Source organism: Bacillus sp. TE9106W, assembly GCF_054062215.1.
Genome location: NZ_JBSSFA010000015.1, coordinates 57,106 through 114,776, shown reverse-complemented (window position 1 = coordinate 114,776; position 57,671 = coordinate 57,106). Strand labels below are relative to the sequence as shown.

Sequence of the window (57,671 nt, the reverse complement as noted above, 5' to 3'; positions counted from 1 at the left end):
ACTTTATCTTTGTAAATTCATTTTTTCACCATAATCTTTCACAATTTGAATAATATTTTGAAAAACACCTATTTTTTCTTGTTTACTATTTAATATTTTCAAATCATAATTTTCATAATATGTTTCTAATGACTTTAATTGTGATTCTGAAGCACCTTGTATCGGAACAGTAGCATGCAATTCATACTGTTTATATCCTTCCTTTACCTTTTCACCTGAAAATTTCCCACTCTCTTTTGCTCCAATTAATTTTTGAACTTTTTCTGGAAAAATGACCTGCAAATAGTATTCTTGTTCCTTCTCTAACTTGTTGTATAGTGATTGTGAAATCTTATACCGTACCGTATAATTCACTTTTTGATCACCTGCTTTAATATGAAACGCGGTAATCTGCAAATCTTTTTTCGTTACTTCCGTTAAAGGACCTACCTGTATCTCATCTTCTTTTTGTTTTGATACATTTGGAAATATAGCCAAAAGCTTTTCTGTATCTTTTTTATTCAGCATATACATAGCTTTCTTATGTTGTATCCATCCTTTTCTGTCTTCTCCTCTTAGCCATGCATAATATGTTTCCTTTTTCCCATCTCTACTAATTTGTATTTCATATTCAGGTTCACCGAAGCTACCTGTTATTTCTTGTTTCTCAGCTTTATCGATAATGTCTATTACTACATTAGCTTCAGATTCCTGTAACTTTTTCTCTTTATCTTTTTTTTGTATAACGGTTACCTCTATTGTTTCTTTCACTTCATTCACCGTCTCTTCCACTTTTTTTGTTTCTTTTTTTTGCTCAACTTGACTACAAGATGCTAGTAACATAGCAAATAACAGCACTACATATTTCCTTTTCACCTAAATCCCCCTTTTACAATAAGAAACTCTTATAATCTTCATATAAAAAACAAAAACGTGACACACTATAAAATACGCTATACTAAACATTGAAAGGAGGGTCTTTTTCATGTCCATTAATTTTCACGATGCAAATAATAAATACACATACGCACAGCGAAACGCCCATATTTCTTGGAGGGAAATGATAAAAAGTATTACAAGCATACAAAATAAGCGAATAGTTGATATCGGCTGTGGTGGCGGGATTTATACGAAAGAACTTGCTCTTATGGGAGCAAAAAGTGTTGTTGGGCTTGATTTTTCAAAAGAAATATTACAAGCTGCAAAAGAAAACTGTAGTGGATTTTCAAATATTTCATTCATTCACGGTGATGCACATAGTACTCCATATCCTAACGATACATTCGACATTGTTATTTCTCGTGCGGTTATTCATCATTTGCAAGACATTCCTACATTTCTACGTGAAGCTTCTCGTATATTAAAGAAAAACGGTGTCCTTATTGTACAAGACCGAACCATTGAAGATTGTACAATTCCTGGAAGCCCTGAACACATCCGTGGATATTTTTTCTCTACATTTCCAAAACTCATTGAAATAGAATCAAAAAGACGTCCAAAAACCACCACGATACAACAAGAATTACAAAAATACTTTCTCCACGTGTTTCCCACTCAAACACAATGGGAGGTACGAAAAATACATGATTCTGTAGAAGCATTATTGCAGGATTTATCCCCCCGAACAGGCCGATCCATTCTATACGAATTAACAGATTATGAACTTTCTCAACTTCTACAACAAGTACAGACTGCCTTACAAAACGTCTCTCCTATTATCGAAAGAGATCGGTGGACCATTTGGAGCGCCATGAAATTGTAAGGAAGGAAGCCTCACAAAATAATGTGAGGCTTCCTTCTTTCATAATCTAATTTTGCAACACTCTTGATATCCTCCACTTCTGGCCTGTGCACTTCCACACTTCGGACATACTAAATATCTAGACTGATTTGTCAACAAACTACCTTTTTGAAAGAGTAAAACTTCTGCTTGTTTAAACGAACGCGAATAATATAACCACATAAAACCAATTATAGCAATAATGCCAAATAATACTCCCATCGCAAGCATTTCAGTCACCTCTTTTGGTTTGTTCTTTCCATCAAGTGGATTGTTGTATTATTCTCTGTAAATTCAAATAATACCTTCTTTACTCCTATAAATATCAACTTTCTCCACAAACTTTACAATTCTCTACAAATTTTTACTCCCATTTTACAATCCAATTTACATCCCCCTTTACTTCAAAAAAGAATATTACCTCAAATAATTCCGTATATAAATATATCTTTTTCAAAAAAATATTGACTTTCAAAAAAAAACATGTAACAATACTGTCAGAATACTTGAATAAAAATTCATTGACGAGAACGAGTACGTTATAGAACTGTCCCCCAGAGAGTTGGCGATTTGCTGAAAGCCAACGTTCAGTGCGTAGCCGAAAATCATCTCCGAGAAGTAGAACCGAATGTTGCAGTAAGTTCTTACCGGCTGTCCCCCGTTACAAGGAACACGTATCATGTTGTACGTTGCAGAGCCGTATACATATAGAATCATTTCTACATGTATAAATTAGGGTGGTATCGCGGGTAAATATAACTCGTCCCTTTCTTTAGGGACGAGTTTTTTGTGTTCTTACAAGTGAATGTAAAAAAGGAGGAAAAAACAATGAACACTGTATCAAAAAAACATATTTTTTTCACGGGTCTTATGCTATTTTCTTTATTTTTTGGGGCAGGTAATTTAATTTTCCCTCCCATGCTTGGACAAAATGCAGGTGAAAACTTTTGGCCGGCAATGATTGGATTTTTACTAACAGGAGTCGGTTTACCACTACTAACTGTTATCGCAATTTCTCTATCAGGAAATGGTATGCAACAACTTGCAAGTCATGTTCACCCATTATTCGGAATATTCTTTACGGTAGTTGTATACATTGCCATCGGTCCTTCTATGGGTATTCCACGCGTTGCAAATGTCGCTTACGAAATGGGCGTTAGTTCTTTCTTACCAGAAACAATCCGTTCTAGCAGCCTAGTGCTATTTGTATATACAATCATATTCTTTGCTATCGTATATTGGCTGAGTTTGAATCCATCTAAACTTGTCGACCGTATTGGAAATATATTAACACCTATTTTATTACTCTCTATTTTCTTATTGTTTGTTAAAAGTGTATTTACACCACTCGGGCAATCAGGACCAGCGATGCAAGAGTATCAAACTTCTCCGATCTTCAAAGGCTTTATGGAAGGATACTTAACGATGGATACCATTTCAGCACTTGCATTTGGAATTATCGTTGTAAATGCTATTCGCTCTAAAGGTGTGAATGATCGTAAATCCATTGCTATCGCAACAGCAAAAGCAGGACTTATTGCCGCTACTGGTCTCGTACTTGTATATGGTGCGCTTGGCTGGCTCGGTACAACTAGCGTCTCGCTCGGATATGCAAAAAATGGCGGACAGTTACTTACTGTTATCGTACAACAATTATTCGGTCCATACGGCTTACTTCTACTAGCTCTAATCGTTACACTCGCTTGCTTAACGACATGTGTTGGACTCGTATCTGCATGTAGTCAATATTTCTCAACATTATTGACTAAATTTTCATACAAAACATTTGCAAGTATCATTTGTGCTTTAGGGTTACTAGTTGCTAACTTAGGTTTAACAAAAATCATTGCCATCTCTGTTCCAATTCTACTTGTTGTATATCCAATTGCAATCGTACTTGTTCTACTATCGTTACTGCATAAATACTTCGGGGGATATCGTTCTGTTTATGTAGGTGCTTTAATTGGAGCAGCTATAGTGAGCGTATTTGATGGATTAAAACAAGGGGGTATTTCAGTTTCATTTATCACATCATATTTTGAACTTATCCCTTTATATAATGAAGGAATAGGCTGGCTAGTACCTGCATTAGCCGGAGCTCTTATCGGCCTTACAATCGCTAAACTAAGCGGTGCGAAAAAAGTTCCTTTACTAACCGAATCTCGTGAAGTAAAAGCATCCTAAAAAAACTCCCAAAAGGGAGTTTTTTTACTTTTGATAAGCAGTATGATTAAAACTGCTTATTTTATACGCTTTCGTATAATAGTCGATATTTGTATCCACTGTTTCTACTTTGACAACGTCGTAGCAATCTTCTTGCTTTACTAAAAATAAATAGTACTCTTCTGTCGCCTCAACAATTGCAATTTTATCTGTTTCAACATTATATTGTTCACAAAGCGCTTGTAATGCGTTCACATAATCCCCTAATTTTTTTGATTTATCCATGCCAAATATCGTTTGAACTAACATATACATTCTCCCCTTTGTATGTACTGTTAACAACTTAATGATAACGCTTACATATATTAGCGTCAATAAAAAGATTCGGTGCAAACTAATAATCAGTGGGAATAGCTCCCCACTGATTAAAGTTTCACTGTATCATTTCGTCAATTGATGTCTAAACGCATAAATAACCGCCTGTGTCCGGTCACTTACATTTAGTTTATTTAATATATTACTCACATGTGTCTTTACTGTTTTAAGAGCAATAAACAATTCATCTGCAATCTCTTGATTACTTTTCCCCTCTGCAATTAATAACAAAATTTCAGACTCTCTTTCTGTTAACTCCTCATGCAAAGGCTGTTCTTTCTTCTGACGCATACGAGACATCATTTTACCAGTAACTTTTGGCTCTAATACCGTTTCTCCATCATAAGTAGCTCGTACAGCATCTGCAATATCACTCGCTCTTGATGTTTTTAATAAATAACTTGTCGCTCCGGCCTCAATAACGGGGTACAATTTCTCATCATCTAAAAAGCTCGTTACAACTACAATTTTCGCTTCTGGCCATTCCTGAATAATAGCACGTGTTGCTTCAACACCATCCATCTCGTCCATGACAAGATCCATTAAAATAATATCCGGTCTTAATTGCAGTGCTAACTCTGAACCTTTTCTTCCATTTTCAGCTTCTCCAACTACTTCAATATCTGGCTGCGTTGATAAATATGCTGATACACCCATTCGAACCATTTCATGATCATCCACTAGTAATACTTTTATCATGATTCTCCCCCTCTCTCAATCATAATCGGTACTTTTACTTCTATTTGTGTACCTTTATTTGGAAAACTTAGCACTTTTAATGTACCACCAATTTCATGAACTCGCTCTTGCATTGATCTTAATCCGTAAGAACCAGCCTTATTCACTCCTACTTTAAAACCTACACCATCATCAATAATTTTCAATATTGCATATTGCTCAATTTTGCGTAAACGTACTTCCGTTTTCTTTGCTTTCGCATGCCGTAAAGTATTAGACAGCGCTTCTTGTACAATGCGGAATAAGTGATCTTCTACACCTTTTTTTAATTGAATCGGTTCAATTAACCATTCAATTTTCATATGTTGCTTTCTAGACAGTTCTGTTAATAATTCTTCTATACCCTCTGTTAGTTTCTTACCTTCTAACTGTACTGGGCGTAAATGAAGAAGTAACGCTCTCATCTCTGATTGTGCATTTACAACCATATTTTCAACAAGCTGCAACTGCTTTTTCGTCGTTTCTGGAATTTCAGCTACTTGTTCATTAATAGCCGACATCATCATCGACATTGCAAAAAGCTGCTGACTTACAGAATCATGCAGCTCCCTCGCCAAGCGATGCCTTTCTTGGGAAATCGCTTCTTGTCTCATCTCTTCATTCCAATGAGCTCGTTCATTCGTTACTTTTTGAAAGAGTCCAGCTTGCTCCTCTAATCGACGAGCCAGACCGATTACTTTTCGTTCCACTTCATGAAATTCATCATCTGCAGTAAACGAAACATCACTCGGAAAATTCCCTCGCTCTACTTCAAATAGAAACGTATTTAACCCTTGTATACGCTGCTCTATATAGTAACCGATTGCATATCCTACAATCCCCCCGATAAGTAAACTTGTAGTCATAATAAACAAGCCAATTGGAACAGAAGCGATGGATTCCTTCCATAATAAATCATATACTTGTTGCTCGCTTTTCCATACATATACAATTGTACAAATGAGTGCGATACTAACAGAGGACAACATAGAATAACGAATATACATCCACGAAATATTTTTTTGTTTCTTCATTATACTTTCCTCACTTCCGTATCGCCTACGACAAGCGAAGAAATAATTTTAATACGACGAGGAGCCTCTTTATACTGCTCTGTTCTAAATGTAACATTACGGTTAAACCCTGTCTCCTCATGACCTGGCAAGAGCACACGTCCGACAATAACAGAATGATTTAAAGACAGTTCAATATCATATGGCACATATAAACGAATATTACCAACGACACCCCGAATAACAATTACCGTCTCCCCTTCAGGAATCATAGCAGTTGTTAAATCTATTTCCACATCACAAGCACCATATTGAACATTAATATCCTCAAGTTCATAAATATGATCCATCATTCGTACATTGCCTACAAACATATTTTTTAAATATGGTTCTGTGCGATATATTTGCTTCTCTTCGTCTATAATCCCTTTTTCTTTAATTTCAACCTTCATTGCCTTTTGCTTATGTCCTTGTTGAATCAATTGATAACCAATTAAAGCTAAACAAGCAAATACGACAAGAACAAATGCTGCTGATGAAAATAAGAAGAATAAAAATACGATACCACCAACAAATAAAAATACATTTCCCCGTACATAACGATTCTTTTTACGATAATGCCTTCCAAACATAAGCATAATAAATGCAAAAATAAGACCACCTGGTTCAAAATGTCCAAGTATCATATCAAGAAAAAGACCGAATCCAAATATGATGAGGAGCATCCCCATTAATTGTGTTTTTGAAAAGTGCTTCTTCATTTCAGCTCCCCCCTTCTTGTCACATATACATAGAAGAAAAGGCATTGCTTTCCAACACCTTTTCTCCTATCACTATATCATAAGCCTGTTTTATAATATACTACTATTATTTTGTTAACTCTTTCGTTAACGATACATCATTCTTTTCTTTCATTTCACGCTCAAGCTTTGCAATTTTCATATCAAATGTGTCACGTTCATGCTCCTCATTCATACGAGTTTCTAAGTCACGAATATGCTCTTCAATTTCCTCAAAGCGTAAGAATGGATTATTTTCATCCATTTTATGCATCGCAGTATTCATACGACGATTTGCATGTGCCATATTTTCACGTGCCATTAATTCCATACGTTTTGCGTGCATTTCTTTTAATTTATTTTTCATTTCAGAAAGACGACGCTCTAACTCATCGATTTGCTCTACAACACCTGCATACATTTCTTCTAATCGAGTTACTTGCCCTTCATAGTAAGCTACTTCTTCTAATGCACGCTCATGTAGTTGTAATTCGCCTGCTTCTTGCGCGATAAGCGCTTGCTTTGATCTTTTATTTACGAAATAACGAGCTTGCTCAAGTTCACGAGCAAAGTTCGATTTTAATGTTTTATGACGCTGAATTAACTTCTCAATTTTTGTTATTTCACGCTCACTATCGCGTAAATATTGGTTTAACATAGCAATTGGATTTTTTCTTTCTTTCTCATCTAATACATTATGAAAATCTGCTAAAATTGCATCGCGTACACGTCCGAATAAAGATTGTTTCATTATAATCTTCCTCTCTTCTACTTTATAAATTTGATTTGATTTATTTTTTATTAGTTTTTCATTAACTTGTTCCACTCATCTTCAAAGTTGCTATATGGTTTAGAACTTTCTGGAGCAGAATCAACAACTACATCTTTTTCTTTTTTCCACTCACGGTATCCGTAGTATAAAACTACTAATGCGGCAATACCGATTAATGCTGGGGAATGAGAAAGGGCGATGGACAAGCCGATTAAACCAACAATACCCCAAGCTAACTTTCCAAAAAATGATTGTGCTCGCACAAATGATTTATAGCTCCAGTACACAACTCCTGCTCCAATTGCGAATCCTATAATACCAGCAAGACTGCCAAGAGCAATTAAAGCTAAAATACCAGCCGCGATAAACGCTAGAAATTGTTTCATCTTGTGCTTGCCTCCCTTCGATTTGATACTCTTATCTTAACTATTTTTTCTTTTTTCCATAACGAGCTTAAGAACCGTTTTCAACTCAGACTTAAGACCGAGTTACATTCAGCCTTTTGTAAAAACATAAGGTAGCATGAGATTATTCACTCTTTTATCGCACAAAAAAAGCCGCACAGAGAACATTCTCTGAACGGCTTTCGTTACTTTTAATAAACTTCATTTTCATTATGCTGTTTTATGATACTCTTTCTTTTCCGTTACTTTAGAAAACCTCGGGAAACCAATTAATATAGAAATGATTCCACATACTCCAACTAAGATCGGATAAAACGCATATGGTAACAATTCAATTGGAGATAACGCCGCAAATCCTGCTGCTGTTAACATTTGTGCACCATACGGAATTAATCCTTGCACACAGCATGAGAAAAGATCTAATACACTCGCTGATTTACGAGGATCAATTTCATATTGATCTGCAATGTTTTTTGCAAGTGGACCTGTAAAGATAATAGAAATCGTATTATTTGCTGTACACATATTCGTCATCCCTACTAAACCAGCGATACCGAACTCTGCTCCTTTTTTAGAACGAATGTTACGCGTTAAAAGATTCATTAAATATTGAATACCACCATTATATTGGATCAATTCAACCATACCGCCAATTAAAATAGCGAGTAATACTAACTCCATCATGCCGCCCATTCCAGTCGTTACACTTTTAAAGAAGCTCTCTAACGTGTAACTTCCATCTAAAAGACCGATAACCCCAGATAGTACAGTTCCACCAGTTAATACAATAAGTACATTCCAACCAAGTAGCGCTGTAATAAGTACTCCTGCATACGGTAAAATCTTTATCAAGTCAAAGCTATGCGCTTTAACTTGCGTGTCGCTTCCTAAAGTAAGAATTACTAATAGTACAATTGTAATAATAGCTGCTGGTAATACAATTAAAAAGTTCGTTTTAAACTTATCTTTCATTTCTGTTCCTTGTGAACGTACAGCTGCGATTGTTGTATCTGAAATAAATGATAAATTATCACCAAACATCGCCCCGCCAACAACGGTAGCCATTGCAAGCGCAATTGAGATATCAGTTTGCCCACTAATCCCTACAGCAATCGGTGCTAATGCGGCAATTGTTCCCATTGAAGTTCCCATTGCTAATGAAATAAATGCCCCTATAACAAAAATCCCAGCTATAATAAATCCTTGCGGTAAAATTGATAACGCTAAGTTAACTGTAGAATCAACGCCGCCCATCCCTTTTGCCGTTTCAGAAAATGCTCCTGCAAGTACAAAGATCAGAACCATAATCATAATATCTGGGTTTCCTGCACCTTTAGCAAAGCGTTCTACTTTGACATTAAAGCTTTCTTTACGATTCATTGCTAAAGCGACTCCTACAGCAACTGAAATTGCTACAAGTATCGGCAATTTATAGAAATCACCTGTAATAATTCCAGAACCTATAAATAGCGCCAAAAATATCCCAAGTGGTAATAAAGCCAAACCATTTCCTCTCGTTTCTTTCAAAGTACCATCTCTCCCTAGTTTCAACCTTTTTTTCTAATGAATAACAAAAGACCTCTTCCAACGAGAAGAGGTCTTATACATCTATAAGAAACGCTCTTCTCATCTTTCAAGCACATGCTTGCTGGATTTGGCACAGCACTCTAAAATCGAGTCCGCTGCCGAGGCATCGTAGGGCCAGTCCCTCCGCCTCTCTTTATAAGAAGGTTTCATATTTATTTTTTAATAATAATTTCTTCCCTAACTTTACTCGCTTACAAAACAAAAGTCAATTATTTTTTGTATAGATTTTTTTGGTAATTATACAAAAATTTGAATAAAATAATCATTTTAACTTTTTGATTTCTTCTTCCAATATTGAAATCCAATAAAATTCACTATTTTTTATTGCAGCTATAATCCACTTTGTAGTGTACCAAGCTAACTCATACTCTTCTTTTGTAACATCGCCACTTTTATAAGCATCCTCTAGCTCATCTTCATCCAATACATACATTTTACCATTCGGTAATAATACTACATCTAAATATAAATCATCAAAATACGGTAAACCACGATCGTCTATTTCATATTCTTTCGCCACATCGATATAATATTGCACTAATTTTTTCTGATTATCTAACATAGCGGTAATCGTAAAGTTTTTCCCATCTATGAAATATTGAATCCACGTATACTGATTACCAGCAATACAAAGTTCCTTACCATCATATTCTTTATAACTAGGTTCTCTCACCTTTTTTATTTCCAGTATTCCTAGCATTCCCTCTTCTATTTGCTTAACCGTATAATTCCTTTCTATTAGTCGCTTCCACGAAGAACCGTCACCATATTTACGTTTCATTACGTCCGCTTCCCTTCTATATAGAAAAGCCCCCACATATTATGTGAGAGCTTGTTCAAATTATAATTAAGCTGCTTGCTTATTAGAAATCTCTTTCAAATAAGCTTGTCCTTTTTCAGCGTCATATTGACCTTCCCACTTAGACATAACTACAGCTGCTAAAGAGTTACCCACAACGTTAACTGCTGTACGAGCCATATCTAAAATACGGTCAATACCGGCGATAAATGCTAAACCTTCAGGTGGAATACCTACTGTACCAAGTGTCGCTAATAATACAACGAATGATACGCCCGGTACACCTGCAATACCTTTTGATGTAACCATTAATACAAGTAATAATGTAATTTGTTGTGTAATAGATAAATCAATACCGTACATTTGCGCCAAGAAAATAGCCGCAATTGCTTGATATAAAGTTGATCCATCTAAGTTAAATGAATAACCTGTCGGAATAACGAAAGATGTAATTGCTTTCGGACAACCGAACTTCTCCATTTTCTCCATAATTTTCGGTAAAACTGTTTCTGAACTTGCTGTTGAATACGCTAAGATCAGTTCGTCTTTTAAAATTTTAAAGAATTGGAAAATGTTAATTCCAAATATTTTCGCTGTAAGTCCTAAGACAACTACAACGAAGAAAATCATTGCCCCGTATACTACAATTAATAATTTCCCTAACGGAATTAATGAAGCTAAACCGAATGTAGATACTGTAACACCAATCAATGCGAACACACCAAATGGTGCAAATTTCATAACTTGGTTCGTTACGTAAAACATTGCATCAGCTACACCTTGGAAAAATTGAAGAACCGGTCTTCCTCTTTCACCAATTGCTGCTACACCTAAACCAAATAATACTGAGAAGAAGATAATAGCAAGCATATCTCCGTCAGCTAATGACTTCATAATGTTCGTTGGAACAATATTTACAAATGTATCTGCAAATGAATGACTTTGTACTTGCTCTGTCGTATGTGTATATTTCGAAATGTCTGTCTTTGTTAACTGCTCCATATTTACGCCTTTTCCCGGTTGGAAAATATTCGCAATTAATAGACCGACAATAATTGCAATTGTTGTAATAATTTCAAAGTAAATAATTGTTTTTCCGCCTAGTCGGCCTAATTTTTTTACATCGCCAACACCAGCAACCCCAACAACAATACTTGCTACAACAATCGGTACAACGATCATTTTAATTAATCGGATGAAAATATCACCAATTGGTTGTAAATATTTCACAACCGCTGGATTATCAAAGAAAATCGCCCCAACTGCAATACCAAGCGCAAGTCCTATTAATATTTGCCATGCAAGTCCTATCCTTTTCATACTTGTTGTAACCCCCTCTTCGATGTGTCACTCTACCTTTCATTCTATCTCTATAAAACTTGAAATTAAGAGTATTACATATTATTCGACAATTCACTACATTTTGTCCCTGTTAAAAATCATAAATCAAAATTTAAAATCTGACAACAAAATAACTTTTCCCGAACGCAAATAATTTTCTTGACAAAAACAAAACCCATGTTAGAAAACCTCACATGAGAACGATTCCTCACTAGTATTTTATTGGATTCCTAACTAATATTTCACTACATAAAATAAACTCAATTTTCCTTTATTTTACAAAAAACCTAAAAATAAATCCTTGTTACACAAATATAAAAAATGCATCAACAGTGAAAATTATCGTCGAAAGATGATAAATTCCGACAAAACTTAGCAATTTTATGAAATTTTCTTTACATTATGGTTACAACGATAGACACTCTTCTTCTTATGATATATAACATTCATAGGGAAAGGAGCCAGACAACCATGAAAAAGAAATTTGCAGCGTTCAGCGTTTTAGCAGCAGGAACAATTTTTGTTTCTCCATTACTATCACCCGCATACGCTGAAACGAATCAAGATAAATTATCTAATATTCAATCTGAATTAGAAGGAAAACAAAATGACTTACAAAATAAATCAGCCGAGAAAGAACAAATAGAAAAGGAAATTCAAGAATTACAAAAGAAAATCGACGATTTAACTACTTCTATTAATAAAAACGAGGCTGAATTAAACGATACAAAAAAAGAAATTAGTAAAACACAACAAGTAATCGCTGAAAAAAAGAAACATATAGAGCAATTACAAACAAACATAGATACACGCCAGGAAGTTATTAAGCAACGTTTGCAATCTATGCAAGAAAAACCTCGCACAAATATTATTACAGAGGTATTAACAACTTCTACAAACATCGCTGATCTTGTTGATAATATGTACTCTGTAAGTTTAATTTTAAACAACGATACCGATATCGTGAAAAAACAAACAACTGACCAAAATGCTGTAACGAAAGAAAAAGAGGCGGTTGAGAAAAAAGAGCAAGAATTAAAAGAAGCTGAACAGAAATTAGTTCACAAACAACAAGAGTTGCAAACGAATCAGCAACAGCAGCAAACCTTTATTAGCGATCTACATACGAAAGTAGCAAAAGTAGATTCAGAGATTGAAGGATTAGAAGAATCTAAAGGTATTTTAGAAAATCAGCGTCAAGCTGTTCAAAAAGCAATTGAAGAAGAAAAACGTGCAGAAGAAGCTCGTAAAGCTGAGGAAGCCCGCAAGGCAGAAGAAGCTCGTAAACAAGCTACTACATCTGCTCAAAAAGCTCAAGCAGCTCCAACACCACACGATACAAATATTGGCGGCTTTATTAAACCAGCAGCCGGATCAAAAACTTCTGGGTTTGGCGTGCGTTCTATAGATAACCATAAAGGAATCGATATCGCAGCTTCAGGAACCGTTCCGATTATTGCCGCTGCAGATGGCGTTGTTATTCGCTCAGAATTATCTTCTAGTTATGGAAATGTTGTGTACTTATCTCACCGTATTAACGGGAAAACATACACAACAGTATATGCTCATATGAGTAGCCGTTCTGTATCAAATGGACAAACTGTAAAACAAGGAACACAACTTGGATTTATGGGGAACACTGGTCAATCATACGGACAGCATTTACACTTCGAACTTCACCTTGGAGAATGGAACGTCGGCAAGACAAACGCAGTTGATCCATCTCCTTATATCGGATTATAGAAAAAACTCGGTGCATACCGAGTTTTTTCTTTCCCCCGTAAAATATAGACTACAACTAACTACCTATATTTTACGGGGGGAATCATATGAATACACAATTACAGCAAAAAATAGAAGAAGCTAGAGAAATTTACATTTGGCGATTCAGCGTTATTTTTAATCAGATTATTCCTTGCAATCATCACAGCTTATAAAGCATATAATCACTTATTAAATATACCTACCACATAATAAAAAGACGGAGCTTTCTCCGTCTTTTTATTATGCAAACATTTTAAATACGCCTATCGCATTTAAAAATACAATAATTACAGTTACTGGAATAACATAACGAAGCAAGAAGAACCAAATATTAAATAATGTTTTTCCTTTCGTTTCCGTAACTTCTAATTCTTTCATTAACATTTCTTTACTCATTTTATTTGGTACAAATAACGAAATAGCTAGTACTCCTAGCGGCAGCAATACGTTACTTACTGAGAAATCGACTAAGTCAAAGAATGTTTTCCCAAATATTTTCACATCACTCATAATGCCAAACGATAATGCTGACGGAATTCCGACTGCAAAAATAAGAATACCGATTAATAATGATGCTGACGGACGTTTTTTCTCATTATCTTTCGCAACAGATGCTACTACAATTTCAAGCATGGAAATCGCAGATGTTAACGTTGCAAAGAAGAATAAAACTAAAAACATAATGAAGAAAAATTGCCCAAATGGTATTTTCGCAAACACTGCTGGAAGTACGATAAACAGTAGTCCTGGTCCTTCAGTTGGCTTAACTCCTAATGCGAAAATCGCTGGGAAAATCGCTAATCCTGCAAGTACTGTAATAAAAACAGTTAAACTTACAATAGATGTTGCTGATTTCGCTAAATGTTCTTCTTTCTTCAAATACGAACTATACGTTACCATTACTGAGGCACCTACTGTGAGCGAGAAGAAAGATTGTCCCATCGCGTATAAAACCGTATCTGCTGTTAGTTTTGAAAAATCAGGTTTTAAAAAGAACTCTACTCCTGCAAAAGCACCATCAAGTGTTAATGCACGAACAATGATCGCAATAAATAAAATAAATAATAGCGGCATCATATACTTACTCGCTTTTTCTATCCCTTTCTCTACACCTTTACTTACAACAAAAATCGTACAAAGCATAAAGATAAATTGTGCTCCAATCGCACTTAGCGGATTTGAAATCGTTTCACCAAACAATTTCCCATAATCAACAACACCATTCCAAAAGCTTCCTGTAACACTATAGTATAAGTACAGTAAAATCCATCCACCTACGACACTATAGAAAGATAGTACACTAAAACAAGTTACCACTCCCATACGACCAATCCAAGGGTATACTTTACTATTTGGTACTAATACTTTATAAGCTGTAACTGCCTCTTTTTGTGTACTACGTCCAATAACAAATTCGGCCAAAAGAAGTGGCATACCTATAAATAAAGTTAATAGTAAAAATACAAGGAAGAATGCGCCTCCCCCGCCATTACCTGCAACATATGGAAATTTCCATATCGCACCAAGACCTACTGCGGCTCCGGCTGCTGCGAGTACAAAGCCTATTTTCGACGTCCATTGCTGTGTTTCTTTCATCATAAATTCTCCTTTTCTGAATATTTAAACTTTTATTAATTATACACTTTCATTTCATACTCGCACACCTCCTTTAGAAAATAAAAAAGTCCCCTACACGCAAATATGCATGTAGAGGACGATATATGTAATGTTAATACCGTGGTACCACCTCAATTGGATTGATAAATCCCACTTGTTCAAGTACAGGGATAACTCCGATACTCTATCCTTTTAACGGCGGAACCCGGGTTGCCTACTACAATGTTCAACATACCTCTCGCAAGCCCATTCTGTATATTTTATCGTACCGGGCTCACACCTTCCCCCAGCTCTCTGAACGTATCAAATATACATACTCTTCTTGCTCATCGATTTCATCTATTGAAGTTACTTGTGATTATAAATTATATTTTTATAGTTGTAAAGTACAATTTATTCATCATCCTATATGAACTCTTCTCTCTAATTCTTGTAAAAACAATTCTCTTTTTTGTTCATTTTGAACATATATTGACTTCAATACCTCTTGCAACAATAAATTTCTCTCTCTTTTCTCTATTTGTAATTCTTTCACCTTTATTCTAACTTCGTATAAAAAATCAAGATACGATTCATACGTCTCATCATATTTATTTGCGATATCATCTCGAATTTTTTTTGCAAGTTTCGGACTCGCTCCCCCGGTAGAAACAGCTATATTAAGTAGCCCGCGATGAAACGCCGCCGGAAAATGAACATTTCCACTTTCCGGATTCGTAATGACGTTTACCAGCTGATTTTCTGCCGTATCTTCAGCAACCTTTTCATTCAATATGGCATCACTACTCGCTGCTACAACTAAAAAAGCACCATTAATATCATTTTTTTCATACTCCCTTTGATACCAACGAATTTTCTTTTCTTCTACAAGTTTCACTAAATTCGCATCCAATTCAGGACTTACCACAACTATATCTGCACCTTGTTTTAGTAAAGGAATAATTTTAAATCCCGCAACTTTTCCTCCACCAATGACAACAACACGTTTCTTCTCAACTCGTACTGTAAGTGGATACATATTGATCTCCCTTCAATAATTTCTTCGTTTTCTGAATTAACATATACTGAAACGCTTCATTCTTTCCTAAATACGGACTTATTTTTATCTCATCTAGCTCATATTGGCGCACTTCTTTTTCAATATGTTTCATAAGTAAACCTGTAAATAACAAGTAAGGCAGCACAACGATATTCTTTTCTTTTCGTTCTACAACTTCCTTTAACTTCTCCTCAAATTTCGGCTCGGCAGCCGCTAAGTAACAAACTTCTACTTTCTTAATCTTCTCTTCCGTTTGAAATAAAGAAGCAATCCAGTTTATATCTCTTAATACTTCAGGATCACTGCTCCCTCTTGCAACGAGAAGTAACGTCACTTCATTCTTATTTTCCTGTTCAATGCCACTTCCGCTATACACTGATTTTATAAGTGCTTCTGATACGCCAAATGGATTACCATAGGTCACTTTAATACTTGGATATTGATTATTTAACTTTTCCAATTCAAACGGAATATCTTTTTTCACATGACCTGCTGCTAATAAAAAAACTGGAATAACGATAATCTCTGTAGCACCACGCTTCACACATGTACGGAACCCTTCATCAATAGTTGGACTCGCTAACTCTAAAAAACAAATTTCTTGAATACTTGCCTCTACACGGTTCATACATGACGTAATAAATGCAACCGCTTCTTCTTTAGCTGCTTTCAAGCGACTTCCATGACATATATATAAGATGGCTTTCATTTTATAACACTCCACTTACTTGATACGTACTTTCTGTCTGCTTTTCAAACCAATGGATTTTTTCTCTAAAACGAACGACTTCTCCAATTACAATCATGCTCGGATTTTGAATTTGTTCTTTTTTCGCAACATCTACAATTGTCCCTAACGTCCCAACAACTGTGCGCTGCATAGATGTAGTTCCCCGCTCAATAATAGCGGCAGGCGTACTTTTATCTTTTCCATGCTTCATCAGTTGTTCACATATGTAGGGTAAATTGCTAACCCCCATATATACCGCTAAAGTCTCTACACCTTTCGCTAAATTTTCCCATTTCACTTCCTCTGCAGCATCTTCTTTTCGATGCCCTGTCACAATAGCAAAGCTTGCACTTGCATCACGATGTGTCACTGGGATACCCGCATAAGCAGGTGCAGCTATTCCAGCTGAAATACCAGGAACAATTTCAAATGGTACACCTTGCTTTGCTAACGCTTCGGCCTCTTCTCCCCCTCTACCAAATACAAATGGATCCCCACCCTTAAGTCTCGTTACAATTTTTCCTTTTTTCACATATTTAATAAGAAACGTGTTAATTGTCTCTTGCTTCATCGTGTGATAATTTGGTAGTTTTCCGCAATAAATTAAATCCGCTTCAGGCTTTGCATAGGAAAGCAATTCTTTATTTACGAGACGGTCGTACAAAATAACATCTGCCTTCTCAATACATTTCAATCCTTTCACAGTAATTAAATCTGGATCCCCAGGGCCCGCCCCAACGATATATACTTTTCCCATCATCTCTCCTCATTTCTACTATTAAAGTGAAACTTCCATCCTTATATATGAATGGAAGTTTTCATTTCTTCATATTTCAATGTTCTTTACTCATGAATAACAAAGGCCGCGCTTTTTCGAATCTTCTTTTTTTCAAATAAAGCAATCTCCTTTACCTCTGGTAACGGTAAAAAATGTTTTTCAAGCTCAATCTCCGCCATCTTAAATGCCTGTTCTTCACTTTCAGCAACAACAACAATTGGAACAATGCTACTCACTAATACCGCTTCAAATCGATATAAATCCATATTGCCCCTCCTAAGACGCTATTACTTCTTCTAACACGTTATTTAACGCTATTTGTAATGTCTCTACACCAACGCGGCCTACAAAATCATAAAATGTTTCAGCCGGTAACTTATTTTCTTTGAAATAACTTATAAATGATGCGAGTACATCAGGTAGATCCTCACCATCTATTTTTCCTTTTAACTTTTGATTATAAGCACCACCATCTAACAATGTTCCACCTACATATATTTCAAATGCTTCAACAATTCCTTTTTCCTTCGTTTTCATTTTCACACCTTGTAATCCAATGTCCGCAATTTGACGTTGACCACACGAATTCGGACATCCTACCATATGAATACGAACCGGAACATCGAGTGCAATTTGTGTATCTAAGTATTCGGCAATTTTTCGTAATCTTTCTTTCGTTTCTACTAAAGCAAGATTGCAATATTCAATACCAGTACAAGAAACCGCGTGACCAATAAACGATTTCGGATTCGCTGATATCGCTTCAAACAACGGCTCAGTTAGTAAGCCAGTTACATTTTCCGGCGGAACATTCGGAATAATGAAGTTTTGCGAATTACATGTACGAATTTGTCCATTTCCATATTGTTTTGCAATTCTTGCAATCTCAAACATTTCTTCTGCATGTAGGCGCCCTACCGGCACATTAAAACCTACATATTTTAGTCCCTCTTGTTTTTGATCTTGGACACCATAAAAGTATCCCGCATTCCAGCCTTTGAGAGCACTTTCCCCTTTACTTTGTAATGGTCCTGTATACTCTATTAGTTTCTCTTTAAACTTCTCTGCTCCCCAGTCTGCAACAAGAAATTTCAAACGAGCTAAATGACGTTTTTCGCGATATCCAAAATCACGGAATATCGTAGCAATCGCAATCGCTACCGCCTTCACTTCTTCTGGTAAAACGAATACATCTAATTCATCAGCTAAATGTGGACGAGCTGATAACCCACCACCTACTTTTATATGAAAACCAACTTTTTTCTCACCATCTATCTCTTTCGTAGCAGGTGTAAATGCAACACAGTTAATCTCTGCATTTGCTGCGTTATAAATGTTAGAACTAATAGACATTTTAAATTTACGTGGTAAGTTAGAAAACTCTTCATTATGTTGGAAGTAGTCATATACCTCTTTCACAATATGCGTTGTATCAAATAATTCATTTGCATCAATACCAGCAAGTGGATTTCCTGTAATATTACGCGTTATATCACCACACGCTCCAGCTGAAGATAACCCAACTCTTGCTAATCTTTTAAAAATATCTGGAATTTGATGAATTTCTAACCAATGAAACTGAATCGCCTGTCTTGTCGTAATATCGATTACGTCACGTCCATAATCCTCAGCGATAGAAGCAAGCACTTCTGCCTGTGCATTCGTAATAATCCCAGAAGGAATATTTACGCGCATCATAAAATAACCAGCTTCTTTCGGTCTTTGTAAATACAACCCTGCCCATTTGAATGCGTCCCACTCTTCTTTCGGAATAGATTCGAAGCCATTCTCTGCATAGTAAGGAATATCATTAAAGATTTCCAATCCATCTTTTTTTAATTTATTTTTCTCAGTTTGATTTAATTTTTCATTGTTAGCCCATACTTTTTCATAACTCATTTTTTATCCCCCTATATCAAACTACGCTCTTGTAAGTACTTCACGATTTGTTCTGCACATTCTTCAATAGAATACTTATGCGTTTCTACAATTAATTCCGCTTTCTCTGGTTCCTCATACGGTGAATCGATACCTGTAAACTCTTTAATATCACCTTTTCTTGCTTTTTTATAAAGCCCTTTCGGATCACGTTTCTCACACTCTTCAATTGGACATTTTACAAACACTTCTATAAATTCATCTACAGCTAATAGATCTCTAACTTGTTTTCGGTCTACTCGAAACGGTGAAATAAACGCTGTAAGAACAACAGTACCTTGATCGACAAATAGCTTCGCCACTTCGCCAATACGTCTTATATTTTCCATACGATCACTTTCAGAAAAACCTAAATCTTTATTTAAACCGTGGCGTATATTATCTCCATCAAGTACATAGTTTCCAATATTCTTTTCAAATAGTTTACGAGCAACCGCGTTCGCTACTGTAGATTTACCCGAAGCTGATAAACCAGTAAACCAAATTACAAAACTATGATGCCCATTCTTCACTCTTCTCTCATCTTTTGAAACAGAAGCTGTATGCCAAGTAATATTCGTATCCATCTCATTCTCTCCCTATTCTGTTACTACTTCTTTTTTCAAACCTTTAATTAGTACCTCTACTACCTCTTTACGACTAAATGTACTTGGCGGAATCTCACCGTTTCGTAATAGTTCTCTTACTTTCGTACCCGATAAAATAACATGATCTTCTTTTCCGTGCGGGCATGTTTTTGTCGAAGCCATTGCTTCACATTTCGTACAGTAAAAACTATGCTCAAAAAATAACGGTGTAATCCCTAACTCTTCCACTGTAAAGTTTGTAAAAATTTCTTGCGCTTCATAAGTTCCGTAATAATCTCCTACCCCAGCATGATCGCGCCCTACGATAAAGTGGGTACATCCAAAATTCTTTCTAACTAATGCATGGAATATTGCTTCCCTCGGTCCTGCGTAACGCATTGCCGCAGGAAATACACTTAAAAAGACACGATCTTTCGGATAATAGTTTTGAAGTAATACTTCGTAGCTTTCCATCCTTACATCAGCTGGAATATCGTCCGATTTTGTTTCCCCAACGAGCGGATTTAAAAAGAGTCCATCTACAATTTCAAGAGCAGATTTTTGAATATACTCATGGGCACGATGTACCGGGTTCCTCGTTTGAAATCCTACTACTGTTTTCCAACCGCGTTTTTTAAATTCTTCTCTCGTTTCAATTGGATCTAAATGATAAGAAGGAAACGGATTATTTTCAAAGCGTTTCGTAAGAACAATAGCCCCACCGACATAAACGTTCGGTCGTTCATATAATTTTTTCACTCCCGGATGAGCCTCATCCGTCGTTTTATATACTAGTAACGCTTCTTTTTCCTTATTAGGCACAAAAATATCTTCTATTTGAATGACACCATATACATTTCCACCGTTAACAAGCTTTACTTCCTCTCCAGATTTTAGACTCTTTGCCACTTCTTCTGTTACTGGTAATGTAATTGGTATACTCCAAACGCTCCCATTATCTAAACGAAGCGTTTCTACAACTGAATCATAATCTTTCTTTCCTAAAAAACCAGTAAGCGGGCTATATCCCCCTGTCGCTAATAGTTCTAAATCACTTAACGCAATGTTATCTAGCCCAATTTCTTTTTCAATTTGTGATACGTCATATGTCTCGTCTACAAGGTTTACCAATTCGTTTACTGTACTCATTTTCTATATCTCCTCTTTGTTTTATTTCAAGATTCATCTTATTGATAATGAAGACCACATTCAGTTTTCACTTTCCCAGCCCATCTACCATCTCTCGAATCGCCACCCTCTCCTACAGGCAACGTACACTTCTCACACCCAATACTTGGATATCCAATATCATGTAATGGGTTATACGGCAAGCTATGCTTGTATACATATCGCCATACTTCTTTCCACGTCCAATGAATGAGCGGACAAACTTTAATAGATTGAAAACGATGATCTTGATTTATAAACTTTGTATGCTTACGCGTTTCTGATTGTTCTCTCCTCAACCCTGATATCCACGCTTTTTCATTCGCTAATGATTCTTCTAACGGTAAAATTTTTCTAATCTTACAACAGAGATTAGGATTGCTTTCCCATAGCTTGTCACCATGCAATTTGTCTTGTTCATCAAGTGTAAGTTTTGGCTGTTTTTCTATAATATTCAATGAAGGAAATCGTTCCCGCACTTTTTGAATTAATTCATACGTTTCTTGAAAATGTACGTTTGTATCCAAAAATACAACTTTAGCAGATGGATTTACTTGGTTAATAAGATGCAGTAGTACCATCCCTTCCACTCCGAAGCTACATGCGTATACAATTTCACTTTTATATTCTTTATACGCCCAACTTAATACTGATAGCGCGCCTTTCGTTTCATCTTCTTCTGAAAATGAAACATCATTTTCTTCCCACGTTTCATACGTCAACATGTTTTTTCCCCCTGTAAAAGCAAAAAGACGGTTTTAACCTAATGAAATAGGTTAAAACCGCCTCTAGTTTTTCTAGTCAGCGCTTTTTACTTTAAACGTACTTTTTCACTTTTCTCTAGTTGAATGACTTTTCCATCTTGTACAACAATTGTAATTGAACCATATTTCATATCAGCAAGCATCGCTTGAATTCTCTCAGATACTTCCTCAAAATGTTCCCGTACGCTCACGCGAACAGCCCCCCTTTTTATTCATAAAAAAAATCTTTCCCATTTCGAAAAGACTGTTCGGTAATATATTTTACCTTATCTTTCAAAATGGATTCCATTTTGCTGGATTTAGCACCTTGCTTTCTATAAGCAGGTTGCCGAGCTTCGCCGGGCCAGTTCCCTCCGCTTCTCTTGATAAGCTTTGTATTTGTATTTTATCACAATTCTGATTTTTTTCAATCCTAGTTTTCCGATATATTTTAATTATTTTATTTTACAAAAAAGGAATTGCCCATCCGAACAACTCCTTTTTCTCTCTTAAACAAGTTCTTTAATACGTATGCGATCGTTCCCAATAATATTTTCATATGTTTCGCGCTCTACAACAATTTGTGATGTACCACCTTTCACGAAGACGACAGCTGGTCTACGAATCCGATTATAATTATTCGCCATCGAGTACCCGTATGCCCCTGTACAAGAAATCGCTAGTAAATCGGCAGAAGCAACTTTCGGTAAAGTAATATCCCAAATTAACATATCTCCGCTCTCACAACATTTGCCTGCAATCGAAACAGTCTCCTCATTCTCATCATTCCCTCGATTTGCTAACATTGCTTCATAACGAGCGTTATATAAAGCAGGTCTTAAATTATCAGTCATTCCACCATCCACTGATACATATTTCCGAATACCAGGAATGTCTTTCACAGATCCGACTGTATAAAGTGTCGTTCCAGCATCCCCTACAATGCTACGACCTGGCTCAACCCATATTTCTGGCAATGGATAATTACATACTGTAAATTGTTCTCTCACTGCACTTGTTACAGCTCGCACGTATGTCTCAAGAGTTAATGGTGTATCTGACTCTGTGTAGCGTATTCCAAATCCTCCGCCCACATTTAGCACTTTTACTACATAGTTTGTTCGCTCTCTCACTTCTTCTAAAAATTGATGAAGAACTTCGATCGCTCGCACAAAGCCAGCCGTTTCAAATATTTGTGATCCGATATGTGAATGAATCCCTAACACGTTATAATTTGATTTTTGTAAAGCAAGCTCAATCGCCTGCATTGCTTGACCATTTGACACGCCAAATCCAAATTTTGAATCATCTTGACCTGTTGTAATATATTCATGTGTGTGCGCCTCTACTCCAGGTGTTACACGAATTAATATGTTCACAAATTTCCCATGTTGCACTGCTAAATCATGCAAAATTTCTAATTCCAAGAAATTATCTACAACAAAACAACCAATATTCGCCTGAAGAGCCATCACGATTTCTTCTTCTGTTTTATTATTGCCGTGAAAATGAATGCGTGATGCCGGAAATCCTGCTTGAAGCGCAGTATATAATTCCCCTCCAGAAACAACGTCTAATGACATATTCTCTTCACGAGCTACTCGGCACATCTCCATGCACAAGAACGCCTTGCTTGCATATGCTACTTGATAAGAGAACCCACTTTCTTTAAAAGCACGATGAAATGCGCGGCACTTTCCTCGAATTGACTCTTCATCGTATACATAAAGCGGTGTTCCGTATTGTTTTGCTAGCTGCGTCGTATCGCACCCTCCAATTTCTAAGTGTCCTTGCCCATTGATTCGGCTTGTGCCTTGTAAATACATTTGAATTCCTCCCTTATTTCCTCTAAAACTCATAACCCCAATCTTCTATTCATTGCAGCACGCTTTTAGATAGACAAAAAACGCGCGGAACAATGTTCACACGCGTTTCTTATTAGGAAAAATATATATTGAAAAAATAAACGAGTTGTTATCTCCTCAAAATAAGAAACCGCATCAACATCTCCAAATAGCTCTCCATAAAATAAATCTTATGACAGTACTACATTTATTCAATGCAGTCCCAATATATGAATAAGATGGTTATTCTTACATTTCGGCAATAGTCCCTTTCAACCTATGATCACAGATTCCATTCAATCTCCCATAGCTTACTCTTTCCTATCGCGGCCTCTACCTTTGAGAGTAGATGAGGTAAGTCTATTTAATTTTCAAACATCTAATTGTTGCTATTAACAATACCAAAGGACCATTTTATTTGTCAAACAATTTTTTATATTGTTTTTTTACAGTTTAGTTTCGTATCATTTGGTAAGCGCTTTACTAAAACCTTCGTCACTTCCCATTCGCCTTCGTCGTTATTAAATGTAATTGTTACCTTCTCAAATGGTGGAGCAATTTTCCCAGCGACTCGTTCATACTTTGTCACTTCAATACTCGCTTGAAATAAATATGTACCGCTATACACTTTTTTTAAACTAATAATTTTAGGACATTGATACGGCTTCAAGCTCCCATATTGTTTTTCAATCGCTTTATTTATTTTCGGGAATAACACAGAATAAAGGGCATCTTCCATAAGAGGTGCCTCATATTGAGCTACCGACACACTCGGTGAAGCAAAAAGTATAACACTACTGCATACTATAAAATATAATAATTTTCGCATTATAACCTCCCTATTGTTACACGATTCTTTCTGCACACGATAATAATCATACATAGAAACTCCATTTTATTGTCTCCTACTGTCCTTTTTCTACTCAATTATTATAAAAAAGTCCACAACTCTCTTTTATTTTCGTATAATGATACTCATAGTATAATAAACATAATAACAAAGGACTGTTCGTATATATAAAATGAGGCGTTAATCAAATCGGCTCACAAGAACTGTCATGCTTTTTAGGAGAGGAGTATATTATGCTACAACGTCTGTTTCCAAAACTGCGATTTGCACTCGTTGCGGTCGTTTTACTATGGATAAAAACATATATTGTGTACAAGCTAGCATTTGATATTAAAATTGATAATTTCTTTGAAGAATTTATGCTTTTTATTAATCCACTAGCTGCGTTACTTTTATTTTTCGGTTTTGCTTTATTTGCATCTAAACACCGAAACCGCATTATAGTTGGGATTAGTTTTATACTATCATTCATTTTATTTGGAAATGCAATGTTCTATGGATTTTATAACGATTTCGTTACGTTCCCGGTGTTATTTCAAACAAATAATATGGCTGATTTAGGGACAAGTATAAAAGAACTCTTTACGTACAAAACATTACTTTTATTTGCAGATGCGATTATTTTAATGTTTCTTTCACGTAAATTCCCGGCATTTTGTGACAAGACGCCGCTTTCTCGCTCTGAGAAGCGAACTTTCTTTAGCGGTGTAACAGCTCTATTAGCACTACAAATTGTTGTTTCTGTTATTTATAAACCACAAATGTTCTCACGCTCATTCGATCGTCAAACTGTCGTGAAAAATTTAGGTTTATACACATATCATCTATTTGATATTACACTGCAATCAAAATCTTCAGCTGAACGTGTATTTGCAAGTGGGGACGGGTTCTCTGAAATTAAAAACTATACAGACTCAAAAGATAAGCAAGTTGATAAGAACTTATTTGGAGCTGCAAAAGGTAAAAATGTCATTTTGATTTCAATGGAATCTACACAAAGTTTTGTTATTAATAAAAAAATAAATGGAAAAGAAATTACTCCATTTTTAAACGAATTTATTAAAGATAGTTTTTATTTCGATAACTTTTATCATCAAACAGGACAAGGTAAAACTTCTGATGCTGAATTTATCGTTGAAAATTCACTTTATCCGTTAGACCGCGGTTCTGTATTCTTTACTCACGCAACAAATGAATATACAGCTACACCAGAACAATTAAAAAAATACGGATATTCTTCTGCTGTCTTCCATTCAAATGATAAAGCGTTTTGGAATCGGGATGTAATGTATCCTGCACTTGGATATGATCGTTACTTTAATTTAAATGATTACGTAGGCACAGAACAAATGTCAGTCGGTTGGGGATTAAAAGATAAGGAGTTCTTTGAACAATCTATTCCAAAGTTAAAATCTTTACCACAGCCGTTCTATACAAAATTCATTACTTTAACAAATCATTTTCCATTTCTTCTAAATCCAGAAGATCAATATGTTGATGAGTTTAATTCGGAAAGTGGCGTTGTAAACCGTTACTTCCCAACCGTTCGTTATACGGATGAAGCTCTTAAACAATTTATTAAACAATTAAAAGCAGAAGGACTGTATGACAACTCTGTTATTGTCATTTACGGAGATCATTACGGTATTTCTGAAAACCATAACGCAGCTATGGCTCAGTTCCTTGGGAAAGACGCTATTACACCATTTGATTCTATGCAATTACAACGCGTCCCTCTCATTATTCATGTACCTGGCCAAGAAGGAAAAGTCATTTCTAAAGTGTCTGGTCAAATTGATATTAAACCAACGCTACTTCATTTACTTGGTATTAAAACAAATAAATCAGTTGAATTTGGAACTGACCTATTTATTAAAGAAGAAGATCCACTTATGGTAATGCGTGATGGTAGCTTCGTTTCGGAAGATTATGTGTATACAAAAAACATGTGCTATAAAAGAAGTACGGGCGAAGAAGCAGACATCTCATTATGTCAACCGAATATTGAAAAAGCAAAAACTGAATTAAAACTCTCCGACAAACTCATTTATGGAGATTTATTACGTTTCGATCCTACGAATCAGTATAAAACCGGAACGATGACAACGAAATTTGAATAGTAAAAGAAGCAGCTTTATAAAAGTTGCTTCTTTTTTTACTTGTTTTTCAAATCATTCTTCTATGAAATCTTTCACAAATTGGGAATTTCTTTCGTATGAGGAATAAATTTATGGTATGATAAAATAAGTAAACTTTCATACACTAATTAAGAATTTATTACAGAAAGCAAGGGATCAGATTTTGTATAGAGCAGCTATTCCAAACTTATTTACGCTCGGAAATTTATATAGTGGATTCTTGTCAATCGGCTATGCATCTTTAGGATATTATAAATCAGCTGCTATTTTAGTACTTATCGGGATGATGTTAGATAGTCTTGATGGGCGTGTTGCTCGTTTATTACGTGTTGATTCACAAATGGGAAAAGAGCTTGACTCGCTTGCGGATGTCGTAACATTTGGTGCAGCACCTGCTGTTCTTATGTATTACACATCTTTCTCTAATTATGGAATCATCGGACTATACATAGCGGGGCTATTCCCTCTTTTCGGAGCATATCGTTTAGCACGATTTAATGTAACACCATCTTCTACTTCAATGAAATATTTCACTGGGGTACCGATTACAGCAGCGGGAGGGCTTGTTGCTTTCTTAACATTATTTTCACATACCATTCCAAAAATCGTTCTTATTACAGTATTTGTAACGTTCGCATTTTTAATGGTGAGCCGCATTCGTATCCCAAGTTTAAAAGATGTACCAATTCCACGATATAGCATCATTATTACACTATTTTTAGTTGGAATCATTATCACAATGTATCAAACAGGGTTCGGTAATTTTTCTGTTTTCTTATTCATTGCTATTCCACTATATATTTTGTACATGCTATCTCAATTCCTTAGACAAAGACCATCAAAAAGAGCAAATAAAGAAAAATAAAAAGAAACCTTCCGGTTCCGGAAGGTTTCTTTTTATTTTGTAACGAATACTTTTTGATTTACAGGTGTTACAGGTTCTTCACCATTTAATACAGCTAAAATATTTCTTACTGCCATTTCAGCCATCGCATCACGCGTTTCAAATGTTGCATTTCCTACGTGAGGAGCAAGTACTACATTCTTTAATCCTTTTAACTCTTCAGTAATTTTCGGCTCAAATTCGAACACGTCAAGAGCTGCTCCTTCAATTTCATTCGTTTTTAACGCATGAGCAAGTGCCGCTTCATGCATAATTGGTCCACGTGAAGCATTTACAATATATGCTGTTTTCTTCATCATTTTAAACTGTTCTTCATCAATCATATGATGCAATTTCGGATTATACGCAGAGTTAATTGTAATAAAGTCTGCTGTTTGTAATAATTCTTCCAATGTTACATATGTTGCTTCCAATTCACTTTCAGCTTCAGGTTTTCGATTTGGTCCTGTATATAAAATATTCATTCCAAATGCTTTCGCACGTTTTGCAACTGCCTTTCCGATTTCTCCAAGGCCAATAATTCCAATTGTTTTACCATGTACTTCTCGGCCTAAGAAAAATAACGGTGCCCATCCGTTAAATCCCGTTGTACGGCATAGCGTATCACCTTCAGGAATTCTACGTGCAGCTGCTAAAAGAAGTGCAAATGTTAATTCTGCTGTCGCTTCCGTTGATACTTTCGGTGTATTCGTTACCGCAATCCCTTTTTCTCCAGCATACGTGTAATCAATATTATCGTAACCAGCACCGTAGTTTGCAACAATCTTCAAATTAGATGCCGCATCAATCACTTCTTTTGTCACCTTTGTAGAAAGTAGACTTAGCAATGCATCTTTATCTTTTACACGCTCTGTTAATTCATCTAAAGAAATTAACTCCTCTTTATCGTACATTTCCACATCATGATCTTTTAATAGTTCTAATCCGATTTCGGGAATTTTTCCTGCTACTAATATTTTTGCCACTATACTAACACCTCTTCTATACAAAATAGGATATCTCTTATCTTTCATTGTAAGAAATCCACATATAAAAACCAAGGAATTTGATTATAGTTTTAAAAATCGACACTTTTCCATGAAAAAAGAGGAGATGCAAGTCTCCCCTCTTTTTACGCTTTTTCTTGCGATGCTTTTCCGAGCTTCACATCAATTGTTCCTTCTGCAACTGTATCGCTAATTTGCTCCTCAATAACTGACTGAGCAGTATTCGTTGTTTCAGAAGTATACGATTGTTGCTGTACACCTTGTACATTTTGTTTATTTTGTTGTTTCGCCATTTCTTACCCTCCTTTTTATTCTTTCTTATTTTGAACAAAAAGAACGGTTTTCATCAAAAAATCGTGATCATTTTGAAATTGTTACTTCTTCTAGTAATCTCATCGTTCTGACTCGTTTCGTAAATGTAGCTAAGTGAGAAATATCATGATTACGTAACGTCTTTACATTCTCTTCCACATATTTTCCTAAATCGTTTGGATAATGAGCATCTGAAGAAAGTGTAATCGGAACTTCGTGTTTAGCTAATACTTGTAAATAGAGCGGACTCGGGCACATTTCGCGCACAGGATAACGATAATACAATCCTGCATTTATTTCCGTTGCCGTATTTGTTTCTACTAATGCACGCGCAATTTCCTTGTAATAAGAAAGTTGTTCATTCTCATCTAACCGATAATTAAATACTTTTATGTTGTCAAGATGAGCAATAATATCAAATAACTCAGAACGAACTGCGCACTCAACCGTTTTGAAAAACGTATCATATAAAGAGTATAAGTCATGTTCCTTGAAATATTCTTTCGTATCTGGATTATCAAATCCCCAGCCATTTAAAAAATGAACAGAACCAATTACATAATCAAAGTCTCCTAATGCGAGTAAAGATTGTAATTCTTGTTCACCACCAATAAAATAATCCGCTTCAATTCCAAGTTTAAGCGTAACACCTCTTTTACTCCACCGTTCTTTCGCCTCTTCAATTGCCTTTGTAAAATCATGTATTGAAGCTATCCTTACTTGGTCTAACCATTCCTTTTGTAAACATCCAAGCCCTGAATCACTAATATCAACATATTTTTCATAGTATTCTTTCGCTTCATAAAAACGGTATAAATGATCGACAATACCAACTTCTTTTATCCCTTTTCGCAAAGCTTCTTCTAAATATAAATCAATCCATTTCGTTGTAAATGGCCCTTCATTCACACGTCTTTGCAGGCGTTCTTGTGTTTTCACAAGCCATTCCATAGAATGTTTTTCTTCTTTTAGCGGTTCATAATGTTGCAGTGCTTCATTTATTTTAGCTAGCCATCCTATTGAATATGGCCCTTCTTCTAAATGAATGTGATAATCCACTTTCATACCTATTCCCCCTATAATGTATCTATTTCTCTTCTGTCCCCTACTCTTGAAAGCTTCCCATTTCTTTCTGTCACTTCCTCCATAATATCTTCTAATGGTATATTTTTTTCGGCTAATAACACGAAGCAGTGATACAATACATCAACCATTTCTTTTACTAGCTCTTCTTTATCATTATTTTTAGATGCGATGATTACTTCGGAACATTCCTCACCAATTTTCTTTAAAATTTTATCTTCTCCTTTTGAAAACAAATAATTTGTATATGATTCAGGAAGTGGATTTCTCTTTCGTTCTTCAATTGTTTCGAATAGTAATTTGAAGGTATTTTCCATATGTATCCCCCTATATAATTTTGTAATGAAAACATGTTTTTTCTCCCGTATGGCAAGCAGGTCCTACTTGTTTTACGAAAACAACGATTGCATCTTGATCACAATCTAAATAAAGCGATTGCACATGTTGGACATGTCCGGATGTTTCCCCTTTATTCCATAACGACCTTCTTGAGCGAGAATAAAACCATGTTCTTTTCGTTTTTAGCGTTTTTTCATATGCTTCTTCATTCATATAAGCTAGCATTAAAACTTCTTTTGTACCTTCTTCAATTACAACTGCCGGTAATAGTCCTTTTGAAAAGTTAGGTTTCATAACCGCACCTCGACGTTTGCATTTCTTAATTTTCTCTTTACGTCCCCTATTGTCGCCTCACCGTAATGAAAGATTGATGCCGCTAACGCTGCATCTACTGTTGTCTTTTGAAACACTTCTATAATGTGATCAGCATGACCACATCCACCCGACGCGATGACTGGTACGGAAACACTTTTTGAAATTTCTTCTGTTAAACGAAGGTCATATCCGTTTTTCGTTCCATCTGCATCCATACTCGTTAACAAAATTTCGCCGGCACCAAGCATAACAACGCGCTTTGCCCATCCAATTGCATCCATTCCCGTATCAACTCTTCCGCCGTTCACATATACATTCCACTTACCTTCTGCTACTTTTCTAGCATCAATTGCTACGACAATACATTGTGAACCAAAGTGCTGTGCCCCTTCTTCGATTAATTTTGGATTTCGCACTGCTGCTGAGTTAATTGAAACTTTATCTGCTCCCGCTCTTAGTAAATTGTACATATCTTTCACACTTGAAATTCCTCCGCCAACTGTAAGAGGAATAAATACTTTTGAAGCCGTTTTTTCTACAACATCTATAATTGTTTTTCGTCCTTCATGCGTTGCCGTAATATCTAAAAATACTATTTCATCTGCTCCCGCATCATTATATAAAGCTGCTATTTCAACAGGATCACCGACATCTTGTAACCCTATAAAATTTACCCCCTTTACGACTCGCCCTTCTTTCACATCTAGACATGGAATAATGCGTTTCGCTAACATAACTTTGTTACCTCTAGCACTTCTTCTAAATCAATCGTTTTCTCGTAAAGAGCCTTACCAATTATGACGCCGTATATGTTCATATCATTTAACTTTTTCACATCTTGTATAGATGCAACTCCTCCAGAAGCAATAAGACGAATAGCAACGCTTTTTTGTAGTAACTCCAATTGCTCTATATTCGGCCCTGCAAGTGTCCCGTCTTTCGAAATGTCTGTAAATACAATTGTTTGAACACCTATATTCTCCATTTGCTTTGCTAAATCAATGTAAGAAATTTCAGACACATCAAGCCAACCTCTCGTTGCTACGAAACCATTTTTCGCATCAATTCCAACGATGATTTTTTCTTTATATAGAAGAACTGCTTCTTCTAAAAATGTCTTATCATAAAGAGCAGCTGTTCCTAAAATCACTTTATCTACCCCTACTGAAAATAACTTCTCTACCGCTACAAGTGATCGAATTCCTCCTCCAACTTGCACAGGAATACGTACTGCCTTGCAAATTCTTTCAATGACGGACAAGTTTAACGACTCGCCAGCAACTGCTCCATCTAAATCAACAATGTGCAACCTTTTCGCTCCAAATTTTTCAAATATAATCGCTTGCGCAACCGGATCCTCATTCATTACAGTTTCTTTACTAAACTCTCCTTGATACAGTCTAACGCATCGCCCTTCTTTTAAATCGATAGCTGGGAAGATTTCCATGTTTCTACCACTCCTTTAAAATTTTTCAACATTTGCATGCCAATGTCACCACTTTTTTCAGGATGAAACTGCGCACCATATATATTTCCTTTTGCTACAAAACCAGGTACTTTCACTCCATAATCACTTATTCCACACACAATTTCATTTGGACAATCTGCGTAATAAGAGTGGACATAATATACGAAAGAACCGTCCTCTACTCCATTCCAAAGCGCTATTTCTCCTTCTTTCTTTAACTCATTCCATCCCATATGAGGAATTTTATAAGGAACTTTTAACTTTCGAATAACACCTGGCAATAAACTTAATCCGTTACAATCTTGGAGTTCCTCACTTTTTTCAAATAAAAGCTGCATTCCTAAGCAAATGCCTAGAAGTGGTTTTCTTGAACGCCCAATTTCTTGTAACACACGAACTAAATCTTTTTCTTCCAATATATCCATCGCTTTTGGAAATGCACCTACTCCTGGTAAAATCACTCCATCACTTCTAAAAATCTCTTCTTTATCACTCGTTACGATGTACGCTGCTCCAATGTATTTTAATGCTTGTTCTACACTACGAATATTTCCCATTCCATAATCTATAATGGCAATCAATTACAACATCCCTTTCGTTGAATTTACACCAGTAATGTGGGCATTTCTTTCGACTGCTTCTCTAAGCGCTCTACCAAACGCTTTAAATAATGCTTCAATTTTGTGATGTGTATTGCTTCCATATAAAATACGAGCATGTAATGTAATATTAGCGGCATGAGCAACTGCTCTAAAAAATTCTTCTGTTAGTTCTGTATCAAAATCCCCAAGTTTCGGATTCGTTAATTCTCCTTGAAATACAATATATGAGCGCCCACTAATATCAATTGCGACAAAGCCTAAAGATTCGTCCATCGGCACATATGCCGAGCCGTAACGGTTAATCCCCTCTTTATTTTGCAATGCTTCTTTTAAACAATTTCCGAGTACAATCCCAACATCTTCAACTGTATGATGCGCATCAACGAATACATCGCCTTCCGCCTCCACTTGCAAACCGAATCTTCCATGCCTTGCAAATAAAGTTAGCATATGATCAAAAAAACCAACTCCCGTTTGTACAGAAACGTTCTTTCCTTCATCAAGCTGCAAACTTAATTTTATTTTTGTTTCTGTCGTCTCACGTATTTGACTAAACTCCCGCATTATTCTTCCTCCCCAAATCTTATTTGAATTGCTCTCGCATGCGCATGTAGCCCTTCTTTATTGGCAAGTTCTACAATATGATGTTTTACATCTCTTAATGCTTCCTCCGTATAAGATAGAAAACTTGATTTTTTCACGAAATCATCGACTGATAACGGCGAGAAAAACCTTGCCGTTCCACTTGTCGGTAATACGTGATTCGGTCCCGCTAAATAATCACCGAGCGGTTCTGGTGCATACGGTCCAAGAAAGATAGATCCTGCATGTTTCACATAAGCTAGAGCATTCATCGGTTCTTTTATATGTAACTCTAAATGTTCCGGGGCGATTTCATTCGATAACTGTAGTGCCTCATCTATAGAAGGAACGATAAAAATGGCTCCATTTCTATTTATTGATTCACGTGCAATTTCGCTTCTTGGTAATGTTTCTAACTGCCTTTCTATCTCTTTTTCTACTTCTTTTGCTAATTCTATATTCGTTGTAATACAAATTGCTGTCGCTCTCTCATCATGTTCTGCTTGTGATAATAAATCAGCAGCAATATATTTTGCATTGCCAGTTTCATCAGCAATAACTACTATTTCTGACGGTCCAGCAATCATATCGATATTTACTATTCCGTATACTTCTCGTTTCGCTAGAGCGACGTACAAATTTCCTGGTCCAACTATTTTATCCACTTTCGGAATCGATTCCGTCCCGTATGCTAAAGCAGCAATTGCTTGCGCACCACCTATCATATAAATTTCATCTACTCCTGCAAGGCTTGCAGCAACTAAAATATGCGGATCAATTCCTCCTGCTCTTGGCGGTGTTACCATTACAATCTTTTTCACACCCGCGAGCTTTGCTGGCAATACATTCATTAATACTGACGAAGGATACGAAGCAGTTCCGCCTGGCACATATACCCCTATATTTTCTAACGGCCGAATGATTTGTCCCCTTATGATGCCTTTACTCGTGCAATCAAACATCGATTGTCTTTTTTGCTTTTCATGGTACGAAATAATGTTTTTCTTCGCCTCTTGTAACGCTTCTAAAAATGAACTCTCTACAAACATACTCGCTTGTTTTATTTCTTCTTCACTTACACGAACATCTTTAATCTCTACACCATCAAACTTTTTTGTATAGAAAGATAACGCCTCATCTCTACTCTCTCTTACGTTCTGAACGATTTCCCTGACACTTCTTTGAACAGTTTCTTCTATTATATTAGCGTTTTCTCGTAACAGTTTTATTTTCGTTAACGCCTTTTGAAAATCCTCGCAAACTATCTCCATTACAAGTCCCCCTATTTTCCTGACAAAATTTCTTGCTCCATCATATTTATAATACTGAATATTTCGTCTTTTTTAGTTTTTAAGGCAGCCTTATTTACAATCATTCGAGCAGATATAGAATACATTTCCTCAAATACAATGAGTCCATTTTCTTGTAATGTTTTTCCTGTTTCAACAATATCAACAATCGCATCTGCCAATCCAAGAATAGGAGCAATTTCTACAGAACCTTCTATTTTAATAATTTCTACATCCTCTCCTTTATTATGAAAATAGTTAGAAGTAATATGTGGATATTTCGTCGCAATGCATTTCTTCCGGTAGCTCTTCGGATTATACGTAGGAATAGAAGCGACACAAAACTTACACACGCCTACTCCTAAATCTAACATTTCATAAATATCTTTCTCGTTTTCCATTAAAATATCTTTTCCAACGACTCCGATATCCGCTACTCCATGTTCTACATAAGTAGCAACATCTACTGCTTTCACTAAAATAAATGAGATATCCGTATTTTTACTTTGAAAGACAAGTTTTCTTCCTTTATTTTTGAGCTCTGAACAATCAATTCCAATTTGCTCAAAGAGCGGAATCACATGTTTTTCTAATCTCCCTTTCGTTAACGCAATTTGAATGTTACGCATGAAGTTTCTCCTTCTTTCTGGACGACCCATTTCTCTTTCCATACATATTCCACTAATGATTCGTTCTTTGCCTCAACGACCGTTACGATTTGATTTTTTCTAGCAAATTGAAAAGTATCATTTAAATTAGAGAATAAAGATAGCGCTACTTTTTTCCCGTCCTTTTGAAGTAAATTTCGTAATCGTTCCGCTTCTGCTAATCTATTTAACTCGTAATGAATCATAATATCTATTCTCTTTCGTTCATATGGCTCTTGCTGCTCTTGCAGCGCCTTTACAATTTGATTAACTTGCACCGCGAGTCCAACAGCCGGTAACATTTCTCCAAAATTTCCAATTAACTCATCATATCTTCCTCCACTAACAATTTCTTCTCCAATTTCATATATATACCCTTTGAAAATAACGCCTGTATAATAGTCCAAATGTTGAATCATTCCTAAATCAATTGATATGTAAGATCCATAGCCTAGTTTTTCAATTGCTTCATATATTTCCTTTACTCTTGTAATAGCCATTTTCATTTCATTACTTGAGGCGAGTTTTTCTGCTTCCTCAATCACTTCTAAATTCCCAAATAACCTCGGTAATTTCTCCAGTAACTTTACTGTTTCATCACATCGATCTAATTTCTTATCTCTAATAAAATTGGATAAAGCGGCATAATTTTTACTTTCAATATATGTTCTAAGAATTTTCTCTTCTTCCTCATGAATGGAGAGCTTTTTGACAATACATTTATATAACTGTACTTGCCCAATCTCGATTGTAAAAGATTGCACCTTCAACTTTTGAAGTGATTGAATGACGCTTATAACACATTCAATTTCAGCTCTTACATTATCAATACCGATAATTTCAATACCACTTTGTACAATCTCATTATATTTTCCAGCAAGAGACTCATTCGCTCGAAATACATTTCCGCTATACGTCACTTTAAGTGGCGTATCACACCTCTGCGTTCCCGTCACTCTCGCTAAAGGAATTGTCATATCTGGACGCAATACGATAATCCGTCCCTTTTCATCAAAAAATTTATACATCTTTTCTTCATCTATCGGCCTGCTTTGAAAGGCGAACACATCATAAAATTCAATTGTTGGTGTTCTTATTTCTTCATAACCTCTCTCTAAAAAAGTACGCCTTAATTTTTGCTCCACTTCTTCAATTAACGTACACTCTTCAAATAAATAATCTCTCGTTCCATTTGGATTTGCCCGTTTCCATTTTGTCATCTAAATTCTCACACCTTTCCTTTTCTAATGTATGCTTATTTCATGCATCTAAACCGAAAATAAAAAGAGCCTTGTAGATAAAATATACCTACAAGGCTCTTTCGTAGCGTGTAGGTACAACGGGAATAACCCTTGCACCTACACGTTTTCACGCTAGGTTCAAGGGCTTTACGTATGATGATGTAGTTGTGTAAGCATTTTAATAGATTGCATGATATTCATAATACTTACTCCCTTTCTCCTCTAATTTTTACATAGTATATAACACATAATTCTGAATGTAAATACATTTTAAATATTCCGTCATATCTCAATATGCAGCTACCCTTCTTTCATACTCTTTTATTTCTTGTTCATATTGCATTGTAATACTAATTTCATCTAAACCATTTAATAATTTCTCTTTCCACATTTTCTCGATTATAAAATGGAATCTGTGGGTACTCGTTGTAATGACTTCATTCTCTAAATCTACTTCTATTTGTTCTCTCGCATCCGTTTTGACAAGCTTCTCTCGCATTTCTTTATCCATTACAATTGGTAACATACCATTTTTCATACAATTCATATAAAAAATATCTGCAAATCCTCCGGCGATAATTACGCGGAAACCATAATCAGCAAGTGCCCAAGGTGCATGTTCTCTTGAAGAACCACATCCAAAATTATTACCTGTAATTAATATACTTGCCCCTTTTCTATCTGGTGCATTTAGTGGGAAATTAGGGTTTTCGTGTCGCTCATTATCATATCGCCACTCATCAAATAAAAACTTTCCAAACCCAGTTCTTTCAATTCTCTTTAAATATTGCTTCGGAATAATTTGATCCGTATCAATGTTATCATTCATTAGTACTGCGGCAGTACCTTTATGAATACGAAATGGCTCCATCATAACTCTCCTTTCTAATATCAACAAAATGACCATATAACGCAGCTGCTGCCGCCATTGCTGGGCTAACTAAATGCGTTCGTGCTCCTTTTCCTTGTCTTCCTTCAAAATTACGATTTGAAGTTGAAGCACAATGCTCTCCTTCAGGTACTTGATCTGGATTCATTCCAAGACACATGGAACATCCAGGTTCTCTCCATTCAAATCCAGCTTCTTCAAATATGTGATGTAGTCCTTTTTGCATCGCCGCATCCCTTACTCTTTTCGATCCAGGTACAACGAGTGCTCGCACACCTTCTTTTACCTTTCTCCCTTTCACAACAGATGCAGCAATTTCTAAATCAGATAATCTAGAATTTGTACAAGATCCAATGAAGACATGCTGAACTGGAATGTCATACGTACTTTGTCCAGGGATTAATCCCATATAAGAGAATGCTCTTTCGTCATTTACATCATGCTTTTCTGGCAATTTCTCATCAATACGAACTCCCATACTCGGGTTCGTTCCCCACGTAACGTACGGCGCTAAATCCGTAACATCTATCGAAATATGTAAATCATAAATTGCATCTGCATCTGTATACAGTTCAAACCATTTCTTCTCGAAAGTTTCATAGTCTCTCGGTGCATATTTACGTCCTTTTACATAAGCAAATGTTTTTTCATCCGGTGCGATAATACCCGCTTTTGCTCCTCCTTCAATCGCCATATTACAAAGCGTCATTCTCTCTTCCATCTCCATGGTCCCAATCGTCTCTCCGTAAAATTCCATTACGTATCCAGTTCCAACTGCTACACCGTACTTTGAAAGGAGATGCAAAATAATATCTTTTGCGTAAACGCCTTTCTGTAATTTTCCTTTTAACTCAATTCCCATCGCTTTCGGTTTTCTTTGCCACAACGTTTGCGTTGCCAATACATGTTCCACTTCACTCGTACCAATGCCAAATGCTAGCGCGCCAAACGCACCGTGCGTTGCTGTATGACTATCACCACAAACAATTGTTTTTCCTGGCTGCGTGAGCCCAAGTTCTGGTCCGATAACATGAACGATCCCTTGCTCTTCATCTCCGATATCCGCTAACGGCACCTGAAATTGTTTACAGTTTGCCCGAAGTGTATCTAGTTGCTGCTTCGCAATGCGATCAGTAATATTCCAAACATCTTTCGTTGGAATATTATGATCCATCGTTGCGAATGTTAAATCTGGTCTGCGTACCTTTCGATTTGTAAGCCGCAAGCCTTCAAAGGCTTGCGGTGACGTTACTTCATGAACAAGATGCAGATCGATATATAATAAATCCAATCCACTTTCGTTGGTCGTAACTACGTGTCTTTCCCAAAGCTTATCTAGCAACCTTTGCCCCATTATTTTCCTCTCCCTACTAGCGCTTGCTCTTCCATTTCTTGCATAACTGCTTTTGTAAATGAAGTTGTCGTTTCAGTCCCCCCGATATCTGCTGTACATTTTCCTGATTTAAGGACTGCTGAAATCGCTTCTTCAATTGCACACCCTTCCCTCGTTAATCCAAACGATTGCCCAAGCATCATGGCAACAGAGCGCATCATAGCAATTGGATTCGCCTTATTTTTCCCGGCAATATCCGGTGCCGATCCGTGAATAGGCTCATATAAGGAAGGACCCTTTTCCGCGTGACTTGCTGACGGAAGCATCCCTAATGATCCAGCTAATACGGAAGCTTCGTCACTTAAAATATCCCCAAATAAATTTTCTGTTACAATTACATCAAACCGTCCTGGATTCCGAATTAGCTCCATAGCGGCCGCATCTACTAAAATATGTTCTAGTTCAACATCTGGATAACGAAGTGCTACTTCTTCTGTTACAGTTCTCCATAGTTTACTAGATTCTAAAACATTCGCCTTATCAATAGATGTTACTTTTTTCTTCCGCTTACTCGCTAATTGAAAGGCGTAAGAAACGATACGTTCAATTTCATGGCGATGATACGTAAGTGTATCTGTTGCTACTTCGTCCGTTCGTTCTTTCGGATAAGAAAAATAAATTCCACCTGTTAATTCACGAACGACAACGAAATCAATTTCATCAGCCTTTTTTAATGGTGATAAATGTGCCGTTGCACTTTCTACCGTGACAGGGCGAACGTTCGCAAATACACCAAGCCCTTTTCTTAAAGCTAATAATCCTTTCTCTGGTCTTTCTTTCGCACCATCCCACCTTGGTCCACCAACTGCGCCTAGTAAAACCGCATCACTTGCTAAACAAGCTGCAAGTGTTCGTTGTGGTAATGGCTGCCCCGTTAAATCGATAGCAACACCACCAAAATGCTCATCTTGCAAATGAAAATGATGTCCATATAGCCTCTCTACCATATGCAATACTTCCTTCGCACTTTCCATAACTTCTGGGCCAACACCATCACCAGCTAAACAAACGATACGTTTTTCCAATTTCAACACTCCTTTTAACCGAATTTTCAGAACTTTAATTTGATAGGTGAGAATAGCTCCTCTCACCTATCAAACACTTATTTCACAAGCTGGATAAAAGATTTCAATTTCCCCGCTGCGTGGACATATGCTCTTGCCGACGCTTCCAATACGTCTTGTGCAACACCAAAACCTGATACTTGATGTGCTCCTTCTTTTAATTCAACATGAACATGAGCCAGTGCATCTTGACCTTGTGTAATAGATTGTATGCGATAATCCGCCAATTCACATTCCAATCCTAAAATTCTTTGGATTGCATTATAAATCGCTTCAATACTACCAGAGCCAGTAGCTGCATCTTCGAATACATTTCCTTCCTCATCTTTTAGTACAACTGTCGCACATTGTGTACTATTTGATACGAAATGTACTTGCAATTGCGTAATGTTATATTGCTGAGCCGCAAATGCTGCTTCACCAAGCATAAGTGCTCGTAAATCTTCCTCCGTAATTTCCTTCTTACGATCAGCTAATTTTTTAAATGCTTCAAATACTGCATCCCGCTCGTCGTTTGTAAATTCATAGCCAAGTTCTTTCATTTTTTCTGTAAACGCGTGACGCCCAGAATGTTTTCCAAGTACAAATAGATTTTGAGATTCGCCTACTAGCGCGGGTTCAATAATTTCATATGTTGTCACTTCTTTTAATACACCATCTTGATGAATGCCTGATTCATGAGCGAATGCATTCGCTCCAACAATCGCTTTATTTTTCGGTACAACCATACCTGTTAATCTGCTTACTAATGTACTTGTTGCTTTAATTTCTTTTAGCGTCATAGAAGGCTCTGCTTTATAGAAATCTTTTCTAATATGAAGAGCAACTGCAACCTCTTCTAACGCCGCATTCCCTGCTCTTTCTCCAATCCCATTAATTGTTCCTTCTACTTGCAACGCTCCGCCTTCAACTGCAGCTAATGAATTTGCTACCGCCATCCCAAGATCATCATGACAATGACAAGAGAAAATTGCTTTTTCATATGAAGGAACGGATTCGTGTAAATATTTAAAAAGAGAATAATATTCTTCTGGATTCGTATACCCAACTGTATCTGGAATATTAATTACATTCGCTCCTGCACGAATCGCAACTTCTACCGCTTCAGCTAAAAAATCTCTTGCTGTTCTTGTTGCATCTTCTGCTGAAAATTGTACTGTCGGAAATAACGATTTCCCAAGTGTAACCGATCGATAAATACTATCTAATACATCTTCTTTTGACATACAAAGTTTATATTTCATATGAATATCACTCGTAGCTAAAAATACGTGTAAACGAGGAGATACCGCACCTTTCACAGCTTCATATGCTCTTCGAATGTCGCCTTCTTTCGCTCTAGCTAAACTCATAACTGTAGCATTTTGAATTGTATTTGCGATACGTTTTACCGATTGAAAATCCCCTTCGGAAGCTGCTGCAAAGCCAGCTTCCATGACATGAATCCCTAGTCTCTCTAATTGCCTTGCAATTTGCAATTTCTCTTGTTCATTTAAATTTACTCCTGGTGATTGTTCGCCATCACGTAGCGTCGTATCCATGAACAAAATTTGCTTCATATTATTTGACCCCTGCCTTTACTCGCGGCTGTACGAAAGGCATCATTTCACGTAATTTACGTCCAACTACTTCGATTTCATGTTCATTTTCTTTCTCATTTGTCGCATGGAAATTCGGTCTTCCTGCTTTATGCTCTGCAATCCAACCTCTTGCAAATGTACCATCTTGAATTTCTGCTAGCACTGTACCCATCGCTTTTTTCGTATCTTCTGTTACAACGCGTGGTCCTGATACGAAGTCGCCCCACTGCGCTGTATCTGAAACTGAATATCTCATATTTTCAAGTCCACCTTCATACATAAGATCAACAATAAGTTTCAGTTCATGTAAACATTCAAAATATGCAAGTTCCGGCTGATATCCGGCATCAACTAACGTTTCAAATCCAGCTTTTACTAGCGCAGTTACTCCACCGCAAAGTACAGCTTGCTCTCCAAATAAATCTGTTTCCGTTTCTTCTTTAAATGTCGTTTCTAATACACCAGCTCTCGTCGCTCCAATTCCATCGGCATAAGAAAGTGCCTTTTCAGTCGCAACCCCTGTTGCATCTTGGTATACTGCAAATAATGCTGGAACAGCACCGCCCTCACTAAATGTACGGCGTACAAGATGTCCTGGACCTTTTGGTGCTACTAGAAATACATCTACATTCGCTGGTGGTTTCACTTGATCAAAGTGAACATTAAATCCGTGTGCAAAAACGAGAGAATTTCCTGCCTGTAAATTTGGTGCAATTTCCGTTTCATATACTTCTGGTTGCAGTTCATCTGGCAGCAAAATCATTACTACATCAGCCTGCTTTGCTGCTTCCGCTACTGTATATACAGAAAATCGATCTTCTTTCGCTTTATCCCAAGACTTCCCTTTTCTTAAACCTACTACTACATCAAATCCGTTATCACGTAAGTTTTGTGCATGCGCATGACCTTGCGAACCATATCCAATGATTGCTACTTTCTTTTCCTTTAATACATTTACCGTTACATCTTTTTCATAATAAACTTTAGCCATTTTCATTTCCCCCTATATTTAAATGATTATTGAATTAACATAACTTGCTTATCTTGTTTTTTCATACTACGCGTAAAGGCTGTTACACCTGTTCTTGCAATTTCTTTCAAACCGTATGGACGAAGTAATTCAATTAATGCTTCTACTTTCTCCTGCGTACCTGTTACTTGCACCACTATGGAATCCTTCCCAACATCTATTACAGCGGCTCGAAACGGTTCAATTAAACTGTATAATTCCGCTCTTGCTACTGAAGTTGCTACTTTAATAAGTGCAAGTTCTCTTGCAATCATCGCTTCCTCTGTAATATCTGATACTTTCAAAACATCAATTTGCTTATGAAGTTGTTTAATTAACTGCTCAACTTGCTGTTCATTTTCAACGTGTACAACAATCGTCATCCGCGATATGTCTGATGATTCCGTATGACCTACTGAAATACTTTCAATATTAAAATGTCTTCGTGTCATAACACCTGTAATTCGGTTTAACACACCACTTTGATTTCGAACTGTTGCTGTAACAATTCTCTTCACCTTTTTTCCACTCCCTCCATTTGGTGAACACCTTTCCCTGGCGCAACCATCGGCATTACCTTTTCTGATTGAAGTACACGGCAATCAATTACGACTGGTTCTTGTAATTCAATTGCATGCTGCAATTGTTTCTTCGCAAGAAGTGGATCATCTATGCGAACCCCTTTTATGCCGTACGCATTTGCAAGAGCAACGAAATCTGGTTGACACGATAGTAAAGAGTGCGAATATCTTTGGTTATAAAATTCATCTTGCCATTGTCTTACCATTCCTAAAGCTTCATTATTTAAAATAAATACTTTAACAGGTAAAGAGTGTTCTTTTAACACACTTAATTCTTGCAGAGTCATTTGAAATCCAGCATCACCGACAATTGCAATAACTAGTTCATTAGGCTTTGCAATTTGTGCACCAATTGCTGCCGGAAATCCAAATCCCATCGTTCCTAGTCCTCCTGAAGTTACCCATTTATCTGGAGTTTTGAGCGGATAATATTGGGCTGCCCACATTTGATGTTGCCCCACATCTGTTGTTACAATCGCTTCTCCCTTCGTAATTTCATATAACATATCAATTGCATATTGAGGCTTAATACTTTCAGAATTTCGTTTATAAGAGAATGGATACTTTTCTTTTCTATTCTTTAATAAAGAGATCCACTCATGATGATTTTCTTTCCTTCCTTCTGGTTGAAGCAATACTTGGAGCGCTTGCTTAGCACTTGCAACAATAGGAATTTCAGTCGGTACATTTTTTCCGATTTCTGCTGGATCAATATCGATATGCGCGACAGTCGCCTCTTTCGCAAAATAAGCTAAATTTCCAGTAAGACGATCATCGAATCTCGCGCCTATATTAATGAGTAAGTCGCATTCATATAACGCCATATTAGCTGTGTAAGAACCATGCATTCCTCCCATCCCTAGAAATAGTTCATCATCTGGTGGAAACCCACCAAGACCAAGTAATGTATGCACAACAGGAATTTCATATTTACGAGCAAAACTTGTTAATTCTTTTGAAGCTTTCGCATGCAATACACCTGCTCCAGCTAAAATTAATGGCTTGTTTGCAACCTGAATTGCTTGTAATAATTTGTTTATTTGCAGTAGATTCGGTTCATAATTAGGGTTGTATCCTGGTAAATCCATTTGCACATCACTACATCGTTCGCCTTGCTCTACTACCATATCTTTCGGAAGGTCAATAACGACTGGGCCTGGTCTTCCTGTTCTAGCAATATGAAATGCTTCTTTAATAATTCGAGGTAAATCTGAAGCTTTTCGCACTTGATAGTTATGTTTTGTCACTGGCATCGTAAGCCCCATAATATCCGCTTCTTGGAAAGCATCGCTTCCAATTAACGTTGTTGCTACTTGCCCTGTAAATACAACAAGTGGCAATGAATCAATCATCGCATCTGCTAAACCAGTAATCACATTCGTAGCACCTGGTCCACTCGTTGCAATTACAACCCCTGGATTGCCAGTAATTCTGGCATACCCTTCCGCGGCGTGAATAGCTCCTTGTTCATGCCTTGTTAAAATATGCGGAATTTCACAGTCATAGAGCGCATCATAAAGAGGTAAAACTGCACCACCAGGATAACCAAAAATCACTTCTACTCCTTCCTTTTCTAGCGCTTCTAACAATAGCTGTGCACCGGTTGCCAGTTTCTCTTCCGTTTTTGAAGACATTGTTCTCATAAGCCCCCTTTTAAAAACTTTTATCAATAAAAAAAATCCTACGTCCACACTCCAGCTATGTGCTGAAGGGACGAAAGATTTCGCGGTACCACCCTTCTTTGCAAGAATACTCTTGCCTCAGTGACCCATAAATGAGTCTAGCTAATAACGGAGCTACCGTCTAAGCCTAGACAAATGCTTCAGCTTAGCACTCAAGGGCGATGTTCGTCGACGTGAACCATCGGTTTCCAGCAACCACCGACTCTCTGTGAGGCTTCACAATCAACTACTCCTCCCTCTCAACGCTTTCTTATGTTATAAAAAGTTGTTATCCAACTTTATTTTCTTCGTAAATTTTCTCTCCATCTTCTATAACTAACTTTCGGAATTCTTCTAATAAACGATTCGTATGTGGACCTGTTTGCCCTAAACCGATCGTTCTACCATCTACTGTCGTAACAGCAATTACTTCCGCAGCCGTTCCTGTTAAAAATACTTCATCAGCTACATATACATCATGTCTTGTAAATAACTCTTCTTTAACGTCATATCCAAGTTTTTCACCGATTTCTAAAATAGCGTTTCGTGTAATACCTTCTAACGCTCCAGCAGAACTTGGTGGTGTAATTAATTTATTTCCTTTTACAATAAACACGTTATCTCCTGAGCCTTCAGCTACGTATCCTTGATCATTTAACATAAGCGCTTCTTGTACTCCAGCCAATTTCGCTTCGATGCGAACTAAAATATTGTTTAAGTAATTTAAAGATTTTACTTGAGGCGACAATACATCTGGGCGGTTTCGGCGCGTTGCAACTGTTACAACTGGAATCCCTTTTTCATAATACTCTTGCGGGAATAAAGATAGTTGCTCTGCAATTACTACTACATTCGGTTTCGTACAAGAATCAGGATCTAACCCAAGATTTCCTGCTCCTCTCGATACAACTAGGCGAATGTATCCATTAGATAATTTATTTTGTCGGATCGTCTCAACAACAATATTCGTTATTTCATCTAAAGAATATGGAATTTCTAACATGATGGATTTTGCTGATTCATATAACCGGACAAGATGCTCTCTCAAACGGAAAACATTACCGCTATAAACTCTAATTCCTTCAAATACTCCATCGCCATATAAATAACCATGATCATATACTGATACTTTTGCCTCGTCTTTTGGAACAAATTCTCCATTTAAGAAAATCCATTGCTCGTTCACTGGAAAGCGCCTCCTATGTTCTATGAATTTTTTATTGTTTCCTAGTTTACTATCCTTTCTAAATAAATCAAGTGAATTTTTAGAAAATTTATAATTTTTATTCGTACGTACATCTTTAATTATATTGATTTAACAACATTGTTAACGTTTACAAAAAGTCAAAAAATTTTTTTCACCAATTTCCGCTAAAAAAAATATTTGTTTAAAAGAAGGATTTTCATCAATTGATACGAATCTATTGTATTCAATAAACGGACGTCCGTTTTTATAAATTCAGGGATATACAACGACTTTTGCTGAAAAAGGGGGAAAATAATAAAAATAACGCTGTCTAAAAATAACATTCATATTTTTCATTTCGGAATCATAATCCTATTTTTAAAAAACAATTTGTCAAAATGAAGGAGGAAATCAATATGGCGTGTGTACAAATTAAAGGAACGAGACAAGAGGTAGTAGAGATGCTTCAACTATTTGATCTAATGGATACGAAAGGTTTTTGTAAATTTGATAATTATGTAGAGGTAGAACCAAATAATAAAGAACATAACAATTTCATTGCTTCAATCGACATTCATTCAAATACTTCTTCCGCCCAAGATACTCTAAACGATCAATTCGTAAGTCAAATGCTTACGGGTGTATATAACGACTAAATAAAGTGAAACTTTAATCAACCTATCCATAAATAGCAAGAGAAATATATGCTTCCTATCTTCTTTGCATAAATATATGTGATGTACTTGAGCATACTAGCAAATAGATGGTAGGAGGTGAGAATTATGGCTAGAATCGGCGTTGAAAACTCATTAACAGATGTTCAGCAAGCTCTTAAGCAACAAGGACATGAAGTTGTTACCCTTAATTCAGAACAGGATGCACAAGGTTGCGATTGTTGTGTGGTAACTGGGCAAGATTCCAATATGATGGGGATTGCAGATGCATCAATTAAGGGATCCGTAATTACAGCTCACGGTTTAACAACGGATGAAGTTTGTCAACAAGTTGAAAGTCGTACTTAAAAAATGAAAGAGGACTCCTTTTGAAAAGGAGTCCTCTTGTTTATATTCACCTAACGGGAAAGTAACATATACTGGATGAAAGCCCTACCTCTCTCTCATCATTACGGTTCCACTGACCGCTCCTTGATTCACTAGTATACCTATAAAGCCTACAATTATAATTTATAGGGTTTGTTCACAAAAGTTGTTGGTAAAACTACCCGATCTTTCGCAAACTTTTCGTATTATATTTATAAGATTTATTTACTTTACACTAGCTGTAACCGAGACACGAAATAAAATTATAACACCAATACAACAACTCGTCAATATTTTTTGCAAATTAAAAACAGACAGTAACGGTTTGTCTGTTTTAGAATGGAGCTTTTTCTTTTACTACATATACTACAAAGCCGCTTACTAACATACATAAGCCAACTACTAAGTTTTTGATATTAATCATAAATTCCTCTCCCTTATTCCACACATCATATATATTTACAATTCAATTATTCCGATCATCATAAAGCACACTTTTTCTAATATATCATAATTCCTAAAAAATGCAAGTTCACTTTTGACGACTATTTACAAATTTATCTACAGTACTTGGTACAGTATTTAAAGCCTTCTCAATTAAATGTGTACTACTATTGAGGTGTAATACTTGTACACCGTTAGAACCAACTACTAAAAAAGCAACCGGGCTAATGGAAACCCCAGCCCCGCTTCCGCCTCCAAACGGATGACTTTGCTTGTTCTCTTTATGCTGTCCTTGTCCGTTACTATGTTTTTCGGAAATAAAATCACCTTTAAAATCACTTCCGCCGGCACCAAAACCAAAAGCAACTTGAGATACTGTTAATACTACATTTCCGTCAGCTGTTGAAACTGGACTTCCAACAATCGTATTTACATCTACCATCTCTTTTAAATTTGTCATTGCTGTTTTCATTAAATTTTCAATTGGATGTTCCATTATGTATTGCACCCTTTCCTCATTATTCTTTTTTATACTTTCCAAAATAGAGGAAGTCATACTAACTTTTCCTATTTCAAAAAAACAATTTCCTCCTTTTAGATGGATATTACCCCCTGTACATACTCGGATAAAGTAAAACTTTAATCAGTGGGGGGTTCTTCATCCCCCACCTAACTTCTTTGCTTTCACTGAATTTTGAGGTTGGGGTCTTACTGCCCATGAAAGCGGGATAAAAATGAAAAAGAGATACATACTACTATTGAACCTTGTTATGAAAGGAGTCATGACTTTGACTGAGAAATTTGATGAGTATAAAAAAAGAGATAGAATAGATAGTGACTATAAAGAAGAATATGCAGCCGAAGTCGCACCACAGCGCATTGATTATGATTACGATGAGAAAGATCATAAAGATGATGTAAGATCGTCTGCCGCTGGATCAACTGCTGGCTTCATCGCTCTTGCCTTATCTATCCTATCACTATTTACCTTCCCAACATTATTTGGTCTTGTTTCTGTACTACTGGGTATTTACGCTTATAATCGCGGAGCTACTGTAACTGGTGGTATCGCTGCGATTGTCGGCGGAATTGCAGCACTCATTGCAATTTTATTCCGAGTAGCACTTATCGGTTTATTATTCTCCCTTTTTTAAAAAGAAAAAGGTATCTCGCTTATGCGAGATACCTTATCCTGTAAATACATCTTCTGATGGATATTTAATTTTTTGTTTTGCTGGTCGTGCTAAAGAAAAAACAAGTGTTAACGGTCCGATTAATCCACAAAACATAACAAACATAATAATACATTTTCCAAACGCTGATAACTTCGCAGTAATCCCCATCGTTAACCCTACTGTTCCAAATGCTGAAATTGTTTCAAATAGTAACTGAATAAAACTGAAGTTTTCTGTAAGCATTAATACAAATACTGCTGCAAAAATGAGGATTTGACTGGCAACAGCTATGGCTAAAGCTCTCGTTACTGTCGACATTTTGATTGTGCGCTGGAATAAAACAATTTCCTCTTTCTTTCTAAAGAAAGAAAGGACAGATGTAACTAAAATAACAAACGTTGTTAATTTAATCCCTCCACCTGTTGATACACTTCCTGCACCAATAAACATTAAAACCATCGTAAATAATATAGATGATTCTTCCATACCTCCGTAGTCAACTGTATTAAATCCTGCAGTACGAGGAGTAATACCTTGGAAGAAAGAAGCCCATAATTTTTCATTTAAAGGTAAATTCCCTAACGTCTTCACATTATTATACTCCAATATAAAAATCACAATCATCGCTATTACATTTAGCGCTACTGTTCCAACAATCATGATTTTTGAATGCAGTGATAATTTTCGAAAACTACGGCTATACCATATATCAATTAATACGGTAAATCCGAGACCACCTATTACGATTAAAGAGCAAATCCCAATATTAATAATAGGATCGCCTACATACCTCGTTAAATTATCCGGCCATAGAGCAAATCCCGCATTATTATAGGATGCAATTACATGGAAAATACTATAATATAACCCTTTCCCAAAACCGAATTCCGGAATAAAGCGAAACGATAAAAAGATAACTCCAATAAACTCAATACAAATTGAAAATATAAAGACACGTTTTACTAATTTTACGAGACCACCTATATTTGTCTGATTAAAAGCCTCTCCAATTAATAAGCGATGGCGTAAACCAATTTTTTTACCTAATACCCAAACAATTAAAATGGCAATCGTCATAAGACCTAGACCACCTGTTTGAATTAAAAACATAATAACAATTTCACCAAACATCGTAAACGTACTTGCAGTATCTACTACTCCCAATCCCGTTACAGTTGCTGCTGACGTTGCCGTAAAGAAAGCATCTACCCAACTAATATGTACTTTCGTTGCGAATGGTAACTTTAATAACAAACCGCCAACCACAATTAAGCAGAAAAAACCTAATGCTAATATTTGTGGTGGATTTAATCGTATAAAACGATTATACAGCCTTTGTCTTTTTGTTACTTCCATATTCACTAACTCCCTTAATAAAGTGCAGCTTTTCCTTCATAAATAAAAGCTTTTAAGAGCCTTCAAATAGTCGGATAAACCTCATATTCTTATAATATAGTTGAGCATAATCCTTTTTTTCATAGTTTTCAACTTTTATTTATACTCGAACTTCACTTCATTTTACGACAAGACAATTTCTATTATATTTATTCTTACTCTACAACTCTCGTAACAATCATTTTACATGTATCATTTCTTAAATCCTCATACCTTTCACCCTATGTTCACATAAGGGTCACATCTATCTTTTATAGTATACGTATCGAAGTTGTTCCTCCCTAATTTATAAGACATTCCCCAGTGTCTTGAACAACTTCCATCCCTAATTAAATTGACATAAATTGTCCCCTTCCTTCGGCCATCCTGTGTGATGGTCTTATTTTTTTATTTACTCTATCTTCTATTTAAAATTCCCTCTCTCTTTCACTCTATGTTCACACGGGGGTCACATCTACCTTTTATAGTGTATGTATCGAAGTTGTTCCTCCCTAATTTATAAGGCATTCCCCAGTGTCTTGAACAACTTCCATCCCTAATTAAATTGACATAAATTGTCCCCTTCCTTCGGCCATCCTGTGTGATGGTCTTATTTTTTTGTTTACTCTATCTTCTATTTAAAACTCCCTCTCTCTTTCACTCTATGTTCACACCAAGGTCACATCTACCTTTTATAGTGTATGTATCGAAGCTATTCCTCCCTAATTTATAAGACATTCCCCAGTGTCTTTGAATAGCTTCCATCCCTAATTAAATTGACATAAATTGTCCCCTTCCCTAGGCCATCCTGTGTGATGGTCTTATTTTTTTGTTTACTCTATCTTCTATTTAAAACTCCCTCTCTCTTTCACTCTATGTTCACACTGAGGTCACATCTACCTTTTATAGTGTATGTATCGAAGTTGTTCCTCCCTAATTTATAAGACATTCCCCAGTGTCTTGAACAACTTCCATCCCTAATTAAATTGACATAAATTGTCCCCTTCCCTAGGCCATCATATGTGATGGCCTATTTTGTGTTTCAAATACAAAATATAATCCTCTCTACATGAAAATACACATTTTTATACAAAATATTCAGAAAACATTGTCAAAATAGGTATTTTTTCGGTACAATTAATGTAGAAAATTATTTCACAAAAAATAAGGGGGGATTTTATTGAAACAAACAAAAGCAATCTTAATTGCATTATTTCTTGGTTTAGTTGTCGGACTCACTTTAAATTTAGCTGCTCCATCCATTTTTGATCCATTAAATCAATATGTGTTCAATCCACTTGGTCAATTGTTTATTCGACTCATTAAAATGCTAGTTGTTCCTGTCGTGTTTATTTCTATCGTGCTTGGAGCTGCTGGTCTTGGAGATCCGAAGCAACTTGGAAGAATCGGTTTAAAATCAATTTCATTCTTCCTCTTAACAACAGCTGTTGCCATCTCTATTGCTGTTACATTTGCACTTATTATAAAACCAGGATCTGGCGGTAACTTTAAAACCGAAGGGCTTAAATATGAGGGGGCAAAAACCGAAACATCTTTCGTTGATACATTGCTAAATATCGTACCAGATAATCCAGCAAAAGCGATGGCTGATGGAAACATGTTACAAATTATTGCCTTCGCCGTATTAATCGGACTCGGTATAGCTATTTTAGGAAAACGAGTTCAAGGTATCCATTCATTACTTGAACAGGGCAACGAATTAATGATGTATCTCGTTAATCTCGTTATGAAATTGGCTCCAATCGGAACATTTGGCTTGCTCGCTTCATCCGTTGGTAAAATGGGTCTTGCAGGCGTCGCTGCGATGTTCAAGTATATGATTGTCGTTATGTTGGTACTCATTATTCACGGTGTCTTCGTATATGGCGGCTTATTAAAAGTATTAGCAAAAGAAAGTATTGTCCGTTTCTTTAAACATTTCGGACCGGTAATGGCAATTGGATTTAGTACATCGAGCTCTAATGCATCTCTTCCATTCGCAATGAAAACCGCACAAGAGAAGCTTGGAGTTCCAAAAGCAATCAGCTCTTTTGTACAACCACTAGGTGCAACAATTAATATGGATGGCACTGCTATTATGCAAGGTGTAGCAACTGTATTTATCGCTCAAGTGTACGGCGTTGAACTTACAGTGACACAATTAGCTGTCGTCGTATTAACTGCTGTACTAGCTAGTATCGGCACTGCTGGTGTACCAGGTGTTGGGCTTGTAATGCTTACAATGGTTTTAAATCAAGTAAACCTACCGGTAGAAGGTATTGCCTTAATTATCGGTATTGACCGTATTCTAGATATGTCAAGAACAGCTGTAAATATTTCTGGTGATGCAATTTGCGCAATGATTGTCGCAAAATCAGAAGAAAAATATAATACGGATCAATCTGCCGCATCTTAAATCAAAAAAAGGAGTGAAATGATTCACTCCTTTTTTGATTTACTTCCCTTTTTCGAACGATATTCTTTTCCTTTGTTATCATCACCAGTTTCAAATTCTGCACTAAACTCTTGCTGAAATTGTCCTGATTTCGGTGAGCCTTGGTTTCCGCTCCCTTTACTACCATTTCGATTTGTCATATTTCTGCCCCCTTCCTTTATTAGTAGTATGTTACATATTTTCTTTTTTATAATCTTTTACAAACGAAAGGAGACCTTCCTCATATAAGGAAGGTCTCCTCTTTCATTACGTAAGCGTTTTCTTACTTGTAATGACTTAAATAAGCTTTTTAGAAATAGATATCATTATATTCATTTCTTCTTCTGAAAGCGTAGAAAATCTTTCTTGTAAATATTGTTTTTTCGCACCTTCCATTTTCGCAACTAAATCTTTCCCTTGTTCTGTAATCTCTAAATATACAACGCGGCGATCTGAAGTGGAACGTGAACGAGTGACAAAACCTTTATTAATTAATTTTTCTGTAACAGCTGTAATATGACTATTCGACACATTTAACTCATTCGCTACACGTGATACCATTTCTTTATTCGTACGATTCAATATTCTAAGGACGATGAACTCATTCCACGGTATATAACCACCAAATATTTTTCCAATATCATTACGCAACGTGCGGAACATAGCAAACACATTTGTCGATAGTTCTTCCATTAATTGCTCTCGATTTTGAGACAACTTTGACAGCCCCTTTTACTTCATTTAGTTAAATAAAAACCTTATTAATAATTTTACATGAAATCTTACTTTTTGTCACCTTATTTTCCCACAATTCGTAGTTTTTTAATATATATTTCATGATACAATAAAATTGAATTTCCAGAAAAAGGAGTTGGAGTAGTGAACGAAGAAGACAAATTTTCTAATCTTAATCTAAAAGATAAGACTTTAATTATTGGTTTTGTTATTCTTTTTCTCATTATAGTTTTTGCATTTATATTTTTTGTATATGTAGGAATCTTTCATATAACTGGTATAGAGTATAGTTCGCGCACTGCTTTACTTCTATTTTTTTTATTAATCACTTTCTTAGACGGTATTACATTCTTTTTCTTCATTTTCTTCAAGGTCATTCTATATCCAATGACAAAAAACATGCCCAATTGGCTTTCTATTACTCTTTTCGCAATCATTGAAATTACGCTAGATTGGTTCGTCATTCATATTGCCGATGATTGGATAGAGAGCGTACAACTGTCCAATCTTGCTGAATTATGTATCGTATTATTCCTTTTCCTATTAAGTAAATTATTAAGTGACAAGAAAGAGTAAGAATACAAGCTTTTCTATATAAAAATTGGTACAATGAAAATAAATCATACTAAAGAGGTGTTACTTGTGAACTTACAACAATGGGCTGATAAAGGTATGTCCTTTGATACATATGTGAATGAAATGAAAGTAAATCAGTACGAACTACTGCACATTTACAATAACTTTTTAATTCCAAATGAATTACTTCCTGTATTAGAAGAACGTCAAAATGATGGCTGGCGTGTTATCGTATTAACAGCTGATTGGTGTGGCGATGCTCTTTTATGCGTACCTGTTATGAAACGAATTTCTGAAGTTGCAAATATTGATATGTCATTATTAATTCGCGATGAAAACTTAGAATTAATGGATCAATATTTAACAAACGGAACAGCACGTGCGATTCCAATCTTTATTTTCATTGATAAAGATGGAAATGAACAAGCCGTTTGGGGACCACGCGCTCCAAAAGTACAGGAGTTAGTAACTTCAATGCGTGCTACATTGCCTGAAAAAGAAGATCCAACATTCGAAGAGAAACAAAAAGAAATGTACGCTAATTTCCGTGCTACATTAGCTGATGATACTTCTCTATGGGAACATGTAATGGAAAGCATGATAGAAAAAGTAGTAAAATAAAAAAACTGCCGAACTCGGCAGTTTTTTTATTACATAATGAAGAAATAGAATACCGCAGCTAAAATGAAACGGTAGTAAGCGAACGGTGTTAGTTTTACACGAGATAATAATTTTAAGAATGAAACAATTGCAAGCATCGCAACAACGAATGCAGTAATAAATCCTGTTGCAAATAACGGTATATCAGCCGTACTTAATATATCCCAGCTTTTAATTAAATCTAAGCCACTTGCAGCTACCATCATTGGTACTGCTAAAATAAATGTATATTCAGCTGCCGCTGTATGTGATACGCGAGCTAATAAACCACCACTTATTGTAGAACCAGAACGAGAAAAGCCTGGCCAAAGCGCTAAACATTGGAACATTCCGATTGTAAATGCTTGTTTATATGTGATTTCATCTAATGTTCTTGCTGTACTTGGTTTCGAAAACTTCTCAGCAACAATCATTAAAATACCACCAGCCACTAAGCTAATAACAACTGGGCCTGGCCCAAATAAAACTTCTTTAATCGCACTATGGAACAATACGCCAAGTACGCCGGCTGGAATCATCCCGATAATAATATGTAATAAATTTAACGATGGTCCATCTGTTACTTTCCCTATACCTACTAAAGACCATAAACGTTTCCAAAATATAACAACAACTGCTAAAATCGATCCCAATTGAATAACAACTTCGAAAACTTTCGCTCTATCGTCGTCAAATCCAATTAGATGTCCTGTTAAAATCATATGCCCTGTTGATGATACTGGTAAAAACTCTGTTAACCCTTCAACAGCACCCATGATTATACCAATTAACCAATCAGCCACAAGTAGTGCCTCCTTAATAACAAATATGTAATTTTTCACACCTTATCATAATACCTTATCCCCTTTTAAAGTGCATCCTTTTTTTTATTGAATTTACATGCTGTATGCGCGTATTTCTTTTCTATTTTTTGATTAAATTGTATGATAGTAAGAGTTTGGTTTTTTTAGCGGAAAGGGGATTTTATGAAAGAAACTAATTCATTCTCACAAAAATTAAAGCAATTTGTATTACTATTTTTCCCGATTTTCGTGACGCAAATGTCATTATTTGCAATGAGTTTTTTCGATACGACCATGTCAGGACATGCAAGCCCTATTGATTTAGCAGGTGTTGCTATCGGAACAAGTATATGGATTCCAGTTAGTACGGGATTAACAGGAATTTTGATGGCTACGACTCCAATTGTTGCACAACTCGTTGGATCTAAGAAAAAAGAGGATGTTCCTCACGTTGTCATACAAGCAGTATATTTAGCCATTTTCGCTAGCCTCGTTGTTATCCTTATCGGTTTCTTTACTGTTACACCTATTTTAAATGGCATGCGATTAGAAGAACCTGTAGAACGTATTGCGGCACAATTTTTAAGTATCATTGCAATTGGAATTATCCCTTTATTTACTTACACAGTTTTACGCGGATTTATTGATGCATTAGGAAAAACTCGCACAACGATGATTATTACATTACTATCATTACCAATCAACGTAGTATTAAATTATGTATTAATTTTCGGTAACTTCGGTTTTCCAAAACTCGGTGGTGTCGGAGCAGCAATTGCTTCTGCAGCAACCTATTGGTGCATTTTAATTATTACCGTTATGATTATTCGTACGAAAGAGCCTTTTGCATCTTTCAATATCTTTAAACAATTATATCGTCCTTCCCTTTCGAGTTGGAAAGAATTCTTAAAACTTGGCGTCCCTATCGGATTTGCTATCTTTTTTGAAACGAGTATTTTTGCTGCGGTAACACTTATGATGAGTAATTTTAGTACGACAACAATTGCAGCTCATCAGGCAGCTATGAACTTCGCTTCCTTGCTATATATGACTCCTTTAAGTTTAGCAATGGCAATGACCATCGCTGTTGGATTTGAAGTTGGAGCGAAACGATATAATAACGCAAAACAGTATGGATTTATCGGGATTGGATTAGCACTGGCATTCGCCCTATTGTATTCCATTCTTCTTTACTTCTTTGATGATGAAATTGCTTCTATTTATACGACAGATATACAAGTTCATCATTTAGCAAAAGAATTTCTTATATTTGCGATTTTATTTCAAATTTCAGATGCAATTGCAACTCCTGTACAAGGGGCACTACGTGGTTATAAAGATGTAAATGTCGCCTTAATTATGACATTAATCGCCTATTGGGTAATAGGTCTCCCTCTCGGTTACATATTAGCAACTTATACTGACTGGGCAGCAAAAGGATATTGGATTGGTCTTATTATCGGTCTAGCATTTGGAGCAACCTTCCTCCTCATCCGTCTCTTTCAAGTTCAGAGAAAATATACAACGCAAAACAGCCGCTCATAATATAGCGGTTGTTTTCTTTATGCATATTTTTTCTTGTAACGTATAACATAATGAAAAAGAAAGGTGGATACATATGGACGAAAAAGAAAAAAAGCAATCATTCGACGAAGAATTCGCCCCTGAAATTTCACCTGGATATCGGCAAGATGTACATAAGCCACCTAAATATAAAAACACTTCGTTTTTAATGGGTATTACCATTTTTGCTGCTGTATTGCTTGTGCTTATCATTTTCGTTTATTTTTGATGGAAGGTGATTTATTATATGAAGAAACAAGATTCCAATCGTTCAAAAAGAACTGTGAAAACAGAAAAAGGGTATGCAGGTGATTCTGTTCTTACTCAAAAACAAGTTGAGCAAGGGAATTTATATATTGCTCAAAAAGAAATTGGTCAACAAAATGAAAATCTTTAGAATCCCTCAAAGAACTGGGGGATTTTTTTATCCCGCTATTTATGATACTAATTCATATTTCACTTTATTGTACATACTGTTTTTGTTCTAACACCTTAAATGTATGATTAACCTTTACAATTTTCATTTCATAATTCAATTTCATTTCGCTTCTCTTACCATTTTCAATACCCGTCACGTACGCTACAGTTTGATAGAGAAAACTTTCATCCGTCACTTCACGTATCTCCTCGTTTGTAAATTTATACTCTAAATCCTGAAAGCGATTTGGATAATAATTTTTCATTAATTGTTCATACCCTCTATTTAAAAATAGTTCTTCACCTTTTCGTTTCACATCTTCTTTATTAGTAAACTCAAAAACTGATAGTTGCTCGGTCACAAAATGTTCTCCTACCTTTTTCATTTCATTATGAGTTAAAGTTTCTATACTTTTGTTCTTTAATTCCTTATTTAATCCGTACTGATCAATTGGTT

Annotated in this window: 64 protein-coding genes, 1 pseudogene, 3 riboswitches and 3 other annotated features (1 of these 71 running past the window's edge); of the genes and pseudogenes, 14 read left to right on the top strand and 51 right to left on the bottom strand. The window is 36.1% G+C overall.

The genetic code is table 11. The annotated features are described in order from the left end of the window. Window positions 1-3: 3 nt before the first annotated feature. Window positions 4-855: a hypothetical protein gene (locus tag ACVWY7_RS22585; protein WP_139242222.1), complete on the bottom strand. Its 852-nt coding sequence runs from the start codon at window positions 853-855 to the stop codon at window positions 4-6. 109 nt (window positions 856-964) lie between these two features. Here ACVWY7_RS22585 and ACVWY7_RS22580 point away from each other — a divergent pair, with 109 nt between their 5' ends. After that, the gene (locus ACVWY7_RS22580; protein WP_073522529.1) at window positions 965-1,741 is read left to right on the top strand and encodes a class I SAM-dependent methyltransferase; all 777 of its coding nucleotides are present in this window, start codon (window positions 965-967) and stop codon (window positions 1,739-1,741) included. A gap of 39 nt (window positions 1,742-1,780) precedes the next feature. Here the strand turns inward: ACVWY7_RS22580 and ACVWY7_RS22575 are convergent, their stop codons facing one another. Beyond that, a complete protein-coding gene (locus tag ACVWY7_RS22575; protein ID WP_000880630.1) occupies window positions 1,781-1,990 on the bottom strand; it encodes a hypothetical protein in 210 nt (69 codons plus the stop codon). A 281-nt stretch (window positions 1,991-2,271) separates the two neighbouring features. Beyond that, window positions 2,272-2,530 (top strand) — a binding site (T-box leader). Between the two features lie 57 nt (window positions 2,531-2,587). Between ACVWY7_RS22575 and brnQ3 the strand changes: the two genes are divergently transcribed. Continuing rightward, window positions 2,588-3,943 carry a branched-chain amino acid transport system II carrier protein BrnQ3 gene (gene brnQ3, locus ACVWY7_RS22570; protein WP_001099167.1) on the top strand — a complete coding sequence of 452 codons (1,356 nt, stop codon included), beginning with the start codon at window positions 2,588-2,590 and terminating at the stop codon, window positions 3,941-3,943. A 24-nt stretch (window positions 3,944-3,967) separates the two neighbouring features. Here brnQ3 and ACVWY7_RS22565 read toward each other — a convergent pair whose 3' ends face one another. The 9 genes from ACVWY7_RS22565 to gltP all read right to left on the bottom strand — a co-directional run bounded on the left by ACVWY7_RS22565 (window position 3,968) and on the right by gltP (window position 11,688). Beyond that, window positions 3,968-4,306, bottom strand: coding sequence for a DUF3922 domain-containing protein (locus tag ACVWY7_RS22565; RefSeq protein ID WP_116844860.1), 339 nt, complete (start codon window positions 4,304-4,306; stop codon window positions 3,968-3,970). Between the two features lie 57 nt (window positions 4,307-4,363). Further along, window positions 4,364-4,996: a response regulator gene (locus ACVWY7_RS22560; RefSeq protein WP_000598709.1), complete on the bottom strand. Its 633-nt coding sequence runs from the start codon at window positions 4,994-4,996 to the stop codon at window positions 4,364-4,366. Further along, entirely contained in the window at window positions 4,993-6,048 is a 1,056-nt protein-coding gene (locus tag ACVWY7_RS22555) for a sensor histidine kinase (protein ID WP_000744322.1), read from the bottom strand. Before ACVWY7_RS22555 ends, ACVWY7_RS22560 begins: the two co-directional genes overlap by 4 nt. Next, window positions 6,048-6,788, bottom strand: a complete 741-nt coding sequence (gene liaF / locus ACVWY7_RS22550; RefSeq protein ID WP_000716089.1) for a cell wall-active antibiotics response protein LiaF — start codon at window positions 6,786-6,788, stop codon at window positions 6,048-6,050. Before liaF ends, ACVWY7_RS22555 begins: the two co-directional genes overlap by 1 nt. A gap of 106 nt (window positions 6,789-6,894) precedes the next feature. Then, window positions 6,895-7,557 (bottom strand): PspA/IM30 family protein, encoded by a 663-nt coding sequence (locus ACVWY7_RS22545; RefSeq protein WP_000814146.1) that lies wholly within the window; start codon window positions 7,555-7,557, stop codon window positions 6,895-6,897. A 50-nt stretch (window positions 7,558-7,607) separates the two neighbouring features. Further along, window positions 7,608-7,964 (bottom strand): lmo0954 family membrane protein, encoded by a 357-nt coding sequence (locus ACVWY7_RS22540; protein ID WP_000808632.1) that lies wholly within the window; start codon window positions 7,962-7,964, stop codon window positions 7,608-7,610. A 228-nt stretch (window positions 7,965-8,192) separates the two neighbouring features. After that, the gene (locus ACVWY7_RS22535) at window positions 8,193-9,509 is read right to left on the bottom strand and encodes a Na+/H+ antiporter NhaC family protein (RefSeq protein WP_000665499.1); all 1,317 of its coding nucleotides are present in this window, start codon (window positions 9,507-9,509) and stop codon (window positions 8,193-8,195) included. Between the two features lie 96 nt (window positions 9,510-9,605). Further along, window positions 9,606-9,711: riboswitch (SAM riboswitch) on the bottom strand. A gap of 120 nt (window positions 9,712-9,831) precedes the next feature. Further along, window positions 9,832-10,350 (bottom strand): DUF402 domain-containing protein, encoded by a 519-nt coding sequence (locus ACVWY7_RS22530; RefSeq protein ID WP_000824676.1) that lies wholly within the window; start codon window positions 10,348-10,350, stop codon window positions 9,832-9,834. 66 nt (window positions 10,351-10,416) lie between these two features. Continuing rightward, window positions 10,417-11,688 carry a glutamate/aspartate:proton symporter GltP gene (gene gltP / locus ACVWY7_RS22525; protein WP_000821127.1) on the bottom strand — a complete coding sequence of 424 codons (1,272 nt, stop codon included), beginning with the start codon at window positions 11,686-11,688 and terminating at the stop codon, window positions 10,417-10,419. A 492-nt stretch (window positions 11,689-12,180) separates the two neighbouring features. Between gltP and ACVWY7_RS22520 the strand changes: the two genes are divergently transcribed. Further along, window positions 12,181-13,452 (top strand): murein hydrolase activator EnvC family protein, encoded by a 1,272-nt coding sequence (locus ACVWY7_RS22520; RefSeq protein ID WP_000726093.1) that lies wholly within the window; start codon window positions 12,181-12,183, stop codon window positions 13,450-13,452. Window positions 13,453-13,713: 261 nt separating this feature from the next. Here the strand turns inward: ACVWY7_RS22520 and ACVWY7_RS22515 are convergent, their stop codons facing one another. The 12 genes from ACVWY7_RS22515 to ACVWY7_RS22460 form a co-directional block, all read right to left on the bottom strand. Continuing rightward, window positions 13,714-15,069, bottom strand: coding sequence for a sodium-dependent transporter (locus ACVWY7_RS22515; protein ID WP_000665456.1), 1,356 nt, complete (start codon window positions 15,067-15,069; stop codon window positions 13,714-13,716). 111 nt (window positions 15,070-15,180) lie between these two features. Further along, window positions 15,181-15,429: a binding site (T-box leader), on the bottom strand. Between the two features lie 61 nt (window positions 15,430-15,490). Then, a complete protein-coding gene (locus ACVWY7_RS22510; RefSeq protein ID WP_000283337.1) occupies window positions 15,491-16,108 on the bottom strand; it encodes an NAD(P)-binding protein in 618 nt (205 codons plus the stop codon). Continuing rightward, a complete protein-coding gene (locus ACVWY7_RS22505) occupies window positions 16,083-16,838 on the bottom strand; it encodes a sirohydrochlorin chelatase (protein WP_000644358.1) in 756 nt (251 codons plus the stop codon). Before ACVWY7_RS22505 ends, ACVWY7_RS22510 begins: the two co-directional genes overlap by 26 nt. A 1-nt stretch (window position 16,839) precedes the next feature. Then, entirely contained in the window at window positions 16,840-17,616 is a 777-nt protein-coding gene (gene cobA / locus ACVWY7_RS22500) for a uroporphyrinogen-III C-methyltransferase (RefSeq protein WP_431174763.1), read from the bottom strand. An 86-nt stretch (window positions 17,617-17,702) separates the two neighbouring features. Next, window positions 17,703-17,903 (bottom strand): DUF3906 family protein, encoded by a 201-nt coding sequence (locus tag ACVWY7_RS22495; RefSeq protein WP_000366921.1) that lies wholly within the window; start codon window positions 17,901-17,903, stop codon window positions 17,703-17,705. A 10-nt stretch (window positions 17,904-17,913) separates the two neighbouring features. Then, complete coding sequence (locus ACVWY7_RS22490; RefSeq protein ID WP_000119638.1) at window positions 17,914-19,536, bottom strand: nitrite/sulfite reductase; 1,623 nt, start codon at window positions 19,534-19,536, stop codon at window positions 17,914-17,916. 11 nt (window positions 19,537-19,547) lie between these two features. Next, a complete protein-coding gene (gene cysC, locus ACVWY7_RS22485) occupies window positions 19,548-20,141 on the bottom strand; it encodes an adenylyl-sulfate kinase (protein ID WP_456523983.1) in 594 nt (197 codons plus the stop codon). Window positions 20,142-20,153: 12 nt separating this feature from the next. After that, window positions 20,154-21,290, bottom strand: a complete 1,137-nt coding sequence (gene sat / locus ACVWY7_RS22480; protein WP_456523982.1) for a sulfate adenylyltransferase — start codon at window positions 21,288-21,290, stop codon at window positions 20,154-20,156. Between the two features lie 38 nt (window positions 21,291-21,328). After that, window positions 21,329-22,033 carry a phosphoadenylyl-sulfate reductase gene (gene cysH, locus ACVWY7_RS22475; protein WP_000958992.1) on the bottom strand — a complete coding sequence of 235 codons (705 nt, stop codon included), beginning with the start codon at window positions 22,031-22,033 and terminating at the stop codon, window positions 21,329-21,331. Between the two features lie 86 nt (window positions 22,034-22,119). After that, entirely contained in the window at window positions 22,120-22,263 is a 144-nt protein-coding gene (locus ACVWY7_RS22470; RefSeq protein WP_000116165.1) for a YezD family protein, read from the bottom strand. Window positions 22,264-22,335: 72 nt separating this feature from the next. Next, a riboswitch (SAM riboswitch) is annotated at window positions 22,336-22,444 on the bottom strand. A 116-nt stretch (window positions 22,445-22,560) separates the two neighbouring features. Next, entirely contained in the window at window positions 22,561-23,877 is a 1,317-nt protein-coding gene (gene lysA, locus ACVWY7_RS22465) for a diaminopimelate decarboxylase (RefSeq protein WP_456523981.1), read from the bottom strand. 180 nt (window positions 23,878-24,057) lie between these two features. Continuing rightward, a riboswitch (Lysine riboswitch) is annotated at window positions 24,058-24,239 on the bottom strand. Window positions 24,240-24,328: 89 nt separating this feature from the next. Continuing rightward, the gene (locus ACVWY7_RS22460) at window positions 24,329-24,724 is read right to left on the bottom strand and encodes a DUF3888 domain-containing protein (RefSeq protein ID WP_001228840.1); all 396 of its coding nucleotides are present in this window, start codon (window positions 24,722-24,724) and stop codon (window positions 24,329-24,331) included. A gap of 254 nt (window positions 24,725-24,978) precedes the next feature. On the opposite strand from ACVWY7_RS22460, the gene ACVWY7_RS22455 reads away from it, so the two are divergent. Together ACVWY7_RS22455 and pssA are read left to right on the top strand one after the other, a co-directional pair. Next, complete coding sequence (locus tag ACVWY7_RS22455; RefSeq protein ID WP_000941718.1) at window positions 24,979-26,865, top strand: LTA synthase family protein; 1,887 nt, start codon at window positions 24,979-24,981, stop codon at window positions 26,863-26,865. A gap of 181 nt (window positions 26,866-27,046) precedes the next feature. Further along, window positions 27,047-27,748, top strand: a complete 702-nt coding sequence (gene pssA, locus ACVWY7_RS22450; RefSeq protein ID WP_000285422.1) for a CDP-diacylglycerol--serine O-phosphatidyltransferase — start codon at window positions 27,047-27,049, stop codon at window positions 27,746-27,748. A gap of 32 nt (window positions 27,749-27,780) precedes the next feature. Here the strand turns inward: pssA and ACVWY7_RS22445 are convergent, their stop codons facing one another. The 21 genes and pseudogenes from ACVWY7_RS22445 to ACVWY7_RS22345 all read right to left on the bottom strand — a co-directional run bounded on the left by ACVWY7_RS22445 (window position 27,781) and on the right by ACVWY7_RS22345 (window position 46,371). Beyond that, a complete protein-coding gene (locus ACVWY7_RS22445; protein ID WP_456523980.1) occupies window positions 27,781-28,752 on the bottom strand; it encodes an NAD(P)-dependent oxidoreductase in 972 nt (323 codons plus the stop codon). A gap of 146 nt (window positions 28,753-28,898) precedes the next feature. Then, window positions 28,899-29,066: a YozQ family protein gene (locus ACVWY7_RS22440; protein ID WP_001118888.1), complete on the bottom strand. Its 168-nt coding sequence runs from the start codon at window positions 29,064-29,066 to the stop codon at window positions 28,899-28,901. A 67-nt stretch (window positions 29,067-29,133) separates the two neighbouring features. After that, window positions 29,134-30,150 (bottom strand): histidinol phosphate phosphatase domain-containing protein, encoded by a 1,017-nt coding sequence (locus ACVWY7_RS22435; protein WP_105989053.1) that lies wholly within the window; start codon window positions 30,148-30,150, stop codon window positions 29,134-29,136. A gap of 11 nt (window positions 30,151-30,161) precedes the next feature. Next, entirely contained in the window at window positions 30,162-30,485 is a 324-nt protein-coding gene (gene hisI / locus ACVWY7_RS22430; protein ID WP_000432050.1) for a phosphoribosyl-ATP pyrophosphatase, read from the bottom strand. 10 nt (window positions 30,486-30,495) lie between these two features. After that, window positions 30,496-30,801 carry a phosphoribosyl-AMP cyclohydrolase gene (hisI, locus tag ACVWY7_RS22425; protein ID WP_000803978.1) on the bottom strand — a complete coding sequence of 102 codons (306 nt, stop codon included), beginning with the start codon at window positions 30,799-30,801 and terminating at the stop codon, window positions 30,496-30,498. Next, window positions 30,798-31,556, bottom strand: coding sequence for an imidazoleglycerol phosphate synthase cyclase subunit (gene hisF, locus ACVWY7_RS22420; protein WP_017560826.1), 759 nt, complete (start codon window positions 31,554-31,556; stop codon window positions 30,798-30,800). Before hisF ends, hisI (ACVWY7_RS22425) begins: the two co-directional genes overlap by 4 nt. Then, window positions 31,550-32,269 (bottom strand): 1-(5-phosphoribosyl)-5-[(5-phosphoribosylamino)methylideneamino]imidazole-4-carboxamide isomerase, encoded by a 720-nt coding sequence (gene hisA, locus ACVWY7_RS22415; RefSeq protein WP_000402283.1) that lies wholly within the window; start codon window positions 32,267-32,269, stop codon window positions 31,550-31,552. The genes hisF and hisA overlap by 7 nt, the downstream gene beginning before the upstream one ends. Then, the gene (gene hisH / locus ACVWY7_RS22410; RefSeq protein ID WP_017560828.1) at window positions 32,242-32,871 is read right to left on the bottom strand and encodes an imidazole glycerol phosphate synthase subunit HisH; all 630 of its coding nucleotides are present in this window, start codon (window positions 32,869-32,871) and stop codon (window positions 32,242-32,244) included. Before hisH ends, hisA begins: the two co-directional genes overlap by 28 nt. Beyond that, on the bottom strand, window positions 32,872-33,456 hold the full coding sequence (gene hisB, locus ACVWY7_RS22405; RefSeq protein WP_001206629.1) for an imidazoleglycerol-phosphate dehydratase HisB: 585 nt from the start codon (window positions 33,454-33,456) through the stop codon (window positions 32,872-32,874). Then, the gene (hisD, locus tag ACVWY7_RS22400) at window positions 33,456-34,745 is read right to left on the bottom strand and encodes a histidinol dehydrogenase (protein ID WP_000406992.1); all 1,290 of its coding nucleotides are present in this window, start codon (window positions 34,743-34,745) and stop codon (window positions 33,456-33,458) included. Before hisD ends, hisB begins: the two co-directional genes overlap by 1 nt. 11 nt (window positions 34,746-34,756) lie before the next feature. After that, complete coding sequence (gene hisG / locus ACVWY7_RS22395; protein WP_001244471.1) at window positions 34,757-35,392, bottom strand: ATP phosphoribosyltransferase; 636 nt, start codon at window positions 35,390-35,392, stop codon at window positions 34,757-34,759. Continuing rightward, window positions 35,368-36,630: an ATP phosphoribosyltransferase regulatory subunit gene (gene hisZ / locus ACVWY7_RS22390; RefSeq protein WP_144507423.1), complete on the bottom strand. Its 1,263-nt coding sequence runs from the start codon at window positions 36,628-36,630 to the stop codon at window positions 35,368-35,370. The genes hisG and hisZ overlap by 25 nt, the downstream gene beginning before the upstream one ends. Before the next feature lie 310 nt (window positions 36,631-36,940). Continuing rightward, window positions 36,941-37,522, bottom strand: coding sequence for a 3-isopropylmalate dehydratase small subunit (leuD, locus tag ACVWY7_RS22385; RefSeq protein ID WP_456523979.1), 582 nt, complete (start codon window positions 37,520-37,522; stop codon window positions 36,941-36,943). Beyond that, a complete protein-coding gene (gene leuC / locus ACVWY7_RS22380) occupies window positions 37,500-38,894 on the bottom strand; it encodes a 3-isopropylmalate dehydratase large subunit (RefSeq protein ID WP_456523978.1) in 1,395 nt (464 codons plus the stop codon). Before leuC ends, leuD begins: the two co-directional genes overlap by 23 nt. Next, window positions 38,894-39,958: a 3-isopropylmalate dehydrogenase gene (gene leuB / locus ACVWY7_RS22375; RefSeq protein WP_144507416.1), complete on the bottom strand. Its 1,065-nt coding sequence runs from the start codon at window positions 39,956-39,958 to the stop codon at window positions 38,894-38,896. The genes leuC and leuB overlap by 1 nt, the downstream gene beginning before the upstream one ends. A 77-nt stretch (window positions 39,959-40,035) precedes the next feature. Continuing rightward, window positions 40,036-41,556 (bottom strand): 2-isopropylmalate synthase, encoded by a 1,521-nt coding sequence (gene leuA / locus ACVWY7_RS22370; protein WP_073522455.1) that lies wholly within the window; start codon window positions 41,554-41,556, stop codon window positions 40,036-40,038. Window position 41,557: 1 nt separating this feature from the next. After that, window positions 41,558-42,568: a ketol-acid reductoisomerase gene (ilvC, locus tag ACVWY7_RS22365; RefSeq protein ID WP_073522453.1), complete on the bottom strand. Its 1,011-nt coding sequence runs from the start codon at window positions 42,566-42,568 to the stop codon at window positions 41,558-41,560. Between the two features lie 26 nt (window positions 42,569-42,594). After that, entirely contained in the window at window positions 42,595-43,104 is a 510-nt protein-coding gene (gene ilvN / locus ACVWY7_RS22360) for an acetolactate synthase small subunit (protein WP_000822948.1), read from the bottom strand. Further along, window positions 43,101-44,801: an acetolactate synthase large subunit gene (ilvB, locus tag ACVWY7_RS22355; RefSeq protein WP_073522451.1), complete on the bottom strand. Its 1,701-nt coding sequence runs from the start codon at window positions 44,799-44,801 to the stop codon at window positions 43,101-43,103. The genes ilvN and ilvB overlap by 4 nt, the downstream gene beginning before the upstream one ends. Window positions 44,802-44,873: 72 nt before the next feature. Continuing rightward, window positions 44,874-45,101: a binding site (T-box leader), on the bottom strand. A gap of 16 nt (window positions 45,102-45,117) precedes the next feature. Continuing rightward, on the bottom strand, window positions 45,118-46,014 hold the full coding sequence (gene ilvE, locus ACVWY7_RS22350) for a branched-chain-amino-acid transaminase (RefSeq protein ID WP_001005489.1): 897 nt from the start codon (window positions 46,012-46,014) through the stop codon (window positions 45,118-45,120). Window positions 46,015-46,133: 119 nt separating this feature from the next. Then, window positions 46,134-46,371: pseudogene (locus ACVWY7_RS22345) on the bottom strand (hypothetical protein). A gap of 59 nt (window positions 46,372-46,430) precedes the next feature. Between ACVWY7_RS22345 and ACVWY7_RS22340 the strand changes: the two are divergent. Beyond that, the gene (locus ACVWY7_RS22340; protein WP_000752504.1) at window positions 46,431-46,670 is read left to right on the top strand and encodes a DUF3911 family protein; all 240 of its coding nucleotides are present in this window, start codon (window positions 46,431-46,433) and stop codon (window positions 46,668-46,670) included. A 126-nt stretch (window positions 46,671-46,796) separates the two neighbouring features. After that, on the top strand, window positions 46,797-47,036 hold the full coding sequence (locus ACVWY7_RS22335; RefSeq protein WP_000101007.1) for a YkuS family protein: 240 nt from the start codon (window positions 46,797-46,799) through the stop codon (window positions 47,034-47,036). A gap of 352 nt (window positions 47,037-47,388) precedes the next feature. Here the strand turns inward: ACVWY7_RS22335 and ACVWY7_RS22330 are convergent, their stop codons facing one another. Both ACVWY7_RS22330 and ytfJ read right to left on the bottom strand, forming a co-directional pair. Beyond that, on the bottom strand, window positions 47,389-47,478 hold the full coding sequence (locus ACVWY7_RS22330) for a hypothetical protein (protein ID WP_000608226.1): 90 nt from the start codon (window positions 47,476-47,478) through the stop codon (window positions 47,389-47,391). Between the two features lie 108 nt (window positions 47,479-47,586). Next, window positions 47,587-48,054, bottom strand: coding sequence for a GerW family sporulation protein (gene ytfJ, locus ACVWY7_RS22325; RefSeq protein WP_000204237.1), 468 nt, complete (start codon window positions 48,052-48,054; stop codon window positions 47,587-47,589). 214 nt (window positions 48,055-48,268) lie between these two features. Here ytfJ and ACVWY7_RS22320 point away from each other — a divergent pair, with 214 nt between their 5' ends. Continuing rightward, window positions 48,269-48,652, top strand: coding sequence for a hypothetical protein (locus tag ACVWY7_RS22320; RefSeq protein WP_002002373.1), 384 nt, complete (start codon window positions 48,269-48,271; stop codon window positions 48,650-48,652). 33 nt (window positions 48,653-48,685) lie between these two features. Here the strand turns inward: ACVWY7_RS22320 and ACVWY7_RS22315 are convergent, their stop codons facing one another. Further along, on the bottom strand, window positions 48,686-50,029 hold the full coding sequence (locus ACVWY7_RS22315; protein ID WP_000454128.1) for a TrkH family potassium uptake protein: 1,344 nt from the start codon (window positions 50,027-50,029) through the stop codon (window positions 48,686-48,688). Window positions 50,030-51,227: 1,198 nt separating this feature from the next. Here ACVWY7_RS22315 and ACVWY7_RS22310 point away from each other — a divergent pair. Further along, window positions 51,228-52,463: a dicarboxylate/amino acid:cation symporter gene (locus ACVWY7_RS22310; RefSeq protein WP_000814797.1), complete on the top strand. Its 1,236-nt coding sequence runs from the start codon at window positions 51,228-51,230 to the stop codon at window positions 52,461-52,463. A 23-nt stretch (window positions 52,464-52,486) separates the two neighbouring features. Here the strand turns inward: ACVWY7_RS22310 and ACVWY7_RS22305 are convergent, their stop codons facing one another. Together ACVWY7_RS22305 and ACVWY7_RS22300 are read right to left on the bottom strand one after the other, a co-directional pair. Beyond that, window positions 52,487-52,642, bottom strand: coding sequence for a hypothetical protein (locus tag ACVWY7_RS22305; RefSeq protein ID WP_000184930.1), 156 nt, complete (start codon window positions 52,640-52,642; stop codon window positions 52,487-52,489). Between the two features lie 136 nt (window positions 52,643-52,778). Further along, complete coding sequence (locus ACVWY7_RS22300; protein ID WP_000081439.1) at window positions 52,779-53,198, bottom strand: MarR family winged helix-turn-helix transcriptional regulator; 420 nt, start codon at window positions 53,196-53,198, stop codon at window positions 52,779-52,781. Window positions 53,199-53,360: 162 nt separating this feature from the next. On the opposite strand from ACVWY7_RS22300, the gene ACVWY7_RS22295 reads away from it, so the two are divergent. After that, on the top strand, window positions 53,361-53,792 hold the full coding sequence (locus tag ACVWY7_RS22295) for a regulatory YrvL family protein (RefSeq protein WP_001001330.1): 432 nt from the start codon (window positions 53,361-53,363) through the stop codon (window positions 53,790-53,792). 33 nt (window positions 53,793-53,825) lie between these two features. Beyond that, complete coding sequence (locus ACVWY7_RS22290) at window positions 53,826-54,413, top strand: thioredoxin family protein (RefSeq protein ID WP_139242219.1); 588 nt, start codon at window positions 53,826-53,828, stop codon at window positions 54,411-54,413. 29 nt (window positions 54,414-54,442) lie between these two features. Here ACVWY7_RS22290 and uppP read toward each other — a convergent pair whose 3' ends face one another. Then, entirely contained in the window at window positions 54,443-55,234 is a 792-nt protein-coding gene (uppP, locus tag ACVWY7_RS22285) for a bacitracin resistance undecaprenyl-diphosphatase (protein ID WP_000796236.1), read from the bottom strand. A 183-nt stretch (window positions 55,235-55,417) separates the two neighbouring features. Here uppP and ACVWY7_RS22280 point away from each other — a divergent pair, with 183 nt between their 5' ends. The 3 genes from ACVWY7_RS22280 (at window position 55,418) to ACVWY7_RS22270 (ending at window position 57,194) form a co-directional block, all read left to right on the top strand. After that, window positions 55,418-56,779, top strand: a complete 1,362-nt coding sequence (locus tag ACVWY7_RS22280; RefSeq protein WP_071737440.1) for an MATE family efflux transporter — start codon at window positions 55,418-55,420, stop codon at window positions 56,777-56,779. A 73-nt stretch (window positions 56,780-56,852) separates the two neighbouring features. Beyond that, on the top strand, window positions 56,853-57,026 hold the full coding sequence (locus ACVWY7_RS22275) for a hypothetical protein (protein WP_000343559.1): 174 nt from the start codon (window positions 56,853-56,855) through the stop codon (window positions 57,024-57,026). An 18-nt stretch (window positions 57,027-57,044) separates the two neighbouring features. Beyond that, window positions 57,045-57,194 (top strand): hypothetical protein, encoded by a 150-nt coding sequence (locus ACVWY7_RS22270; protein WP_000743738.1) that lies wholly within the window; start codon window positions 57,045-57,047, stop codon window positions 57,192-57,194. Window positions 57,195-57,258: 64 nt separating this feature from the next. Here ACVWY7_RS22270 and ACVWY7_RS22265 read toward each other — a convergent pair whose 3' ends face one another. Continuing rightward, window positions 57,259-57,671, bottom strand: partial view of a hypothetical protein gene (locus ACVWY7_RS22265; protein ID WP_003293534.1) — the 3' portion only. 106 nt of this gene lie beyond the right edge of the window; the window shows 413 of its 519 coding nt (coding positions 107-519); its start codon lies off the right edge, out of view — the gene reads right to left on this strand; its stop codon occupies window positions 57,259-57,261.

Coding starts and splice junctions, on each gene's coding strand:
- ACVWY7_RS22580 (WP_073522529.1), top strand. CDS start 965: ATGTCCATTAATTTTCACGATGCAAATAATAAATACACATACGCACAG.
- ACVWY7_RS22575 (WP_000880630.1), bottom strand. CDS start 1,990: ATGCTTGCGATGGGAGTATTATTTGGCATTATTGCTATAATTGGTTTT.
- brnQ3 (WP_001099167.1), top strand. CDS start 2,588: ATGAACACTGTATCAAAAAAACATATTTTTTTCACGGGTCTTATGCTA.
- ACVWY7_RS22560 (WP_000598709.1), bottom strand. CDS start 4,996: ATGATAAAAGTATTACTAGTGGATGATCATGAAATGGTTCGAATGGGT.
- ACVWY7_RS22555 (WP_000744322.1), bottom strand. CDS start 6,048: ATGAAGAAACAAAAAAATATTTCGTGGATGTATATTCGTTATTCTATG.
- liaF (WP_000716089.1), bottom strand. CDS start 6,788: ATGAAGAAGCACTTTTCAAAAACACAATTAATGGGGATGCTCCTCATC.
- ACVWY7_RS22545 (WP_000814146.1), bottom strand. CDS start 7,557: ATGAAACAATCTTTATTCGGACGTGTACGCGATGCAATTTTAGCAGAT.
- ACVWY7_RS22540 (WP_000808632.1), bottom strand. CDS start 7,964: ATGAAACAATTTCTAGCGTTTATCGCGGCTGGTATTTTAGCTTTAATT.
- ACVWY7_RS22530 (WP_000824676.1), bottom strand. CDS start 10,350: ATGAAACGTAAATATGGTGACGGTTCTTCGTGGAAGCGACTAATAGAA.
- gltP (WP_000821127.1), bottom strand. CDS start 11,688: ATGAAAAGGATAGGACTTGCATGGCAAATATTAATAGGACTTGCGCTT.
- ACVWY7_RS22520 (WP_000726093.1), top strand. CDS start 12,181: ATGAAAAAGAAATTTGCAGCGTTCAGCGTTTTAGCAGCAGGAACAATT.
- ACVWY7_RS22515 (WP_000665456.1), bottom strand. CDS start 15,069: ATGAAAGAAACACAGCAATGGACGTCGAAAATAGGCTTTGTACTCGCA.
- ACVWY7_RS22510 (WP_000283337.1), bottom strand. CDS start 16,108: ATGTATCCACTTACAGTACGAGTTGAGAAGAAACGTGTTGTTGTCATT.
- ACVWY7_RS22505 (WP_000644358.1), bottom strand. CDS start 16,838: ATGAAAGCCATCTTATATATATGTCATGGAAGTCGCTTGAAAGCAGCT.
- cobA (WP_431174763.1), bottom strand. CDS start 17,616: ATGGGAAAAGTATATATCGTTGGGGCGGGCCCTGGGGATCCAGATTTA.
- ACVWY7_RS22495 (WP_000366921.1), bottom strand. CDS start 17,903: ATGGATTTATATCGATTTGAAGCGGTATTAGTGAGTAGCATTGTTCCA.
- ACVWY7_RS22490 (WP_000119638.1), bottom strand. CDS start 19,536: ATGAGTTATGAAAAAGTATGGGCTAACAATGAAAAATTAAATCAAACT.
- cysC (WP_456523983.1), bottom strand. CDS start 20,141: ATGGATACGAATATTACTTGGCATACAGCTTCTGTTTCAAAAGATGAG.
- sat (WP_456523982.1), bottom strand. CDS start 21,290: ATGAGTACAGTAAACGAATTGGTAAACCTTGTAGACGAGACATATGAC.
- cysH (WP_000958992.1), bottom strand. CDS start 22,033: ATGTTGACGTATGAAACGTGGGAAGAAAATGATGTTTCATTTTCAGAA.
- lysA (WP_456523981.1), bottom strand. CDS start 23,877: ATGTATTTACAAGGCACAAGCCGAATCAATGGGCAAGGACACTTAGAA.
- ACVWY7_RS22460 (WP_001228840.1), bottom strand. CDS start 24,724: ATGCGAAAATTATTATATTTTATAGTATGCAGTAGTGTTATACTTTTT.
- ACVWY7_RS22455 (WP_000941718.1), top strand. CDS start 24,979: ATGCTACAACGTCTGTTTCCAAAACTGCGATTTGCACTCGTTGCGGTC.
- ACVWY7_RS22440 (WP_001118888.1), bottom strand. CDS start 29,066: ATGGCGAAACAACAAAATAAACAAAATGTACAAGGTGTACAGCAACAA.
- ACVWY7_RS22435 (WP_105989053.1), bottom strand. CDS start 30,150: ATGAAAGTGGATTATCACATTCATTTAGAAGAAGGGCCATATTCAATA.
- hisI (WP_000432050.1), bottom strand. CDS start 30,485: ATGGAAAATACCTTCAAATTACTATTCGAAACAATTGAAGAACGAAAG.
- hisI (WP_000803978.1), bottom strand. CDS start 30,801: ATGAAACCTAACTTTTCAAAAGGACTATTACCGGCAGTTGTAATTGAA.
- hisF (WP_017560826.1), bottom strand. CDS start 31,556: ATGTTAGCGAAACGCATTATTCCATGTCTAGATGTGAAAGAAGGGCGA.
- hisA (WP_000402283.1), bottom strand. CDS start 32,269: ATGGAAATCTTCCCAGCTATCGATTTAAAAGAAGGGCGATGCGTTAGA.
- hisB (WP_001206629.1), bottom strand. CDS start 33,456: ATGCGGGAGTTTAGTCAAATACGTGAGACGACAGAAACAAAAATAAAA.
- hisD (WP_000406992.1), bottom strand. CDS start 34,745: ATGGAGATAGTTTGCGAGGATTTTCAAAAGGCGTTAACGAAAATAAAA.
- hisG (WP_001244471.1), bottom strand. CDS start 35,392: ATGCGTAACATTCAAATTGCGTTAACGAAAGGGAGATTAGAAAAACAT.
- hisZ (WP_144507423.1), bottom strand. CDS start 36,630: ATGACAAAATGGAAACGGGCAAATCCAAATGGAACGAGAGATTATTTA.
- leuD (WP_456523979.1), bottom strand. CDS start 37,522: ATGGAGCCATTTCGTATTCATAAAGGTACTGCCGCAGTACTAATGAAT.
- leuC (WP_456523978.1), bottom strand. CDS start 38,894: ATGGGGCAAAGGTTGCTAGATAAGCTTTGGGAAAGACACGTAGTTACG.
- leuA (WP_073522455.1), bottom strand. CDS start 41,556: ATGAAGCAAATTTTGTTCATGGATACGACGCTACGTGATGGCGAACAA.
- ilvC (WP_073522453.1), bottom strand. CDS start 42,568: ATGGCTAAAGTTTATTATGAAAAAGATGTAACGGTAAATGTATTAAAG.
- ilvB (WP_073522451.1), bottom strand. CDS start 44,801: ATGTCTTCAAAAACGGAAGAGAAACTGGCAACCGGTGCACAGCTATTG.
- ACVWY7_RS22340 (WP_000752504.1), top strand. CDS start 46,431: ATGGCGTGTGTACAAATTAAAGGAACGAGACAAGAGGTAGTAGAGATG.
- ACVWY7_RS22335 (WP_000101007.1), top strand. CDS start 46,797: ATGGCTAGAATCGGCGTTGAAAACTCATTAACAGATGTTCAGCAAGCT.
- ACVWY7_RS22330 (WP_000608226.1), bottom strand. CDS start 47,478: ATGATTAATATCAAAAACTTAGTAGTTGGCTTATGTATGTTAGTAAGC.
- ytfJ (WP_000204237.1), bottom strand. CDS start 48,054: ATGACTTCCTCTATTTTGGAAAGTATAAAAAAGAATAATGAGGAAAGG.
- ACVWY7_RS22320 (WP_002002373.1), top strand. CDS start 48,269: ATGAAAGGAGTCATGACTTTGACTGAGAAATTTGATGAGTATAAAAAA.
- ACVWY7_RS22315 (WP_000454128.1), bottom strand. CDS start 50,029: ATGGAAGTAACAAAAAGACAAAGGCTGTATAATCGTTTTATACGATTA.
- ACVWY7_RS22305 (WP_000184930.1), bottom strand. CDS start 52,642: ATGACAAATCGAAATGGTAGTAAAGGGAGCGGAAACCAAGGCTCACCG.
- ACVWY7_RS22290 (WP_139242219.1), top strand. CDS start 53,826: ATGAAAATAAATCATACTAAAGAGGTGTTACTTGTGAACTTACAACAA.
- ACVWY7_RS22280 (WP_071737440.1), top strand. CDS start 55,418: ATGAAAGAAACTAATTCATTCTCACAAAAATTAAAGCAATTTGTATTA.
- ACVWY7_RS22275 (WP_000343559.1), top strand. CDS start 56,853: ATGGACGAAAAAGAAAAAAAGCAATCATTCGACGAAGAATTCGCCCCT.
- ACVWY7_RS22270 (WP_000743738.1), top strand. CDS start 57,045: ATGAAGAAACAAGATTCCAATCGTTCAAAAAGAACTGTGAAAACAGAA.